General features: G+C 64.0%; 52 protein-coding genes and 2 pseudogenes (2 of these 54 only partly in view). 19 read left to right on the forward strand and 35 right to left on the reverse strand.

Annotated features, from left to right (window positions below):
• Together NU688_RS31140 and NU688_RS31145 are read right to left on the reverse strand one after the other, a co-directional pair.
• On the reverse strand, positions 1-1,142 hold the beginning of the coding sequence (locus tag NU688_RS31140; RefSeq protein WP_257864735.1) for a glutamate synthase-related protein. The gene continues 3,607 nt to the left of window position 1, outside the view; the window shows 1,142 of its 4,749 coding nt (coding positions 1-1,142); it begins with the start codon at positions 1,140-1,142; the stop codon falls past the left edge of the window.
• A gap of 187 nt (positions 1,143-1,329) precedes the next feature.
• On the reverse strand, positions 1,330-2,025 hold the full coding sequence (locus NU688_RS31145; RefSeq protein ID WP_257864736.1) for a transposase: 696 nt from the start codon (positions 2,023-2,025) through the stop codon (positions 1,330-1,332).
• A gap of 68 nt (positions 2,026-2,093) precedes the next feature.
• Here NU688_RS31145 and NU688_RS31150 point away from each other — a divergent pair, with 68 nt between their 5' ends.
• The gene (locus NU688_RS31150) at positions 2,094-2,801 is read left to right on the forward strand and encodes a DUF1266 domain-containing protein (RefSeq protein ID WP_257864737.1); all 708 of its coding nucleotides are present in this window, start codon (positions 2,094-2,096) and stop codon (positions 2,799-2,801) included.
• A 19-nt stretch (positions 2,802-2,820) separates the two neighbouring features.
• On the opposite strand, the gene NU688_RS31155 is transcribed toward NU688_RS31150, so the two are convergent.
• From NU688_RS31155 to NU688_RS31205, 11 genes are all read right to left on the reverse strand, one after another.
• The gene (locus NU688_RS31155; protein ID WP_257864738.1) at positions 2,821-3,702 is read right to left on the reverse strand and encodes an SAM-dependent methyltransferase; all 882 of its coding nucleotides are present in this window, start codon (positions 3,700-3,702) and stop codon (positions 2,821-2,823) included.
• Positions 3,699-4,274, reverse strand: a complete 576-nt coding sequence (locus NU688_RS31160) for a DUF1415 domain-containing protein (RefSeq protein ID WP_257864739.1) — start codon at positions 4,272-4,274, stop codon at positions 3,699-3,701. The genes NU688_RS31155 and NU688_RS31160 overlap by 4 nt, the downstream gene beginning before the upstream one ends.
• Positions 4,271-5,527 (reverse strand): CynX/NimT family MFS transporter, encoded by a 1,257-nt coding sequence (locus tag NU688_RS31165; RefSeq protein WP_257864740.1) that lies wholly within the window; start codon positions 5,525-5,527, stop codon positions 4,271-4,273. Before NU688_RS31165 ends, NU688_RS31160 begins: the two co-directional genes overlap by 4 nt.
• The gene (locus NU688_RS31170; RefSeq protein ID WP_257864741.1) at positions 5,524-6,654 is read right to left on the reverse strand and encodes a deoxyguanosinetriphosphate triphosphohydrolase; all 1,131 of its coding nucleotides are present in this window, start codon (positions 6,652-6,654) and stop codon (positions 5,524-5,526) included. The genes NU688_RS31165 and NU688_RS31170 overlap by 4 nt, the downstream gene beginning before the upstream one ends.
• Before the next feature lie 61 nt (positions 6,655-6,715).
• Positions 6,716-7,828 (reverse strand): 3-dehydroquinate synthase, encoded by a 1,113-nt coding sequence (gene aroB / locus NU688_RS31175; protein ID WP_257864742.1) that lies wholly within the window; start codon positions 7,826-7,828, stop codon positions 6,716-6,718.
• 34 nt (positions 7,829-7,862) lie between these two features.
• Positions 7,863-8,411: a shikimate kinase gene (locus NU688_RS31180; protein ID WP_257864743.1), complete on the reverse strand. Its 549-nt coding sequence runs from the start codon at positions 8,409-8,411 to the stop codon at positions 7,863-7,865.
• A 23-nt stretch (positions 8,412-8,434) separates the two neighbouring features.
• Complete coding sequence (pilQ, locus tag NU688_RS31185; protein ID WP_257864744.1) at positions 8,435-10,600, reverse strand: type IV pilus secretin PilQ; 2,166 nt, start codon at positions 10,598-10,600, stop codon at positions 8,435-8,437.
• Complete coding sequence (locus NU688_RS31190; protein WP_206177493.1) at positions 10,597-11,136, reverse strand: pilus assembly protein PilP; 540 nt, start codon at positions 11,134-11,136, stop codon at positions 10,597-10,599. The genes pilQ and NU688_RS31190 overlap by 4 nt, the downstream gene beginning before the upstream one ends.
• On the reverse strand, positions 11,133-11,810 hold the full coding sequence (locus NU688_RS31195; RefSeq protein WP_257864746.1) for a type 4a pilus biogenesis protein PilO: 678 nt from the start codon (positions 11,808-11,810) through the stop codon (positions 11,133-11,135). The genes NU688_RS31190 and NU688_RS31195 overlap by 4 nt, the downstream gene beginning before the upstream one ends.
• A 6-nt stretch (positions 11,811-11,816) precedes the next feature.
• The gene (locus NU688_RS31200) at positions 11,817-12,437 is read right to left on the reverse strand and encodes a PilN domain-containing protein (RefSeq protein ID WP_257864747.1); all 621 of its coding nucleotides are present in this window, start codon (positions 12,435-12,437) and stop codon (positions 11,817-11,819) included.
• Complete coding sequence (locus NU688_RS31205) at positions 12,434-13,513, reverse strand: pilus assembly protein PilM (protein WP_013539687.1); 1,080 nt, start codon at positions 13,511-13,513, stop codon at positions 12,434-12,436. The genes NU688_RS31200 and NU688_RS31205 overlap by 4 nt, the downstream gene beginning before the upstream one ends.
• 238 nt (positions 13,514-13,751) lie before the next feature.
• Between NU688_RS31205 and NU688_RS31210 the strand changes: the two genes are divergently transcribed.
• On the forward strand, positions 13,752-16,163 hold the full coding sequence (locus tag NU688_RS31210) for a penicillin-binding protein 1A (protein WP_257864748.1): 2,412 nt from the start codon (positions 13,752-13,754) through the stop codon (positions 16,161-16,163).
• A 10-nt stretch (positions 16,164-16,173) separates the two neighbouring features.
• Here NU688_RS31210 and cyaY read toward each other — a convergent pair whose 3' ends face one another.
• The gene (cyaY, locus tag NU688_RS31215) at positions 16,174-16,506 is read right to left on the reverse strand and encodes an iron donor protein CyaY (protein WP_257864749.1); all 333 of its coding nucleotides are present in this window, start codon (positions 16,504-16,506) and stop codon (positions 16,174-16,176) included.
• Between the two features lie 63 nt (positions 16,507-16,569).
• On the opposite strand from cyaY, the gene NU688_RS31220 reads away from it, so the two are divergent.
• Positions 16,570-16,788, forward strand: a complete 219-nt coding sequence (locus NU688_RS31220) for a lipoprotein (protein WP_374684714.1) — start codon at positions 16,570-16,572, stop codon at positions 16,786-16,788.
• Complete coding sequence (lysA, locus tag NU688_RS31225) at positions 16,785-18,056, forward strand: diaminopimelate decarboxylase (protein WP_257864751.1); 1,272 nt, start codon at positions 16,785-16,787, stop codon at positions 18,054-18,056. Before NU688_RS31220 ends, lysA begins: the two co-directional genes overlap by 4 nt.
• On the opposite strand, the gene NU688_RS31230 is transcribed toward lysA, so the two are convergent.
• From NU688_RS31230 to NU688_RS31250, 5 genes are all read right to left on the reverse strand, one after another.
• A complete protein-coding gene (locus tag NU688_RS31230; protein WP_257864752.1) occupies positions 18,053-18,712 on the reverse strand; it encodes a sulfite oxidase heme-binding subunit YedZ in 660 nt (219 codons plus the stop codon). The genes lysA and NU688_RS31230 overlap by 4 nt on opposite strands.
• A gap of 46 nt (positions 18,713-18,758) precedes the next feature.
• Positions 18,759-19,772, reverse strand: coding sequence for a protein-methionine-sulfoxide reductase catalytic subunit MsrP (gene msrP, locus NU688_RS31235; RefSeq protein ID WP_257864753.1), 1,014 nt, complete (start codon positions 19,770-19,772; stop codon positions 18,759-18,761).
• A gap of 114 nt (positions 19,773-19,886) precedes the next feature.
• Positions 19,887-21,203: a c-type cytochrome biogenesis protein CcsB gene (gene ccsB / locus NU688_RS31240; RefSeq protein ID WP_257864754.1), complete on the reverse strand. Its 1,317-nt coding sequence runs from the start codon at positions 21,201-21,203 to the stop codon at positions 19,887-19,889.
• Entirely contained in the window at positions 21,200-23,383 is a 2,184-nt protein-coding gene (locus tag NU688_RS31245; protein ID WP_257864755.1) for a cytochrome c biogenesis protein ResB, read from the reverse strand. Before NU688_RS31245 ends, ccsB begins: the two co-directional genes overlap by 4 nt.
• A 113-nt stretch (positions 23,384-23,496) precedes the next feature.
• The gene (locus tag NU688_RS31250; RefSeq protein WP_257864756.1) at positions 23,497-24,180 is read right to left on the reverse strand and encodes a cytochrome c; all 684 of its coding nucleotides are present in this window, start codon (positions 24,178-24,180) and stop codon (positions 23,497-23,499) included.
• Positions 24,181-24,250: 70 nt separating this feature from the next.
• Between NU688_RS31250 and yihA the strand changes: the two genes are divergently transcribed.
• The gene (gene yihA, locus NU688_RS31255) at positions 24,251-25,000 is read left to right on the forward strand and encodes a ribosome biogenesis GTP-binding protein YihA/YsxC (protein WP_257864757.1); all 750 of its coding nucleotides are present in this window, start codon (positions 24,251-24,253) and stop codon (positions 24,998-25,000) included.
• A gap of 82 nt (positions 25,001-25,082) precedes the next feature.
• Positions 25,083-25,994: an alpha/beta fold hydrolase gene (locus NU688_RS31260; RefSeq protein WP_257864758.1), complete on the forward strand. Its 912-nt coding sequence runs from the start codon at positions 25,083-25,085 to the stop codon at positions 25,992-25,994.
• A gap of 78 nt (positions 25,995-26,072) precedes the next feature.
• On the opposite strand, the gene NU688_RS31265 is transcribed toward NU688_RS31260, so the two are convergent.
• Both NU688_RS31265 and NU688_RS31270 read right to left on the reverse strand, forming a co-directional pair.
• On the reverse strand, positions 26,073-26,957 hold the full coding sequence (locus NU688_RS31265) for a lipid A biosynthesis acyltransferase (protein WP_257864759.1): 885 nt from the start codon (positions 26,955-26,957) through the stop codon (positions 26,073-26,075).
• Complete coding sequence (locus tag NU688_RS31270; RefSeq protein ID WP_257864761.1) at positions 26,954-27,850, reverse strand: lysophospholipid acyltransferase family protein; 897 nt, start codon at positions 27,848-27,850, stop codon at positions 26,954-26,956. Before NU688_RS31270 ends, NU688_RS31265 begins: the two co-directional genes overlap by 4 nt.
• A 217-nt stretch (positions 27,851-28,067) precedes the next feature.
• Here NU688_RS31270 and metK point away from each other — a divergent pair, with 217 nt between their 5' ends.
• The 6 genes from metK (at position 28,068) to NU688_RS31300 (ending at position 33,643) form a co-directional block, all read left to right on the forward strand.
• Positions 28,068-29,249, forward strand: a complete 1,182-nt coding sequence (metK, locus tag NU688_RS31275) for a methionine adenosyltransferase (RefSeq protein ID WP_257864762.1) — start codon at positions 28,068-28,070, stop codon at positions 29,247-29,249.
• A gap of 144 nt (positions 29,250-29,393) precedes the next feature.
• On the forward strand, positions 29,394-30,041 hold the full coding sequence (locus tag NU688_RS31280; protein WP_257864763.1) for a helix-turn-helix domain-containing protein: 648 nt from the start codon (positions 29,394-29,396) through the stop codon (positions 30,039-30,041).
• Between the two features lie 100 nt (positions 30,042-30,141).
• Positions 30,142-30,912 (forward strand): ABC transporter substrate-binding protein, encoded by a 771-nt coding sequence (locus NU688_RS31285; protein WP_257864764.1) that lies wholly within the window; start codon positions 30,142-30,144, stop codon positions 30,910-30,912.
• 35 nt (positions 30,913-30,947) lie between these two features.
• Positions 30,948-31,598, forward strand: a complete 651-nt coding sequence (locus tag NU688_RS31290; protein ID WP_021005842.1) for an amino acid ABC transporter permease — start codon at positions 30,948-30,950, stop codon at positions 31,596-31,598.
• On the forward strand, positions 31,595-32,326 hold the full coding sequence (locus NU688_RS31295; RefSeq protein ID WP_257864765.1) for an amino acid ABC transporter ATP-binding protein: 732 nt from the start codon (positions 31,595-31,597) through the stop codon (positions 32,324-32,326). Before NU688_RS31290 ends, NU688_RS31295 begins: the two co-directional genes overlap by 4 nt.
• Before the next feature lie 9 nt (positions 32,327-32,335).
• Complete coding sequence (locus NU688_RS31300; protein ID WP_257864766.1) at positions 32,336-33,643, forward strand: FAD-binding oxidoreductase; 1,308 nt, start codon at positions 32,336-32,338, stop codon at positions 33,641-33,643.
• 6 nt (positions 33,644-33,649) lie between these two features.
• Here the strand turns inward: NU688_RS31300 and NU688_RS31305 are convergent, their stop codons facing one another.
• From NU688_RS31305 to NU688_RS31330, 6 genes are all read right to left on the reverse strand, one after another.
• Positions 33,650-35,779, reverse strand: coding sequence for a TonB-dependent receptor (locus NU688_RS31305; protein ID WP_257864767.1), 2,130 nt, complete (start codon positions 35,777-35,779; stop codon positions 33,650-33,652).
• 35 nt (positions 35,780-35,814) lie between these two features.
• The gene (locus NU688_RS31310; protein ID WP_257864768.1) at positions 35,815-37,368 is read right to left on the reverse strand and encodes an esterase-like activity of phytase family protein; all 1,554 of its coding nucleotides are present in this window, start codon (positions 37,366-37,368) and stop codon (positions 35,815-35,817) included.
• Positions 37,369-37,378: 10 nt separating this feature from the next.
• The gene (locus NU688_RS31315) at positions 37,379-39,616 is read right to left on the reverse strand and encodes a metallophosphoesterase (protein ID WP_257864769.1); all 2,238 of its coding nucleotides are present in this window, start codon (positions 39,614-39,616) and stop codon (positions 37,379-37,381) included.
• A gap of 245 nt (positions 39,617-39,861) precedes the next feature.
• On the reverse strand, positions 39,862-40,065 hold the full coding sequence (locus NU688_RS31320) for a hypothetical protein (RefSeq protein ID WP_257864770.1): 204 nt from the start codon (positions 40,063-40,065) through the stop codon (positions 39,862-39,864).
• Complete coding sequence (locus tag NU688_RS31325) at positions 40,062-41,264, reverse strand: PepSY domain-containing protein (RefSeq protein WP_257864771.1); 1,203 nt, start codon at positions 41,262-41,264, stop codon at positions 40,062-40,064. Before NU688_RS31325 ends, NU688_RS31320 begins: the two co-directional genes overlap by 4 nt.
• Before the next feature lie 32 nt (positions 41,265-41,296).
• On the reverse strand, positions 41,297-43,393 hold the full coding sequence (locus tag NU688_RS31330) for a TonB-dependent siderophore receptor (RefSeq protein ID WP_257864772.1): 2,097 nt from the start codon (positions 43,391-43,393) through the stop codon (positions 41,297-41,299).
• Positions 43,394-43,567: 174 nt separating this feature from the next.
• Here NU688_RS31330 and NU688_RS31335 point away from each other — a divergent pair, with 174 nt between their 5' ends.
• Together NU688_RS31335 and NU688_RS31340 are read left to right on the forward strand one after the other, a co-directional pair.
• Positions 43,568-45,157: a phospholipase D-like domain-containing protein gene (locus tag NU688_RS31335; RefSeq protein ID WP_257864773.1), complete on the forward strand. Its 1,590-nt coding sequence runs from the start codon at positions 43,568-43,570 to the stop codon at positions 45,155-45,157.
• Between the two features lie 255 nt (positions 45,158-45,412).
• Complete coding sequence (locus NU688_RS31340) at positions 45,413-46,135, forward strand: hypothetical protein (protein WP_257864774.1); 723 nt, start codon at positions 45,413-45,415, stop codon at positions 46,133-46,135.
• A gap of 465 nt (positions 46,136-46,600) precedes the next feature.
• On the opposite strand, the gene NU688_RS31345 is transcribed toward NU688_RS31340, so the two are convergent.
• From NU688_RS31345 to NU688_RS31365, 7 genes and pseudogenes are all read right to left on the reverse strand, one after another.
• Complete coding sequence (locus tag NU688_RS31345) at positions 46,601-46,960, reverse strand: hypothetical protein (protein WP_257864775.1); 360 nt, start codon at positions 46,958-46,960, stop codon at positions 46,601-46,603.
• Between the two features lie 39 nt (positions 46,961-46,999).
• Positions 47,000-47,383 (reverse strand): annotated as a pseudogene (locus NU688_RS34105) (TniQ family protein); the annotation flags it as partial.
• A 9-nt stretch (positions 47,384-47,392) separates the two neighbouring features.
• Positions 47,393-47,977 (reverse strand): hypothetical protein, encoded by a 585-nt coding sequence (locus NU688_RS31350; protein ID WP_257864777.1) that lies wholly within the window; start codon positions 47,975-47,977, stop codon positions 47,393-47,395.
• Between the two features lie 6 nt (positions 47,978-47,983).
• Positions 47,984-48,454, reverse strand: a pseudogene (locus NU688_RS34110) (TniQ family protein); the annotation flags it as partial.
• Positions 48,351-49,313, reverse strand: coding sequence for a TniB family NTP-binding protein (locus NU688_RS31355; protein WP_257864778.1), 963 nt, complete (start codon positions 49,311-49,313; stop codon positions 48,351-48,353). The pseudogene NU688_RS34110 and the gene NU688_RS31355, both read right to left, overlap by 104 nt.
• A 5-nt stretch (positions 49,314-49,318) precedes the next feature.
• Positions 49,319-51,232, reverse strand: a complete 1,914-nt coding sequence (locus NU688_RS31360; protein WP_257864779.1) for a transposase — start codon at positions 51,230-51,232, stop codon at positions 49,319-49,321.
• Entirely contained in the window at positions 51,189-51,908 is a 720-nt protein-coding gene (locus NU688_RS31365; protein WP_257864780.1) for a hypothetical protein, read from the reverse strand. The genes NU688_RS31360 and NU688_RS31365 overlap by 44 nt, the downstream gene beginning before the upstream one ends.
• A 1,306-nt stretch (positions 51,909-53,214) precedes the next feature.
• Here NU688_RS31365 and NU688_RS31370 point away from each other — a divergent pair.
• The 3 genes from NU688_RS31370 (at position 53,215) to NU688_RS31380 (ending at position 55,203) form a co-directional block, all read left to right on the forward strand.
• Entirely contained in the window at positions 53,215-53,529 is a 315-nt protein-coding gene (locus tag NU688_RS31370; RefSeq protein ID WP_257864781.1) for a hypothetical protein, read from the forward strand.
• A 508-nt stretch (positions 53,530-54,037) separates the two neighbouring features.
• A complete protein-coding gene (locus tag NU688_RS31375; protein WP_257864782.1) occupies positions 54,038-54,736 on the forward strand; it encodes a hypothetical protein in 699 nt (232 codons plus the stop codon).
• 119 nt (positions 54,737-54,855) lie between these two features.
• A complete protein-coding gene (locus NU688_RS31380; RefSeq protein ID WP_257864783.1) occupies positions 54,856-55,203 on the forward strand; it encodes a hypothetical protein in 348 nt (115 codons plus the stop codon).
• 57 nt (positions 55,204-55,260) lie between these two features.
• Here the strand turns inward: NU688_RS31380 and NU688_RS31385 are convergent, their stop codons facing one another.
• Complete coding sequence (locus tag NU688_RS31385; protein ID WP_257864784.1) at positions 55,261-55,449, reverse strand: hypothetical protein; 189 nt, start codon at positions 55,447-55,449, stop codon at positions 55,261-55,263.
• 740 nt (positions 55,450-56,189) lie between these two features.
• On the opposite strand from NU688_RS31385, the gene NU688_RS31390 reads away from it, so the two are divergent.
• Positions 56,190-56,693, forward strand: coding sequence for a GNAT family N-acetyltransferase (locus NU688_RS31390; RefSeq protein WP_257864785.1), 504 nt, complete (start codon positions 56,190-56,192; stop codon positions 56,691-56,693).
• A 64-nt stretch (positions 56,694-56,757) separates the two neighbouring features.
• Positions 56,758-56,901 carry the 5' portion of a hypothetical protein gene (locus NU688_RS31395; protein WP_257864786.1) on the forward strand. Its footprint extends 294 nt past the window's final position, so the window shows 144 of its 438 coding nt (coding positions 1-144); it begins with the start codon at positions 56,758-56,760; its stop codon lies off the right edge, out of view.

Below are 56,901 nucleotides of genomic sequence, written 5' to 3' on the forward strand. Positions count from 1 at the left end.
GGACGCAGGCCGTTGCGGTCGAGCGTGGCGCCGATCTGACGGCCGTCGGTGAAGACGATGGAAGCCGGGCCGTCCCACGGCTCGAGCATGGCGGCGTGGTACTCGTAGAACGCGCGGCGGCGCGGGTCCATGGTGGCGTGCTGTTCCCAGGGCTCGGGAATCATCATCATCACGGCCTGGCTGATGGGGTAGCCGGCCATCGTCAGCAGCTCGAGGCAGTTGTCGAAGGTGGCGGTGTCGGACTGGCCGGCGAAGCTGATCGGGTAGAGCTTCTGCAGGTCGGCGCCGAGCACGGGCGACGACATGACGCCCTCGCGCGCCTTCATCCAGTTGTAGTTGCCCTTGACCGTGTTGATTTCGCCGTTGTGGGCGACATAGCGGTACGGGTGAGCCAGCGGCCACTCGGGGAAGGTGTTGGTCGAGAAGCGCTGGTGCACCAGGCCCAGGGCCGAGACGCAGCGCTTGTCCTGCAGGTCCATGAAGTAGGTGCCAACCTGGTCGGCGAGCAGCAGGCCCTTGTAGACCACGGTGCGGCTCGACATGCTCGGAACGTAGTATTCCTTGCTGTGCTTGAGCTTCAGGCGCTGGATGTTGGCGCTGGCGGTCTTGCGGATCACGTAGAGCTTGCGCTCCAGCGCGTCCTGCACGATCACGTCGTTGCCGCGGCCGATGAACACCTGGCGCAGCAGCGGTTCCTTGGCGCGCACGGTGGGCGACATGGGCATGTCGCGGTTGACCGGCACATCGCGCCAGCCCAGCAGCACCTGGCCTTCGGCCTTGATGGCGCGTTCCATCTCCTGCTCGCAGGCTTCGCGGGAGGCGTGTTCCTTCGGCAGGAAGATCATGCCGACGCCGTATTCGCCGGGCGGGGGCAGCGTGACGCCTTGCTTGGCCATCTCTTCGCGATAGAGATGGTCGGGCAGCTGGATCAGGATGCCGGCGCCGTCGCCCATCAGCTTGTCAGCGCCCACTGCGCCGCGATGGTCGAGGTTCTCGAGGATCTTCAAGCCCTGCAGCACGATGGCGTGGCTTTTTTCGCCCTTGATGTGGGCCACGAAGCCGACGCCGCAGGCATCGTGCTCGTCGGCACCGGAATACAGACCGTGTTTTTGGAGATGTTCGATCTCTGCAGCCGTCGTCATGGCGCGCTCCTTCATCAGTTTTCGCAGGGAAAGGGAGCATATTGCGATGCACAAAGAATGCCAAACACTTTAATAGGGGTCAGATTCTTATTAAAAGTCGAGTTTTCTTATCGGAATTAAATTGGGGACATATCAAAAAGAGTAGCAAGAAATCCAGGCAGCACAATGGCTATCTGGCACTTTCAGCTCAAGAATTGGAAGCGGAAGGAGGCCGGCCAGCCTTGGCCTTGACCACGCGACGCTCAGTCGATTTCTGTAATGAGTCCAGAAAATCCCCGTCGCCCGCCGCCCAGCCCCGCAAAGTGGCCTCGGTCAGCGCATCCTGATCGGCCGCCCGGACCCCGGCGCGCACCAACTCGACATACGCCGCCTCGCGCGCGAACGGCGTGTTGCCGAGTTCCCAGTACAGCGGATGCGGTGTCAGCAGCTTGTCGTGTCGCAGGCCCGCGTAGTGCCCGTGGCTCGACCACGGGTAGTCGCGGGCATCGGCCGCCATGCCGGCGCGCACCGGGTTGAGGTCGATGTAGGCCATGCAGGTCATCAAGTAGCGATCGGTCTGGATCAGCGTCGACCTGTAGCGGCCTTCCCACAAGGTGCCGCTGCGGCCATGGCGGTCATTGAAGTAACGCACGTAGCTGCGCCCCACGGACTGCATGAACTGCGGCAGGCCGGTGGTGCTGTTCGGCGTGGCCAGCAGGTGGAAGTGGTTGTCCATCAGCACGTAGGCGTGCAGCGCAATACCGAAGCGCGCGGCGTTGTCGGCCAACAGGCCGAGCAGCTTTTCGTGATCCGCGCGATCGACAAAGATCGGCTGGCGGTTGTTGCCGCGCTGGATCACGTGGTGTGGCATGTCGGCCAGCGTGAGACGGGGGAGACGGGCCATGGAATGGAGTGACGCGCGAGGCTTGTATCCTAAGCGGCCCGTTTACCAACGCACCCAGGGAGGGATGAATGTTCAAGTTTTTCAAGGAACTGGTCGATTCGGTGAAAGAAGGCATGGCGGAAGGAAAGGCCGAACTCGCCCAGGAAGCGGCCGATCGCGAGACTGCGCTGCAGGAGACCAACGCCGCGCTGGCGGCGCGCCTTGCAGCCTCTTCGCGCTTCGAGAATTTCGCCGTGGCGCTCGCCGCGGTGTACCGGCAAACCTTCGCGCCCGACCTCAACGACGCCCGCGAAGCGAAACGCAGTGCCGTGCACCTGCTGTGCATCGGCATTCCGCCCAACGAAGTCGAGGCCTGGAAGAAACTGCTGGCACGCGATTTCTCGGTGACGAATGGCGAAGAGGCGGAGGCCGCGGTGGTGGAGATCGTCGACGACCTCGCTTCGCAAGCCAGCAATGACGATCTGGCCCTGTGGATCGGTCGCGCTGCTCACCTGGCGACCGGCGCGGCGGCCGTCGGCCATGCAACTGCAGAAGAAGCACTGGACTGGCTCGAGCCCGCGGCAGAGCTTGCCATCGAGCGCTTCAGTGGCTGGGATAACTACGCGCAGAGCTTTCTCGCCGGCGAGCGCAACGCGCCGGGCAGCAACATCGTCGGGCGCAAGCTGCTGGCCTCGGTGGCCGAGAAGCTTCTCGCGGACGAACTCAGCCCCTGGAAAACGGTGGCGTGGCCCGCGCGCGATTCGTTCACCGATCTGGTGGCTTCGCGCGCCGCGTAGCCCCCGCGATGCGGGCGCGTCAGCCCAGGCGAAACCGCGTATCGCCGAGCGTGTCCAGCCCGAACTGCGACAGCAGCTCGCCCAACCGCGTCGCCGCGCTGGCCTTGCGCTGCCCGGTGTAGCGCGCCAGGATCAGTTCGTTCTTCATGCTGTGCTCCCAGCCGACCAGCTCGGTGACCGTGACGCTGTAGCCATTGGCTTCGAGGTACAGGCAGCGCAGCACGTTGGTGAGCTGGCTGCCGATTTCGCGCGTGTGCAGCGGATGGCGCCACAGTTCCGCGAGCGGCGTGCGCGACAGGGCCAGAGCCTTGGTTTCGCGCAGGCACGCCGCCACTTCTGCCTGGCAGCACGGCACCAGCACCATGCAGCGCGCCTTCTTCGCCAGGCCGAAGGCGATGGCGTCGTCGGTCGCGGTGTCGCAGGCGTGCAGCGCGGTGACCACGTCGATCTGCCCCGGCAGCTCGCTCGCATTCGCCGATTCCGCCACCGTGAGATTGAGGAACGACATGCGGCCGAAGCCCAGGTGTTCGGCCAGCTTGCGCGAGCGCTCGACCAGCTCGGCGCGCGTCTCGATGCCGTAGACATGCCCGCCCTCACGCGCCCTGAAGAACAGGTCGTAGATGATGAAACCGAGGTACGACTTGCCCGCGCCATGGTCGGCCAGCGTGGCCTCGGCCCCCTCGCCCGGCAGCTCGCGCAGCAGCTGCTCGATGAACTGGAACAGGTGATAGACCTGCTTGAGCTTGCGCCGCGAGTCCTGATTGAGCCGGCCCTCGCGCGTGAGGATGTGCAGTTCCTTTAGCAGTTCGATGGACTGCCCGGGGCGCAGCACCTCGGTCAGTTCGGCATCGGCCTTGGCAGCCTTGTTCGTCTTCGTGGCCTTGGCCGCGTGTGCGTTCATGGTCGGGCACTCCCGGGTCCCACGTCGAGCGCAGCCCAGCCGTCGGGGCCCAGCGCTTCGAGCGTCTCGATGTTGCGTTCGAAGATGGCCTCGGCTTCCGGAAACGCCTCGACCGCGCGGCTCACGCTGTCCTCGCGCAGCAGGTGCAGCGTGGGGTACGGCGCGCGGTTGGTCGCGTTCTCGATGTCGTCCGGCTCGGTGCCCGCGAACTGGAACTGCGGGTGAAAGCTCGCGAGCTGAAACACGCCGTCGAAGCCCGCTCGGGAGAGCTTGCGTTCGGCGCGCCCCAGAAAATCGTTGAAGTCCAGAAAATCCGCCAAGGTGTTGGGTGCGATCAGAAGTGTGGTGTCGCGCACGGGGGCGTCGACGGCTGCGAGTTCGTTGGCTTCGGAAAGAAGCGCCTCCATCAGGCCGGACTCTCCGGCGGGCAGGTGCACGGCGTAGTGGATCTGTGCCTTCACATGCACCACCTTGGCGAACGGACACAGGTTGAGGCCGATCACCGCACGCTCGAGCCAGCGGCGCGTGTCGGCTTCGGCCTGAATGGCGTCGATTGTCGCCGGGCCGGTCATGTCACCTCCGCTGCAGGGCGTATTCGGCCCAGGCGCCGCGCGACCGCCATGCCGGCCAGGGAACAGGCCAGCGTCGCTGTCCACGTCCAATGCCAGCCGCCCACGCGGTGTGCCACCCACGCCACAGCCGGCGGCGCCAGGAACTGCCCCAGCGAAGAGGCCTGCTGCATGAGCCCCACCGTCGTGGAAACCGTGGTGGGACTGGGCGCCAGCCGCACGCCGAGCAGGAACAGCGTGGCCGGCACCATGCCGCCGCCGAGCGAGAAGGCGCAAACCGCGGCGTAGCGAAGCGCAGGCGGCAAACCCAGTGCGTCCGCGCCCTGCCCCACCTGTGCAAATGCGGCCACGCCGCCGAGCGCCATCGCCAGGAAGCCCCATTGCAGCAGTCGCTCGGGCGCCACGCCGCGCTGCAGCCAGCGACCGCCCGCGACGTTGCCGACGATGTTCATTGCGGCCGCGATCGCGGTGAGCACCGCATTCCAGCCGGCCGGCACGCCCGCGCCGGCGTAGATGGCGGGCAGGAAGCCGATCACGGCCATCCACTGGGCGGAGTAGACGGCGAAGGTCAGTGCGGTGAGCCAGGGCGCGCGGGCGCTGACGGTGGCACGCAAGCGCGAGGCCCAGCCTTCGCCGGCTGCACCCGCCACGGCTGGGCGCAGCCGGTCCGCAGGCACGGCCGACCACACCCACAGCGCAGCGGCGGCCGAAACGACCGACAGCGCCCACCACCAGTCGGCCCACCCGCCCCAGGCGATCAACGCCGGTCCCAGCAACAGCGCGAGGGCCACGCCAAGCGGCATGTAAGCACCCCAGAGACCGAGAGCCGCCTTGTCGGCGCCCGATGGCGTCAGAGCGCGGATCAATCCGGGGCCCGGCATCACCGCCAGCAAGAAGCCGATGCCTTCGACCGCGCGCAGGACCAGCAGCCACTGCACGGCATGCGCGCCGCCGACAAGGCCTGCGCCGACCGCGCCGCCGAGCAGACTGGCCACCGTCAGCACCACGAGCCCCGTCAGCATGCTGCGGCGCAAGCCGATGGTGTCGGCAGCGAGGCCGGCCACGAGGCCCAGCGTCATGCTCGCCACCTGCACCAGCGACAGCAGGAAACCTGCCTCGACCAAGCCGATGCCGAGGGAAGCCTGCAGCGCCGGCACCGCGGGCGGCAGCTTGCCCAGGTGCAACGCGGCACTGACGCCGCCGAGCATGACGGCGAAGGCGGCGAGCGGGACGCGCGGTGCGGGGCTCGAACTCACGCGATGCCCCGCCGGCCAGTCAGCCGCTCGTGCTCGCGCATCGCAAAGCGATCGGTCATGCCCGCGATGTAGTCGGCCACGGCCCGGTGCCGGTCGCGGCGCTCGGCATAGGAGCCGGGCATCTCGGCGCTGCGTTCGAGGTAGGCCTCGAACAGTTCGCGCACCACTTGTTGCGCCTGGTCGGTCGTTTGCGTCACCTGCGGGTGGCGATAGAGGTTGCGGAACAGGAAGCGCTTGAGTTCGTCCGACTGGGCCTGCATGGTCTCGCTGAAGGCGACGACGGGCGGCGCGTGGCGCACGGCGTCGGCATCGGCGGGCGCCAGCGCTTGCAGCACCGCGCGTGTGGCGTCGATCACGTCGTAGACCTGCGCGCTCAGCATGCGCCGGATGGTCTCGTAGAGCACGCGGCGCCCCTGCAGGTCGGGATATTCGGACAGCGCCTCGCGGCGGTAGCGCTCGAAGAGCTCCACCTCGGCCAACTGCTCGACGCTGATGAGACCCGAGCGCACGCCGTCGTCGATGTCGTGTGCGTTGTAGGCGATGGCATCGGCCAGGTTGCAGAGCTGCGCCTCGAGGCCCGGTTGCGTGCGGTCGAGGAAGCGGTGCGCCACGCCGTTCGGTTCGGCCAGCTCCAACCGCTCGGCATTCGCGCGCGAGCAGTGCTTGAGGATGCCCTCACGGGTCTCGAAGCTGAGGTTCAGGCCGTCGTACTGCGGATAGCGATGCTCCAGCGCATCCACCACGCGCAGGCTCTGCAGGTTGTGCTCGAAGCCGCCGTGGTCGGCCATGCATTCGTTCAGCGCATCCTGGCCGGCATGGCCGAACGGCGTGTGGCCCAGGTCGTGCGCCAGCGCGATCGCTTCGACCAGGTCCTCGTTGAGGCGCAACGCGCGCGCAATCGAGCGGCCCAGTTGCGCGACCTCCAGCGAATGCGTGAGCCGCGTGCGGAACAGATCGCCTTCGTGGTTCAAGAAGACCTGCGTCTTGTAGACCAGCCGGCGGAACGCCGTGGAATGCACGATGCGGTCACGATCGCGCTGGAAGGCGTCGCGGGTGGGTGCGGGCGGCTCGGCATGACGGCGGCCGCGCGACTGCGCTGGGTGGCAGGCATAGGCCGCGAGACTCATGAGCGGGCCTCGGCGCTTCGCGTTGCGGTGCGCGCTTGCCCGGACCGGCCCGGCGCTGCGCTCATCCCGCCACGCAGCACTGCGCGAGGACTTCGCGCACCAGCGCGTCGGGCGCGCTGCTGACTGCGGCGGAACCGGGCTTGTCGATGACCACAAAGCGAATCTCGCCGGCTTCCGACTTCTTGTCGACGCGCATGAGTTCGAGATAGCGCTCGGCGCCCAGCGCCGGACCGACGATCGGCAGGCCCGCGCGCTCAATGAGGCGCGTGAGCCGCGCCACGAAAGCCGCGTCGACACCGCCCAGCCGCTGCGACAGGTGCGCAGCCATGACCATGCCGCAGCCGACCGCCTCGCCATGCAGCCATTCGCCGTAGCCGAGGCCCGACTCGATCGCGTGGCCGAAGGTGTGGCCGAAATTCAGGATGGCGCGCAGGCCCGTCTCGCGCTCGTCCTGGCCAACCACCAGCGCCTTGATCTCGCAGCTGCGCTTGACGGCATAGGCCAGCGCGGCCGGGTCGCGTGCGACCAGCGCGCCGACGTTCGCCTCGATCCAATCGAAGAAGGCCATGTCGTGGATCGGGCCGTACTTGATCACTTCGGCCAGGCCCGCACTGAGTTCGCGCGGTGGCAGGGTCTGCAGCGTGCCCAGGTCGCAGACCACGAGCTGCGGCTGGTAGAACGCGCCGATCATGTTCTTGCCGAGCGGATGGTTGATGGCCGTCTTGCCGCCGACCGACGAATCGACCTGCGCCAGCAGCGTGGTCGGCACCTGGATGAAGGGCACGCCGCGCATGTAGCTGGCGGCGGCGAAGCCGGTCATGTCGCCCACCACGCCGCCGCCCAGAGCGAACAGCACGGTCTTGCGGTCGCTGCCGTGGCCCAGCAACGCGTCGAAGATCAGGTTCAGGGTCTCGAGGTTCTTGTGCACCTCGCCGTCGGGAAGCTCGAGCAGGTGCACGGTGCGAAAGCGGTTCGCCAGCGCCGCCCGAAGGGCCTTGGCGTAGAGCGGAGCGACCGTGGTGTTGCTGACGATCAGCGCGCTGGCCGCCGCGGGCGTGGCCGCGAAGCTCGCCGGATCGTCCAGCAGACCGGCGCCGATCAGGATGGGGTAGCTGCGCTCACCGAGCTGAATGTCGACGCGTTCTGGCGGTGCGGAAAGTGCGGGCAATGGCATGGCAGCGAGTTTAGGCGCTGCGGCCGGGGACGGCTCAGGCGGTGGGCTCTTCGGGGTGGGCGCCCGGCGCGACGACGCCGGCCAGTTCGAGCTGCATCACGATGATGTTGACCAGCATGGCGATCGAGGGGCGCCCGGTGTCGACCACGTCATGCGCCGTCTCGCGGTAGAGCGGGTCACGTGCATCGTGCAGCTCGCGAAGCCGTCCGAGCGGGTCGGCCACCTGCAGCAGCGGCCGCTTGACGTCGTGGCGCAGCCGCCGGAACAGGTCTTCGGGGGAAGAGCGCAGGTAGATCACGTGGAAGTGATCACGCAACTGGCCCCGGTTGGCTTCCCGCAGTACGGCGCCGCCACCGGTGGCGAGCACGCCCTGGGCGTTCGCGGCGAGATCGGCGATGACGGTCTGTTCGAGATCCCGGAAGACCGTTTCGCCTTCGCGCTCGAAGTAATCACGGATCGAGCAGCCGATGCGCTGTTCGATCACGTGATCGGTGTCGATGAATGGAGTGTTCAGCCGCGCCCCCAGGCGCCGGCCCACTGCGGATTTTCCGGCGCCGGGCAAGCCGACGAGTGCGACCGCCACGCGGTGGCTGCTACGCCCGCGCGTCAGCGCGCAGCGTTGCGGTCGGTAATCATCTTTGGAGTGATAAAGACGAGCATTTCGGTCTTGTTGGCAATGCGTTCACGCTTGCGGAACAGTGCCCCTAGATAGGGCACCTCACCCAGCACCGGCACGCGCGACTCGTCATTGGTTTCGGTAAGTTCGAAGATACCACCGATGACAACCGTGCCGCCGTTCTCCACCAGCACCTCGGTCTGCACGTGCTTGGTGTTGATGGCTGGGCCTGACGGTGTATTGACGCCGCGCGCATCCTTGCTCACATCCAGGGTCAGGATGATGTTGCCTTCAGGCGTGATCTGCGGGGTGACTTCCAGCTTCAGCACCGCCTTGCGGAACGAGATGGAGGTCGCGCCGCTGGAAGTCGCCTGCTGATAAGGAATTTCTTCGCCCTGCTCAATCAGCGCCTTGGTCTGGTCGGCAGTGATGACGCGAGGGCTGGAAACCAGCTTGCCCTTGCCGTCGGCTTCGAGCGCGGAGATTTCGAGGTTCAGCATGCGCGAGAAACTCGAATTGAAGAGCGAGATCGCGAAGGTGCCGGCTGCGGTGCCTGCCTGGCCTGCATCGCCTGCAGGCAGGTTGACGAAGTTGGAATTGGTCCAAGTCGTTGTGGGAGTGCCACCGCTATTGCCACCCGAACCGCCCGTGCCCGAGACAGGCATCGCGCCGACCGTTCCGAACGCACGGTTGCCGGCCGACGAAGCAAAGCGCTCTCCTGCAATGCCACCACCCAAGCGAACGCCGAGTGACTTGCCGAACGTGTCGGAAGCTTCGACGATACGAGCTTCGATCAGCACCTGACGGACGGGAATGTCCAGCTTCTGAATCAGCTCCGTCACCTGCGCCAGGCGCGATGGAATATCAGACACGAACAACTGATTGGTTCGAGATTCGGCGATGACGCTGCCACGGGGGCTCAAGATGCGGGTCGTAGTGCCACTGCTGCTGCCACCGCCGCTGCCGCCGGCCGAAGCTCCAGTACCCATCAGGCCCTGCGCGATAGCGATCGCCTTCGTGTAGTTCAACTGGAACGATTGCGTCCGCAGCGGCTCCAGATTCTCGATCGCAGCCTTCGCCTCGAACTCGAGCTTTTCCTTGGCGTTGATTTCATCCTTGGGCGCAATCCACAGCACGCTGCCGTTCTTGCGCATGCCCAGGTTCTTAGCCTGCATGATGATGTCGAGCGCCTGATCCCACGGCACGTCCTTCAAGCGCAGCGTCAGCGCACCAGTCACCGAGTCAGAGGTCACGATGTTGAAGTTCGTGAAGTCGGCAATCACCTGCAGAAGTGAGCGGATCTCGATGTTCTGGAAGTTCAGCGAGAGTTTCTCGCCGTTGTAGCCCACGCCCTGTGTCAGCTTGGTCGGGTCCACCTTGCGAGCACGGACTTCCACCACGAACTGGTTTTCGCTCTGGTAGGCGCTGTGTTCCCAGTCGCCCTTGGCTTCGATCGTCATGCGCACGCGGTCGCCCGACTGCTGCGATGTGATCAGCTGGACCGGTGTTCCGAAGTCGCCCACATCGAGACGGCGACGCAGGCCCTCGGGCAGCGTCGACTTGGTGAACTCCACGACGAGGTTCTTGCCTTGTTGCTTGACGTCGACGCCCACCTGATTGTTCGGCAGATCGACGATGACGCGGCCGGTGCTGTCGGCGCCGAGGCGGAAGTCGACGTCGCGCAGGGGCAGCGTGTCACGGTTGCGGTTCTCCGCGAAAACCGTGGCCGTGGATGCAGCCAATGCAGTGCCAGCCACCGGTTCGAGGACGACCAGCAGCGACTTGCCCTGGATTTCCGTCTTGTATGCGGTGGCCTGCTTCAGGTTCAGCACCACGCGGCTACGCTCGCCGGCCTGAACTACATTGACCGAACGCAGGTTGCCCTGATTCACCTCAATGGCAGAACGCCCGATGGCATTCGTCACGCCCGGGAAGTCGAGCGCGATCCGCGCCGGCGTCTGGACGGCGAATCCGGCCGGCACCGCCGTGAGCGGCTGGGCGAGATCGATCCGGATCACCTCGGCGCCGGATTGCGTCGAGCTGGTCACAGCCTCGATCGCATTTTGCGCATGGGCGACGGCAAGTGCACCGAAGGCCAGCAGACCCAGCCCGGTGGCGCGCAGCCACTGTGCCATCGTTGATTTTTTTTGGTTCATTTCGCACTCTCTTGCAGCTGCAATGTCGCCACGCGTTCGATCCATTCACCGGCGGCGTCTTGCACGATTTCACGCAAGGCGACTTCGGTTTCGTTGATACGGGTAATGCGCCCGTAGTTGAGCCCCAGGTACTCGCCGACGCGCACCTTGTAGAGCAGCTTGTCGACACGAACCAGCGCCACCGGCTGGCCGTTGCGGTTCATGCTGCCGACCATGGCCATCGAATCCAGCGGGAAGGCTTCGAGCGACTCCTTGCGGCGCGCCAGTTCGGGCGCGATCAGCTCCGAGGTGCTCGGCTGGTTCGACTCGCGGCGCAGCGCCTGCGTCAGCTTCAGGATGTTGAACGGCTCGAAGGAGGAGCCTTCGGTATACGCCTGAGGCGTGAATTTCTTGGGCTCGGCAATCGGCGGCACCGAAGGCTTCACCTGGGCGCGCTGCTCGACCATCCAGCGCTGGAGGTCTTCCTGGCCGGAATCGCAGGCGCTCAGACCCGCCGTGGCCAGCATCAGCCACAGGACTTTGCTTGCCGTCCTCATTTCTTCGCCTTCGGCGCCGTGGCGCGTTTCTGGGCGGCCCGCTCGTCCTCGTCGAGATAGCGGAAGGTGCGCGCGGTGGTATCCATCGTCAGCACGTCCTTGTCCTTTTGCGGCGTGATCGTCACGTTGTTGAGCGTCACGATGCGCGAGAGGCTGGCGACGTCCGCAGCGAAAGCACCCATGTCGTGATAGCGCCCCGTGACGCGAATGGCGATCGGAAGCTCTGCGTAGTAGTCCTTCACCGACACCGAGCCCGGGCGGAACAGCTCGAACTGCAGGCTTCGGCCGAGCCCGGCCTGGTTGATGTCCGAGAGCAGTGCATCCATTTCCGCCTTGCTGGGCAGTTGCTTCTCGAGCAGGGTCACGTATTGCTGCACCTGCTCGCGCTGCTTCTTCAGCAGGTCGAGATTGGCCGCCTGCGCGACCTTCTTCTGGTAGTCGGTCTTGAGCGTCACTTCCTTGGCCCGCTCACTCTCGAGTTGGTCGTTGGAGTTGGTGAGCCAGACGAACCACAACCCCACGAGCACCAGCGCAGTCACGGCCAGGCACAGGGCATAGCGCGGGATCGCCGGCCACACCGACGGATCGTTCGGATTCAGTCCGCGGAATTGGTCGCCGACATTCCGCAGCACGGCACCGGCGTCTACTTTTTGGGAGGGGCGATTGCTTGCCATGATCGATTACCCCTTGGCCTGCGCCGCTGCCGCCAATGCCTTTTCGGCTGCAGCCTTCTGCGCATCGGTCGGCCGCTTCAGGCCGATCTTCATCGTGAAATTCGCGACGCGACGCTGATCGCGCTGGCTCAGATTGACCGTCGTCGAAGTGATTTCCACCAGCTCCGGCTTCACCAGCCAGGGACTGTTGTTGCCCAGGTTGCGCAGCAGCTCCGACACGCGTTCGTTCGACTGCGCCATGCCTTGCAGCGTGACGGTCTGGTTGTCCTGCTTCATGTTGGTCAGATAGACACCGTCGGGCAGTTGCCGGACCAGTTCGTTGAGCAGGTGCACGGGCAGGTTGCGGTCGCCCTGCAGGTCTTCGACCGCCTGCTGGCGTGCGCGCAGCGACGCGATTTCGTCCTGTAGCGTCGAAATCTCCTTGATCTCGACCTCGAGCTTCTTGATCTCGGCCTGCAGGAAGCTGTTCTTCGATTGCTGAGTCGAGATCTGCGCCTCGAACCAGAGGTAGCCGAGGCCTGCGATCAAGCCGCCCAGCAGCGCAGCGCCGCCGAGGGTTCCATAGAAGGCCTCGCGACGCCGCTTGCGGGCGGCTTCGCGGTGCGGAAGCAGATTGATGAGGATCACTGCAGGAACCTCCGCATGGCAAGGCCGCAAGAGGTCAGGTACGAGGGCGCTTCGCGCCGCACCTTCTTCTCGCGGATGCTCGGCCCGAAATCCATGCCGTCGAACGGATTGACGAGCGAGCAGGCAAAAGAGGTCTGGCGGGTGACGGCACTGGTCAGCCCCGGCAGCGACGACGAACCGCCGGCCAGCAACACATAGTCCACCCGGTTGTGCGGCGTGCTGGTGAAGAAGAACTGGAGCGCGCGCGCGATTTCCTGCGCGATGCTTTCCACGAAGGGCTTGAGCACGCCTGAGCCGTAGTCGTCGGGCAGGTCGCCGCTGCGCTTCTTGGCTTCGGCTTCCTCGGCGGAAAAGCCGTACTGGCGGACGATCAGCTGGGTCAGCTGGGCGCCACCGAAGGCCTGGTCGCGGTCATACAACACTTCCTGGTTGCGCAACACCTGCATGCTGGTGGTGAAAGCGCCCACCTCGAAGAGCGCCACGATCGAATCCACGCCCTTGCCGGGAAGTTGCTCGATCAGGCGTGCGGTTGCGAGGCGCGAGGCATAGGACTCGACGTCCAGGATCATGGCCTTCAGCCCGGCCGCTTCGGCCAGGCCTTCGCGGTCCTGGACCTTTTCCTTGCGGGACGCGGCGATCAGCACTTCCACATCACCGGCGGAGCTGGTGCTCGGGCCCGTGACGCAGAAGTCGAGGCTCACCTCGTCCAGCGAGAAGGGGATGTACTGATTGGCTTCGGACTCGACCTGGATCTCGAGTTCCTGCTCGCTCATGCCACCGGGAAGAATGATCTTCTTGGTGATCACCGCCGAGGGCGGCAGCGCGAGCGCGACGTTGCGCGTCTTGGTGCCGCTCTTGCGCACGACGCGCCGGACGGCTTCGGCCACCTCGTCGAACTTCTCGACGTTGCCGTCCGTGATCCAGCCGCGTTCCAGGGGCTCGATGGCGCAGCGCTCCAGAACCAGCTTGCCGCTGGCCTCGCGGCCGAGCTCTACCAGCTTGACGCTGGACGAGCTGACATCCAGCCCAAGCAAGGGGGCGTTTTGACGACGAAACAATGATCCAAGAGCAGCCAAGTTAGGTCCCTCTCCCCCTGTATTTGTAACCAATGGAAAAATATGCGTTCGGTTGCACTCTAGCAGCAGGCGTAACGCCAACCAAGCAACCCGAGGGGGCAAAACGGACAACCGTTGTCAAAACCTGACGTCAAAGCCGCATTCTGTAACTTTTGGATTAGGACTGCACAGCGAAACAAAGTTCGGATCGCGCCCAAGGGGCGGCTTTTTATAATGTCCGGTGACTCTCCGGGCCCTCATGCAAGAAACTTCACGCCCCAAAGGGCCAGCCAAGACCCCTCCTCCCGCGCGCCCAGCCTGGCTCAAATGGCTGCTGCGCTTCGTGTTCTGGGGGCTCGGCATTGCCGCGGCCGGTGTGCTGTCGGTCGTCTGCGTGGTCGCGGTGGCCCTGGCGGTCGCCTATCCGAACCTGCCGGACATCTCGGAACTTTCCGACTACCGGCCCAAGCTGCCGCTGCGGGTTTTTTCCGCCGAAGGCACGCTGATCGGTGAATTCGGCGAAGAGCGCCGCAACCTCACGCCGATCGCCGCCATTCCCAAGGTGGTGAAAGACGCGGTGCTCGCCGCCGAGGACGCGCGCTTCTATGACCACGGCGGTGTCGACTACAAGGGCATGGTTCGCGCCGGCCTGGCCAACCTGAACCGCGTGAAGAGCCAGGGCGCCTCGACTATCACGATGCAGGTGGCGCGCAATGTCTACCTGAGCTCCGAGAAGACGCTGACCCGCAAGGTCTACGAGGTGCTGCTGACCTTCAAGCTGGAGCACCTGCTCAGCAAGGACCAGATCTTCGAGATCTACCTGAACCAGATCTACCTCGGCAATCGCGCCTACGGCTTTGCCGCTGCATCCGAAGCGTATTTCGGCAAGCCCTTGCAGGAACTGACCATCGCGCAAGCCGCCATGCTGGCCGGCCTGCCGAAGGCGCCGGGCGCGAACAACCCGGTCAACAACCCGCAACGCGCGCGCGGCCGCCAGTTCTATGTGATCGACCGCATGCAGGAATCCGGCTTCATCACCGCCGAGCAGGCGGCCGAAGCCAAGAAGGAGGAACTGCACCTGCGCGATGCCGCCGACCCGAACCGCCTGCACGCCGAATACGTCGCCGAAACCGTGCGCCAGCTGATGTATGCGCAATACGGCGACAGCACCTACACGCGCGGGCTCAAGGTCTACACCTCGCTGGTCGCAGCCGATCAGGCGGCTGCCTACAAGGCGCTGCGCAAGGGCATCATGGATTACGAGCGCCGCCAGATCTACCGCGGCCCCGAGAAGTTCGTCGACCTGCCGGCCGACAACAAGGACCTCGACGAAGCCGTCGACGACGCACTGACCGACCATCCCGACAACGGCGACGTGATGGCGGCCGTGGTGCTCAAGGCCAATGCCAAGGAAATCACCGCGGTGCGCGGCAATGGCGACCCAGTGCAGATCACTGGCGAAGGCCTCAAGCCCGCGCAGTCAGGCCTCTCCGACAAGGCGCCGCCCAACATCAAGATCCGCCGCGGTGCGGTGATCCGCGTGGTGAAGACGCCCAAGAACACCTGGGAAATCACGCAGTTGCCTGAAGTGGAAGGCGCCTTCATCGCCATGGACCCGCGCGACGGCGCGATCAAGGCACTGGTCGGCGGCTTCGATTTCGGCAAAAACAAGTTCAACCACGTCACGCAGGCCTGGCGTCAGCCGGGTTCGAGCTTCAAGCCTTTCATCTACTCGGCGGCGCTCGAAAAGGGATTCACCCCCGCCACGGTCATCAACGACGGCCCGCTCTTCTTCGATGCCGGCACCACCGGCGGCCAGCCCTGGGAGCCGAAGAACTACGGCGGTGGCTACGACGGCCCGATGTCGATGCGCACGGCGCTGATGAAGTCGAAGAACCTGGTGTCGATCCGCATCCTGCAATCCATCGGCACCCGCTACGCGCAGGATTGGATCACCAACTTCGGCTTCGACAAGGACAAGCACCCCGCCTACCTTCCGATGGCGCTGGGCGCAGGCGCCGTCACGCCAATGCAAATGGCGGTGGGCTACTCGGTGTTCGCCAATGGCGGGTACCGCGTCAATCCTTACCTCGTGACCCGCATCACCGACCACAAGGACAAGCTCCTGGTCGACAAGCAGCCCTCGCTGCTCAACGAGGCGACCCGCGCCATTCCCCAGCGCAACGCCTTCATCATGGACACGCTGCTCAATTCCGTGGCCCGTGCCGGCACCGCCGCCAAGGCACAGGCCATGCTCAAGCGTGTCGACCTGTACGGCAAGACCGGCACGACCAACGATTCGCTCGATGCCTGGTTCGCGGGTTTCCAGCCCACGATGACGGCCATTTCGTGGATCGGCTACGACACGCCGCGCAACCTGGGCGACCGTGAAACCGGCGGCGGCCTGAGCCTGCCGATCTGGATCAACTACATGGAGACCGCCATCAAGGGCGTGCCCGTGACCGACCTGTCGACCACGCCGCCCTCGGGCATCGTGAATGTGGGCGGCGAGTGGTACTACGACGACTATGCGCCGGGCCGCGGCGTGGCAACCCTGGGCGTGGAAGCGGCAGCACCCGTGGCGCCGGTCGAGGCCCTGACCGGCGCACCGGTGAGCCCGCCGGCGCCGCCGGAAGAGCGCAACCGCATCCTGGATCTCTTCAGGAACTGACGACGGCGAATCAGGCGGCCGCGAACGCCAGCGGCTGACCTGCCTGCAGCGTGGCTTCACGCGAGAGGTTGCCGAAGAACTCCTCGCCCGTCTTGGTGTCGACCCAGGCCTGGCCGTCGTGCCGATAGTGATAACCACCGGAGCGCGCGGCCAGCCAGATCTCCTGCAGCGGCTTCTGCAGGTTCACGATCAGCTGGCTGCCGTTCTGGAAGGACATCGTGATCATCCCGCCCACCCGCTGGTTGTCGATGTCGGCGTCGGTCGCGTCGTTGATGCGATCGCAGGCTTGCTCGATCGCAGCGAGCGCTGATTCGGCGCGGTCCATGTACTCGGTGTCGGTCATTACAATTTCGTTATGTTGAATGTTCGTCAAATTCTAGTGACCGCCCGCGGCAGCACTGTGCTCATGGTTTGCATCGCCGCCGCGGCTGCCGGGCTAGCCGCCTGCGGCCAGCGCGGTGCGTTGTACCTGCCGAGCGATCCGGCAGCTGCCCAGCGGGCCACCCTGCCGCAACTGATCACCCCCGGCGGCTCCGGCGCTTCCAGCAACGAAGCTGCTCCCAAGCCTGCCGCTGCCAGCAGCGCGCCGGCCGCAGCCACCACCGGCAGCGGAGCGCCCAAGTGACGAACGCTTCCCTCCCCGGCCATCCCCACATCGCACACCGCGACGGCGCCCTTCATGTCGAAGGGCTGGCCCTCGATGCGTTGGTTCGCGAACACGGCACGCCGCTGTTCGTCTATTCGAAGCAATGGATGCTGGATGCGCTGGCCGCCTACCAGCGCGGCTTTGAGGGCCGCGACGCCCTGATCTGCTATGCGATGAAGGCCAATTCGTCGCTCGGCGTGCTGCGCGTGTTCGCCGAGGCGGGTTGCGGATTCGACATCGTCTCGGGCGGCGAACTCGCCCGCGTGCTGGCCGTCGGCGCCGATCCGAAGAAGATCATCTTCTCGGGCGTCGGCAAGACCCGTGCCGAAATGCGCCAGGCCCTGGCGGCGGGCATCGCCTGCTTCAACGTCGAGAGCGAAGCCGAGCTCGATGTGCTGAACGAAGTGGCGCTGGCCGAAAGCCGCCGCGCGCCGATCAGCATCCGCATCAATCCGAACGTCGATCCGAAGACGCACCCCTACATCTCCACCGGCCTCAAGGGCAACAAGTTCGGCATCGCGCACGACCGCGCGGTCGAGGCGTATCGCCACGCCGCAAAGCTGCCGGGCCTCGAGGTGATCGGCATCGATTGCCACATCGGCTCGCAGATCACCGAAGCCTCGCCGTATCTCGACGCCTGCGACCGCGTGCTCGACCTGGTCGAGGCCATCGAGGCGGCCGGCGTGCCGATCCAGCATCTGGACTTCGGCGGTGGCCTGGGCATCGACTACAACGGCGAAGTGCCGCCCAAGGCCGATGACCTCTGGCAGCAACTGCTCGCCAAGCTGGACGCGCGCGGCTTCGGCCAGCGCAAGCTGGTCATCGAGCCCGGCCGTTCGCTCGTCGGCAATGCGGGTGTGTGCGTGACCGAGGTGCTCTACACCAAGCCCGGCGAAGACAAGAATTTCTGCATCGTCGATGCGGCGATGAACGACCTGCCGCGCCCCGCGATGTACCAGGCCTTCCAGAAGATCGTGCCGCTGCGCATCCGCGCCGGCGATGCGCCGACCTACGACGTGGTCGGTCCGGTCTGCGAAAGCGGCGACTGGATCGGTCGCGACCGCGCACTCAACGTGCTGGCCGGCGACCTGCTGGCCGTGCTCTCGGCGGGCGCGTACTGCATGAGCATGGCCAGCAACTACAACACGCGTCCGCGTGCGGCCGAAGTGCTGGTGAGCGGCCAGAGCGCCACGCTGATCCGTCGCCGCGAGACGATGGAAGACCAGCTGCGCAACGAACAGATTTAAGAAGTGGTGCTGCGCAGCGGCTTCTCGCCGCCGCGCGCGCCGGCGGGCGCCTTCGCCTTGCGCTTGCTCGCGTAGTTCCACACGCGCCACCCCAGCAGCACCGCGATGATCGCTGCGTAGACGAACACTTCCGCGAAGTTGTTCTTGCCCGCGCGCATCCAGAAGAAGTGCAGCAGGCCCAATCCGGCGATCACGTAGACCAGCTTGTGCAGCATCTGCCAGCGCTTCGCGCCCATCGCCTTGATCGCGCGATTGAACGAGGTGGCCGCCAGCGGCGTCAGCAGCACGAACGCCGAGAAGCCCACCAGGATGAATGGACGCTTGGCGATGTCTTTCGCGATCTCGCCCCATTCGAAGCTCATGTCGAACCAGCTGTAGCACAAGAGGTGCAGCACCACGTAGAAATACGCGAAGAGGCCCAGCATGCGGCGAAAACGAGCGAGCGCATTCCATTTGCTGATGACGCGCAGCGGCGTCACCGCCAGCACGATGCAGATGAAGCGCAGCGTCCAGTCGCCGGTCGCGCGGATCAGGTACTCCTGAGGGTTGGGTCCCAATTGTCCAACGACCACGCCGTAGGCCAGCCACGCGAACGGCAGCAGGCACAGCACAAAGACGAGGGGCTTGGCGGCGGGATGGAGCAGCAGCTTGTTCATGGCGTTCGGGTCGCGCCCCCGCGGGCAGCAGGGGTGCGCGCCCGCATCAGTAGTTCTTCTTCAGGTCCATGCCCGCGTACAGCTGGCCGACCTGCGCTTCATAGCCATTGAACATCAGCGTCTTGTTGCGCTTGGCAAAGAGCCCGCCGCCATCGCCGATGCGGCGCTCGGTTGCCTGGCTCCAGCGCGGGTGGTCGACGTTCGGGTTCACGTTCGAATAGAAGCCGTACTCCTGCGCCGCCGCCTTGTTCCAGGCCGTGCTCGGCTCCTTCTCGACGAAGCGGATCTTCACGATCGACTTGGCCGACTTGAAGCCGTACTTCCATGGCACCACGAGGCGCACCGGGGCGCCGTTCTGGTTGGGCAGCACCTCGCCATACATGCCGAAGGCCAGCAGCGTGAGCGGATGCATCGCCTCGTCCATGCGCAGGCCCTCGGTATACGGCCAGTCGAGCACACGCGAGCCGACGAACGGCATGGTCTTCGGATCGGCCAGCGTCACGAACTCGATGAACTTCGCGTTGCCCTGTGGCTCGACTTTCTTGATGAGCTCGGCCAGCGAATAGCCGATCCACGGGATGACCATCGACCAGCCTTCGACGCAGCGCAGGCGGTAGATGCGCTCTTCCTGTGCGCTGAGCTTGAGCAGGTCTTCGATGCCGTACTTCCCCGGCTTCTTGACCAGGCCTTCGACCTCGACGGTCCACGGGCGGGTCTTCAGCGTGCCGGCGTTCTTGACCGGATCGCCCTTGTCGGTGCCGAACTCGTAGAAGTTGTTGTAGCTCGACGCGTCCTTGTAGTCGGTGAGCTTTTCCATCGTCTGTGCGCCGGCCACCGTCGACTTGACGGCGGGCAGCAGCGCCAGCTTGTGCGGACCCGCGGTTTGCGCGAAAGCCTCGCGTCCGGCCAAGCCGGCCAGCGCCGCGCCTGCGACCCCACCGGCCATCAGCTTGAGCATGTCGCGGCGGCCTTCATAGGCGGCGCGCGGCGTGATTTCGCTCGACAGCGGATGAATGAAACCGCTGTGGTCGGGACGGTGCGGACGGGATGGGAACGACATGACAGGCCTTTCGCGTGAATCGTTGTACTCAGGGTAGTTCGTGGCATGCCCTGGTTTGGTTACGCGCCATGGCGGCGCGCGGTTTCAATTCTTCGCGAAAGGCGGCGGACGCGCCTACAGCGTGCCGTAGCTGTGCAGGCCGCTCAGGAACATGTTGACGCCGAGGAACGCGAATGTCGTGACAGCCAGGCCGCCCAGCGCCCACCACGCAGCCACCGTGCCGCGCAGGCCCTTCACGAGCCGCATGTGCAGCCAGGCCGCATAGTTGAGCCAGACGATCAGCGCCCAGGTTTCCTTCGGGTCCCAGCTCCAGTAACCGCCCCAGGCGTCGGCCGCCCACAGGGCACCGAGCACGGTGGCGATGGTGAAGAAGGCGAAGCCGACGGTGATCGACTTGTACATGACGTCGTCGAGCACTTCGTTGGCCGGCAGGCGGGCCGCGATGCGCTTGCGCCCCAGCAGGATGCCCGCGGCGATCAGCGCCGAGATGCCCGCGTAGATCACCCAGTAGCTGCCGCCGGCTTCCTGCACGCGCTGGCGGAACGCCACTGGTACGAAGCACAGCGCCACGCCCAGCAGCCAGATCGGCGTGAGCTTGTACCAGCGGGTCTCGGTGGCCTGCTCCTTGATGAGGTAGGCGAAGGCCACCATCGCCGCGAGCGCGAATGTGCCGTAACCGATGAAGTTGGCGGGCACATGCAGCTTCATCCACCAGCTCTGCAGGGCAGGTACCAGCGGCTGGATTTCATGCGCCTCGCGCACGATCGTGTACCAGAGCAAGAAGCCGACCGCGGCGCTCACCACCAGCATCACGAAGGCGCCGAGTGCGCGCGTGTTGTAGCGCTCTTCGAAGTAGAGGTAGAACGCGGCCGTCAGCCAGCAGAACAGCACGAACACTTCGTACAGGTTGCTCACCGGGATGTGGCCGATGTCCGGGCCGAGCTGGTGGCTCTCGTACCAGCGCACCATGGTGCCGATCAGCGCCATCGTCACGGCCGCCCAGGCCAGGCGCGAGGCGATCGCGTCGAAGGTGTCGGCCTGCTTGCCGCCGAAGAAGCCGAGCCAGTAGAACACCGTGCTCATGAAGAACAGCACGCTCATCCAGAGGATGGCCGACTGGCTCGAGAGGAAGTACTTGAGCCAGAACACCGAGTCGGCGCGCGCCAGGTCGCCCTGGTAGGAGGTGATCGCCAGCAGCGAAGCCGCGGCTACCACGATGGCCAGCACCCGCAGCGGGCGCCAGAACCAGCCGATGGAGATCATCGCGATCACCGCGGCGGCGAGGATCGGCTTCTCGTAATAGTCCATCGACCCCGCATAGCGCGTGAAGGCGAACAGGCCGCCGGCCAGCACCAGCGCCGCGAACACCCAGTCGAACAGGTTGCGGCGCGAGAGCCAACTTTCATTGAGCGTGAGGGTCGTGGTGTTCATGGTGTCGCCGTTGGTTCTTTGTCCAGTGCGAGCAGCTTGTGCTTGAGATGCTCGAATTCGCGGTCGCTGTCGATCGTCTTGCGGTTGACCGAAAAGGCCATCGTGGCGGCCGTTGTGTTGTCTCCGGAAGCTGCGCTATCGGGCGTGAGCCACACCCAGAGGCGCCGCTCGCGCACGTACAGCATGGCAAAAATCCCGACGATCAGCAACAGGCAGCCCAGATACACGACGTTCTTGCCGGGGGCGCGCGCCACCTGGAACACGCTGGCCTGCACCTGGGTGAAGTCGGTCATCATCATCGCGACGGGCGCCGGATAGAAGTGCGCATCGCTGATGGCCAGCACCGCCTGGGTAAGGTAGGCCTGCGATTTGTCGTCGCTCGGCAGGGCCGCGAGGCCTGCGCCTTCGCGGCTCAGGTTGAGCACTTCGAACAGCACGTCGTTGAGGATGCGCACCAGCACCGCGCCGGCGCGTTCGCGCTCGGCCTCGGGCACGTTGACTTCCATGAATTCGGCAATCGCCTGCCAGCCGCCGGCCGTCGTGGCATCGGCGCGGGCGCGCTCGCTGCCCGAGAACAACGCGAGCGCGCGGGTGGCCGACACGCGCAGCTGCTCGGCCATTTCGGGCCGCTTCGGATCGCTCGCCTTGGCCACGTAGCGCTCGATGGCGCGCGCACGGGTGTCGGCATCGCCGAGCGCGGTACGCATGCGCACGAACCCGTCCATGGAGCCCTGCTCATCGGCCGGCACGCGCAGGTAACGGAACGGGTCTTCGGGCTTCTCGCGCATGCCGAGCAGGAACACCGGCTGGCCGTCGCCGGTGTCGACCGGCACCATGTAGTTCTGGTACTCCCGCGCCTGGCCGGCGGCGTCGCGCAGCTTGTAGCCGATGCTCGGGCCGATGTTGCGCAGCACCTTGGGCTTGTTGGTCTTGTTGGCAGCACCCAGGCGCGACTCGAGGCTGTGGCGCAGGTCGACCTTGCGCACGTCGGCGCCGCTCCCCAACGCGCCGCCGTCGGCGAAGTTCTCGACGTTGATCACGCGCAGCGCGGCGTACTCGAGCGTGAGCTTGTCCTTGCCATTGGTGATCTCGGTGTTGGGGCCGCCGATGATGCCTTCGACCTCGAAGGGCTTGGCCGCGGCCGCCATCGGCACCGCCTTGAGCTTCACCTTGGAGCCGCCGTCGTCGAAGCTCGACTGGTAGATCTCCACGCCCTTGTAGCTGGCCGGATGGTTCACCTCGATGCGCGCCGGCACCTGCGCGCCGGTCTCGCGATCGTGCAGCACCACCTCGCTCGCGAAGAGCTTGGGCATGCCGGTCGAGTAGTAGTCGACGATGAACTTCTTGAGCTCGATGGAGAACGGCAGCTCCTGCAGCAGCACGCCGTCGGCCTGGTTCAGGATGGCCACGCTGCCCTGCCCGCCCTCGGGCACGAGGATGTTGCCGCGGAAGGTCGGGTTGTTGACCGAGAGCCGGTGCTCGGGGGCCACGTCGGCGATCATGCCGCCGCCGGTGAACACGCTCTTGCCGTTGAACCAGGTCTGCGCGCGCACCACGAGGTCGCCGTCGAGCAGGCCGCCGATGCACACCAGCACGATGGCGCTGTGCGCCGCGATGTAGCCCAGCTTGTGGGCGCCGCCGGCACGCGCGGCGACCATCCAGCCCGGCGCGGTCTTGCCGTCGCCCGAGCCCTCGCGAGAACCATCACGCTGTTGCAGCTTGACCTTCCAGCCGCCGCTCACCAGCAGCTGGCCGATGCGGTTGGCGGCCGCGTCCGGCGTTTCAGCAAGCTTGTTTTCGGCGCGCTGGCCGAAGGCCTTCAGGCTCTGCGCACGGATGTCTTCCTTGAAGGTCTTCAGGTCGACCAGGATGCGCGGCGTGTTGCGTGCGATGCACAGCGTGGTGCTGATCACCAGGAACAGCAGGATCAGCAGAAACCACCAGGCGCTGTAGATCGAATCGAGCCGCGCCGCGCGGAAGAACTCCGCCCAGAACGGCCCGAACTGATTGATGTAGTTGTTGATCGGCTCGTGCTGCTTGATGACCGTGCCGATGATCGAGGCGATGCAGATGACGGTGAGCAGCGCGATCGCGAAGCGCATCGACGAGAACAGCTCCACCGCCGCGCGAAGCACTTGCGGGCCGCGATGAACGCGAAGGCCATGGGTGGAGACTGACATCGGGTGGGCGCTGGAAAGGAGGAAAAAGCAAAAGGGCGGGCCATCCTCCTGGATCGGCCCGCCCTTTGTTTGGGGTTGTTGTCGGCGGTTAGTTCACGCTGGAAAGCGCGGGATCAGCGCAGGCCGGCGATGTAGTCGGCCACGGCCTTGATTTCGCGGTCGTTGAGCTTGGCGGCAACGCCGGTCATCGGGATGCTGTTGTTGCGCACGTTCTCGCGGAAGGCCGTGAGCTGGGCGATGGTGTACTCAGCGTTCTGGCCACCCAGGCGCGGGTACTGGGCAGGAATGCCGGCGCCGTTCGGGCTGTGGCAACCTGCGCAGGCCGGGATCTGGCGATCGCCGATGCCGCCGCGGTAGATCTTCTCGCCGAGGGCGATGATGTCCTTGTCCTTCGAGAAGCCCGTCTTGATCTTCTTCGAGCCGACGAACCAGGCGATGTTGCGCATGTCCTCGTCGGACAGCGCCGCAGCCAGCGGCTTCATGATCGCGCTCTTGCGGGCGCCGGACTTGAAGTCCTGTAGTTGCTTGAGGATGTATTCGGGATGTTGTTGCGCCAGCTTCGGGTTGGCCGCGATGGCCGAGTTGCCGTCGGCGTTGTGGCACGAAGCACAGCTCTGGCTGTTGGCCGGCGTTGCGTTGAACACCGTGTCGCCCTTGGCGGGATCGGGCTTGGCCGGCTTGGCGACAGCTGCTGCGGGGGCCGCTGCATGTTCATCGGCTGCAAAACTCGCGCTGGCTGCACTACCCAGGACGACAGCCATGAGGGCTGCAAGCAGAATATTGGCAAACAACTTCATATCGGGGGCTTAGATTTATGGCGCAAAACCCCGCGATTCTACAATGGCGCCCCGTTCCGAAAGCCCATTGATGACCTCCCCGCGCGCCAAGTCCGCCGCTTATCCTCCCCGCGCGGCCCCCGCCGCGGACCCACAGGTCGCCGAACGCGAGCGCGTGGCCCTCGGCTGGCTGCACACCGCCCACTTCCTCACCAGCGCTCCGCAGCTGGAACACCTGCCTCCGGTCGACCTTCCGGAGATCGCCTTCGTCGGCCGATCGAACGCGGGCAAATCGACCGCCATCAACACGCTCACCCAGCAGACGCGCCTGGCCTTTGCCTCGAAAACGCCGGGCCGCACGCAGCACATCAACCTGTTCGGCATCGGCAAGCAGAAGGTCGACGACGCGGTGCTGGCTGACCTCCCCGGCTACGGCTACGCGGCCGTGCCGAAGGAAGCCAAGCTGCGCTGGCAACGCGTGATGGGCAACTACCTCATGACGCGCGAAAGCCTGCGAGGGGTTGTCCTGATGTGCGATCCGCGCCACGGTCTGACCGAGCTCGACGAGATCCTGCTCGATGTGATCCGCCCGCGCGTGCAACAAGGCCTCAAGTTCCTCATCCTGCTGACCAAGTCGGACAAGCTGACGCGCAGCGAGGGCGCCAAGGTGCTGTCGATTACGCGACTCCAGGCCGGCGGCGGCGAGGTCAAACTGTTCTCGGCGCTGAAGAAGCAGGGCGTCGGTGACGCAGCCCAGTTGCTGTGGCAGTGGGTGCACCCGGAAGGCGGCGCGGCGCCGGCTGAAGCCCAGGAAACGCCGGAGCCACCGGAAGAGACCTGAGGCCGAACGGCTGCATTGACCGTCCCGCCTGCTCCGTTCACTATCAAAACAATAGCGACAGTCAACCAAGGAGACAAGAAGCATGATCGAGACCTTCCAACGCAGCCTGCCCAACGGCACCACCCTGAGCTGTCGCACGAGCGGCAAGCCGGGCCAGCCGCTGATGGTGTTCCTGCACGGTTTTCCCGAGGCCGCGTTCATCTGGGACGAACTGCTCGATTACTTCGCGGACCCGGCCCACGGCGGCTACCGCTGCGTGGCGCCCAACCTGCGCGGCTTCGAGAAATCCAGTTCGCCGACCGAGGTGGCCGAGTACAAGGCGCACCTGCTGATCCAGGACATCCAGCAGCTAGTCGCCACCGAAAGCGCCGACGGCACGATGGCCGCGCTGGTCGCCCACGACTGGGGCGGCGCCTTCGCCTGGGGCTACGCCAACGCCTTCCCCGAGCAGGTCGGCAAGCTGGTCATCATCAATTCGCCGCACCCCGGCACCTTCACGCGCGAACTGCGCAACAGTGCGGCGCAGCAGCAGGCCAGCGCCTACATGCACTTCCTCGCGCGCCCCGATGCCGAGGCGCTGCTCGCGGCCGATGACTTCAAGCGCATGTGGCCCTTCTTCACGCTGATGAAGGCCGGCTCCGATGGCTTCGGTTGGCTGACCGAAGAAGTGAAGCAGCGGTACCGCGAGGTCTGGAGCGCAGGCCTCACCGGCGCCTGCAACCTCTATCGCGTGACGCCGATGAAGCCGCCACTGCCGGGCCAGACCGTCGACGGCATTCCGGTACTGCCGCGCGAACGGTTCACGGTGAACGTGCCGACCTTCGTGTTCTGGGCGCTGGACGACGCGGCGCTGCTGCCGGGCCTGCTCGAAGGACTCGAGGAATACGTGCCGAAGCTCGAGGTCAAGAAGGTGCCCAACGCGACCCACTGGATCGTGCATGAGCAGCCGCAGCTGGTCGCGCGCGAGATCGAGGCCTTCCTGCAGCGGAGCTGATTCCTGGAAACCGTTCGGGCTGAGCCTGTCGAAGCCTTGCGCGGTGCTTCGACATGCTCAGCGTGAACGGGTCGGCCTTCAGTAGATCTTCGGCTCGCCGTCGGGGCGAGTTTTGAAGCGACGGTGCACCCAGTAGTACTGGGATGGCATCGCATCGATGTACCCCTGCAGCCGCTCGTTCATGAGGGCCGTGTCGGCCTCCACGTCGTCGGTAGGGAAGTTCTGCCACGCAGACTTCACCTCGATCTCGTAGCCGCCGGGCGTGAGCTTCGCCACCACCGGCACCACCTTGGCTCTGCCCAGCCGCGCGAAGCGCGACAGCGAAGGCACGGTCGCGGCCTGCACGCCATAGAACGGCACGAAGATCGTCTGGTCGCGGCCGAAGTCCATGTCGGGCAGCAGGTACAGCAGCCCGCCCTTGCGCAGGCCCGAGAGCACCGGCTTGATGCCGTCCACGCGATTGAGCGCCGCCACGTCACCGAAGCGGGTGCGGCCTTCGCGAATCCAATCGTCGACCATCGGGTCACGCTGCGTCGTGTAGATCGTGGCCGAGGGCCGCGCCGTGTGCATGGTGAGCGCCGTGGCCGCTGCATCGAGGCCGTAGAAGTGCGGCGCGAACAGGATCATCGGCGTATCGCCCTCGGCGATTTCGCGGATCTCGGACGCCGAGCCCACGATCTTCAAGCGGCTCGCCACGACCTTCTCGGGCGCGTGCCAGAGCCAGCTGCGGTCCAGCCATGACTGCGCGACGAAGACGAAGGTCTCGCGCGCGATGGCGCGGCGCTCGGCTTCCGATTTTTCAGGGAAGCACAGGGCGAGGTTTCGGTCGACCACGCGCCGCCGCGGCACGGCGATGGTGTGCAGCAGGCGGCCGAGGATCTTGCTGAAGCCGCGCACCACCGGCAGAGGCAGCGGTGCAAGCACCCGCATGAAGCCGATACCAAGTCGGGAGCTGAGGCTCATGGCGTCTGCTCCCCGGTGGCAGCTGCGACGGCCCGGTCGGCGCGCGGCTCCTTGTAGCGCGCGTAGTCCCAGACGTACTGGTCGGGCAGGCTGCGAATCAGGCGGCCGATGCCGTCGTTCATCGCCGCGGCCGCGTCTTCGACGGTGGCGTTCGGGTCGGTCAGCGCGGTGTCCACGATGGGCTCGAAGCGGATCACGTAGCCCGCGCCGCGCGGCAGCCGCTCGCACACGCTGAGAAAACACGCCGCACCGGTCTGCTGCGCGAGGCGCGGGAGCAAGGTCATGGTGTAGGCCGGCCGACCGAGAAACGGCACCCACACGCCCTGCCCCATCGGCGGCACCTGGTCAGGGAGGATGCCGGTGTAGCCGCCACTGCGCAGCGTGCGGATCAGGCCGCGCACGCCGGTGTTGTTGGTCGGCAGCGTCTGCAGGCCTGGCCGGTCGCGCGAGCCCGCGGCGATCAGATCGGCCATCCACTTCTTGCGCGCCGGACGGAACAGCGCGGTGATCGGGCCGAAGGCCTCGAAGAAGCGCTCGCCGATCGCCTGGCCGCACATCTCCCAGCTGCCCAGGTGCGGCGCAACCAGAATCACGCCCTTCTTCGCCCGCATGGCGGCCTCGAAGGCCTCGACGCCTTCCCAACGCACCACGCGCGGCAGCACGCTTTCTCCTTGCGGTCGCAGCCACAGCCAGGGCAACTCGGACGCCATATGGCCGGCGGCGGCGATGGCCGGACGGTATTGGTCGGGGGCAAAACCCGCGCTTTCGGCATTGGCCTTGAATCGGCGGCGGTAGTCCGGCGCGCAGAACCAGACCAGCCAGCCCAGCATGGCACCCAGGCGATGCATCAACGGCATCGGCACGCGGGCAAGCAGGCGGAACAGGGTCATCATTGAAACGGGAGGGGAGTCAAAAAACGGACGCGCGCGCATGGTATTGCGCGGCTCGAATAGAATGCAAATTGTCGCCGAGTTACGGAACAACTTGCAGGGCGACAACCACAAGCGCGAAGCGATTGTGCCCCGCCGATTCTTCGGCATCTGCTAAAGCGTTCGCCAGGGCTCCGCAGAGTTGGCAACGCGCCAAACCACTTCAAGGAGCTTTGAAAAAATGGCGAACGATTTCCTCTTCACTTCCGAATCCGTTTCCGAAGGCCACCCCGACAAGGTCGCCGACCAGATCTCGGACGCCATCCTGGACGCGATCTTCGAGCAGGACCCCCGCAGCCGCGTGGCCGCCGAGACGCTGACCAACACCGGCCTCGTGGTGCTCGCCGGTGAAATCACCACCAACGCGCACGTCGACTACATCCAGGTCGCACGCGACACCATCAAGCGCATCGGCTACGACAACACCGAGTACGGCATCGACTACAAGGGCTGCGCGGTGATGGTCTGCTACGACAAGCAGTCCAACGACATCGCCCAGGGCGTGGACCACGCGAGCGACGACCACCTGAACACCGGCGCCGGCGACCAGGGCCTGATGTTCGGCTACGCCTGCGACGAAACGCCCGAGCTGATGCCCGCGCCGATCTACTACGCGCACCGCCTCGTGGAGCGCCAGGCCCAGCTGCGCAAGGATGGCCGGCTGCCGTTCCTGCGCCCCGACGCCAAGAGCCAGGTCACGATGCGCTACGTGGACGGCAAGCCCCACAGCATCGACACCGTGGTGCTCTCCACGCAGCACAGCCCCGACCAGAGCGAGACCTCGACCAAGATGAAGGCCTCGTTCAACGAAGCCATCATCGAAGAGATCATCAAGCCCGTGCTGCCGAAGGAATGGCTCAAGGAAACGCGCTACCTGATCAACCCGACCGGCCGTTTCGTCATCGGCGGTCCGCACGGCGACTGCGGCCTCACGGGCCGCAAGATCATCGTCGACACCTACGGCGGCGCCTGCCCGCACGGCGGCGGCGCGTTCTCGGGCAAGGACCCGTCGAAGGTCGATCGCTCGGCCGCCTATGCCGCGCGCTACGTGGCCAAGAACATCGTGGCCGCCGGCATCGCGCGCCAGTGCCAGATCCAGGTGGCCTACGCGATCGGCGTGGCCGAGCCGATGAACATCACGGTCTACACCGAAGGCACCGGCCTCATCCCCGACGACAAGATCGCCGCACTCGTGCGCGAGCATTTCGACCTGCGCCCGAAGGGCATCATCCAGATGCTCGACCTGCTGCGCCCGATCTACCAGAAGACCGCCGCCTACGGCCACTTCGGCCGTGAAGAGCCCGAGTTCACCTGGGAAGCGACGACGCAAGCCGCTGCACTGCGCGCAGCAGCCGGCCTGTAATCCCTGGGCTTTCGCCCTTTTCACGCAAATGCCGGCCCTGTGCCGGCATTTGCGCTTCTGGCATACCCCAACGCAAATTTGCTGGTGGCTGGCGGCATTGTGTGTAAAACTTAAGCATCTTGTGAAAGTTTTACAAAGGCCACGGTGTCGCAATTGCCGGTTCGTCCGCCTCCAGCCCCCGTCCAACCGCCTGATGCGCCCGGGGCGCAGCGCATCCATTCGGTCATCGACCTCTGGCTCGGGGAGCAATTGCGCAGAAGGCGGCAGGCGCTGGGCCGCTCGCTGCAGCAGGTGGCTCAGGCCTGCGGCATTTCGGTCAGCCTGCTGAGCCAGCTCGAACGCGGGCTGCGCTCCATCTCCATGCGCACCCTCGGCGCGCTGGCGCAGGAGCTGCAACTGCCCATCGAGACCCTGGTGCGCAACACCCAGTACAGCGAAGGCGAGGCCAAGGGTGCGGTGGCGCGCGCCGGCACGCACAAGCGCATCGACCTCGGCGACAAGGGCATCCACAAGGAAAACCTCACGCCGCCAGCTGCTGCGGGCGGCGTCGAGATGTACCGCGCGGTGATCGATCCGGGCGGCTCCACCGGCGACGACCTGTTCTTCACGCGCAAGGGCGAGCAGGTCGGCTACGTCATCGAGGGCCAGCTCGAGCTCTTCGTGCAAGGGCAATTGCTCAAGCTCAAGGCCGGCGACAGTTTTTGCTACGACGGCGGCACGCCGCGCCGCTGGCGCAATCCCGGCACCACGCCCACCACCGTCCTGTGGGCGATCACATGTTCACCCGGATGAGCCCCGGCCCAACGGCGGGGCCATCCGACTGAAGCACCCAGGGCAGCGCTATACCCGCTGCCGCATGGCATCCGATCTTTTTTTCAAAGAGGAACTCACCATGAAAATCGCTTCGTCCCTTGCAGCCTTCCTGCTGGCCACGCTGAGCATGGCCTTCGGTGGCCAGGCCTCGGCCCAGACCGTGCTGAAGGTCGGGTCCACGCCCACCGGCAACCCGTTCACCTTTCTGGACACCAAGACCAACACCATCGACGGCATCATGGCGGACATCGTCAAGGCCGTCGGCAAGACCTCGGGCTTCGAAGTGCAGATCGAGCCGATGCAGTTCTCGGCGCTGATCGGTTCGCTCACTTCCAAGCGCATCGACCTGATCTCGGCTGCAATGTTCATCACGCCAGTGCGCCAGGAAGTGGTGGACTTCTCGCAACCCATCTACAGTTACGGCGAAGGCATCGTGGTGCCCGTGAAGGACACCACCGCCTACCGCAGCTTCGCCGAGTTCAAGGGCAAGCGCATGGGCGTGCAGGTTGGCACCGCCTTCGTCGAGCCGCTGCAAAAGCTAGAAAAGCTCGGCATCTTCAGCGAGGTCAAGCTCTACGACACCACCGCCGACCTGATGCGCGACGCCAATGCCGGGCGCATCGACGCGGGCGTGCTCGACTACCCCATTGCGGCCTACGCGATCTCGAAGAACGTGTTCCCGAACCTGCGCATGGTCACGACCTACCAGCCCACCATGGTCAACAGCATCGGCATCGCCACGCGCAAGGGCGACACCGAAACCATGGGCAAGGTGAACGCGGCGCTCACCAAGTTGAAGGCCGACGGCAGCATCGACGCGATCCTCAAGAAGTGGGGCTTGAACAGCTGAGCGGCGCCAGCCCCGTCCACTGACAGGCCCCGCTCATGAGCACCTTCCTGCACAACGTCTGGGAGTTCCTGCCGATCCTGCTCCAGGGCGCCAAGCTCACGGTGCTGGTGACGCTGGGCTCGCTGGTGATCTCCACGCTGCTCGGCCTGGTCTGGGCCGCGATGCGGGTCTCGGGCATCCCGTTGCTCGCCAAGATCAGCGCTGGCGTCATCAACCTGCTGCGCGGCATTCCGATCATCGTGCTGCTGTTCTTCATCTACTTCGTAATGCCCGACTTCGGCATCTCGCTGACGGCGCTGCAAGCCGGCATCCTGGGCCTGGGCATCGCCTACTCGGCCTACCAGTCGGAGAACTTCCGCGCCGGCATCGAGGCTGTGGACCACGGCCAGGTGGAGGCCGCGCAGGCCATGGGCATGAGCTGGCGGCTCACGATGCGGCGCGTGGTGTTGCCGCAGGCCTTCAGGATCACACTGCCCTCCTACGGCAACATCATGATCATGATGCTCAAGGACTCGTCGCAGGCCTCGACCATCACCGTGGCCGAGCTTGCGCTGCAGGGCAAGCTGATCGCCACCTCGACCTTCCAGAACGCCACCGTGTTCTCGCTGGTGGCGCTGCTCTACCTGATCATGTGCGTGCCGCTCATCCTGCTGGTGCGCCACTTCGAGAAGCGGGGCAAGAAATGATCGAGATCCGCGGCCTGCAGAAGTCCTTCGGCAGCCACCATGTGCTCAAGGGCATCGACGCTTCGATCGTGCAGGGCGAGGTGGTCTGCATCGTCGGGCCTTCGGGCTCGGGCAAGTCCACCATCCTGCGCTGCATCAACGGGCTCGAGAGCTACTCGGGCGGCAGCGTCGACATCGACGGCCTGCGCGTGGACCGGCAGCACGCATCGATCAAGGCGATCCGCGCCGAGGTGGCGATGGTGTTCCAGCGCTTCAACCTGTTCCCGCACCGCACGGTGCTGGAGAACGTGATCGAGGGACCCGTCTACGTGAAGGGCGAAGACCGCTCCGCTGCCATCGTGCATGCGAAGGAGCTGCTCGCGAGCGTCGGCCTGGCCGACAAGGCCGCGGCGCATCCGCCCGAGCTCTCCGGCGGGCAGCAACAGCGTGTGGCCATTGCACGCGCGCTGGCGATGCGGCCCAAGGCCATCCTGTTCGACGAGCCAACCTCGGCGCTGGACCCCGAACTCGTCGGCGACGTGCTGCAGGTGATGCGCAAGCTCGCCGGCACCGGCATGACGATGGTGGTGGTCACGCACGAGATGCAGTTCGCGCGCGAGGTGGCCGACCGCGTAATCTTCATCGACGGCGGCGTGATCGTCGAACAGGGCCCCGCCGCCGCGCTGCTCAACAACCCGCAGAACCCGCGCACGCAGGACTTCCTGCGCCGCGTGCTCCATCCGATCTGAAGGGCCTCCATGCCGAGCCAGTCATCGCAGGAATTCTTTCCGCTCACCCCGTCGCTCTGGGCCGCCACCGCGGTGCCCGCACCGCCGACCACACCGCTGGATGCCGACACGCAGGCCGACGTGATCGTCATCGGCGCCGGCTACTGCGGCCTCAGCACCGCCCTGCACCTGGCCGAGCGCGGCGTGCGCGTGGTCGTACTCGAAGCGAAAGAGATCGGCTTCGGCGGTTCGGGCCGCAACGGCGGCCAGGTCATTCCCGGCCTCAAACACGACCCGAGCGACTTGCTGCGGATGTTCGGCCCCGAAGAGGGCCAGCGCCTGGTCGACTTTGCCAAGGGCACGGCCGATGCGGTGTTCGAGCTGATCGACAAGCACGGCATGAACGTGCCGCGCGCGCGGCAGGGCTGGATCCAGGGCGCCCACACGCAGGCCGCCTTGCAGCTCGCCGAACGCCGCACGCGCGACTGGCAGGCGCAGGGCGTCGCGGCCCGCCAGCTCGACCGCGGCGAGACCGCGCGCCTGCTGGGCACCGACAAATACGTCGGTGGCTGGCTCGATCCGCGCGGCGGCGGCGTGCAGCCGCTGAGCTATGCGCGCGAACTGGCGCGCGCGGCGCAGGCGGCCGGCGTGGTCATTCACACCGACACGCCGGTGACGCAACTCACCCAGGCCAACGGCAAGTGGCAGGCCTCGACCGGCCGCGGCGTGCACGTGACGGCCGAGCGCGTGGTGATGTGCACCAACGGCTACACCGACGACCTGTGGCCGGGGCTGCGCAAGACCATCATCAACGCGAACTCGTTCCAGGTCGCGACCGAGCCACTGCCCGAGGCCGTGCGCAAGACCATCCTGCCCGAAGGCCACGTTTCGTCCGACGCGCGCAACCTGCTGCTGTACTACCGGCTGGACCACACCGGCCGCTTGCTGATGGGCGGCCGCGGCACCTTTCGCGAGCCCGATGCCGGCCAGCCCGGCGATTGGTCGCACCTCGAGCACGTGGTCGCCAAGCTGTTCCCGCAGACGGCCGGCGTGCCCATCGCATACCGCTGGTGCGGCCATGTGGCGATCACGCGCGACTACCTGCCGCATCTGCACGAACCCGCGCCCGGGTTGCTGATCGACATCGGCTGCCAGGGCCGTGGCGTCGGCCTGCAAACGCGCATGGGGCAGGCGCTGGCGCAGTACATCGCCACCGGCGACAGGAAGGCCCTGCCGGTGCAGCCGTCGGACATGCGGCCGTTCCCGCTATATGGCCTGCGGCGCCTCTACGTGTCGGCCGTGATCGGCTGGTACCGCATGACCGACGGCGGCGTCTGAGTTTCTTCAGAAGCGGTAGACGCCGCTCAGGCCCACGGTCCAGTTGCGACCCGGCGCGGGCTCGTAGTAGCGCGCATTGCCCTCGTTGACGATGACCGAGCCCACGTAACGCCGGTCGAACAGGTTGTCGACACGCGCGAAGGCGTTGAACTCCCAACGCTCCCATTTCTTCAGATAGCCCGCATACAGCGCAGCGACGGCATAGCCCGGCGCGCTCGCGGTGTTGACGTCGTTCGCCTGGATGCGGCCGAGCGCGCGCATCTCGACACCGGCGCGCCAGCCCTCGGGCGGCACCCAGCCCAGCGACGCGAACAGCGACTGCCGCGCGATGCCCGGAATGCGGTTGCCGCCCGCCACGGTGTTGGCGGCCGCACAGGGCGACGGCGAACAGAAGGCATCGCGGTACGTCGCATCGAGCCAGGTGTAGGCCAGCTGCGTGCGCCAGTGGTTCGACGTCTCGTGCTGCCAGCCCAGCTCGAAGCCGTTGCGCCGCGTGCGCCCCGCGTTCTGGAAGGTGGCACGGCCGCCGACGTTGGTGTCGGTCACGATCTCGTCGCGCGTGCGGGTCTGGAACAGCGCCGCCGTCAGCAGCCCGCCGGCGAGCCGCGCCTTCGCACCCAATTCCACGCTGTCGTTCACCGATGGCCGCAGCGCGAAGTTGAGGCCGCTCGCGCCGCCCGAGCGGTACGAGAGTTCGTTGAGCGTCGGCGTCTCGAACCCGCGGCCGATGGAGCCGTAGAGCGCAAGGTCCGGCGTCGCCTGGTAGCGCAGTGACGCCACGGGCAGCGTCTTGCTGTAGCGCGCGGTGCCGCTGTCGTCGCGGTTCGCGCCCACGATGTAGCGGTCGTTCGATGCGAAGTGCACGCTGCTGCGGCGCACGCCGGCCTCGAGCGTCCAGCGGTCGGTGAAGCGCCAGGTGGCCTGCGCGTAAGGGTCGAGATTCCAGACCTCGTTGCGCTCGCTGCGACGCAGGCGCCCCTGCACGCCCAGCACCGGATTCGCGACGCTGCCCAGGTAGTTCTCGTAGCCGCGGCGGCGTTCGCGCAGGCTGTCGTAGCCGAGGCCCGCCACCACGTCGAGCGGCCGGTCAGCGAGTTGCAGCGCAGCAGTCCAGCGCACATCGACGCCACCGTACTGTCGCGAGAGATCGATCACGCCGCCCGCATGCTGCGGGCTCTGCTGCGCCGAGGGCGGGATCGACTGGTACTGCGTGGTCTTGCGCTCGCCGCCGTAGACCATGAGGCGCAACCCCTGCGTCGCGTCGATGCGCCGTTCGTAGAGAAGGCCGAGCTGCGTCTGCTCGACCGTCTTGCGCGTGTCGTACTGCGTCGCGAGCGGCGCGTTGCGCGGCGCGAGCGCGTACTGATCGGCGGTCAGGCCCAGCGGATCCTGCGCATCGATGCGCACGCTGTTCAGAACGATCGTGAGCTTGTCACCGTTGTCCAGCGCAATGCCCAGCTTGCCGTTGGCGATGTCGCGCCGCGCGGCGCTGTGATCGCGCCAGCCGTCGGTGCGAAAGCGGCTCGCGCCCAGCAGGTAGTCGACGGCGCCCTGCGACCCGCTGAGCTGCATCGACTGACGCCAGGTGCCGAAGCTGCCGCCAGCCGCGGAATAGGAAAGACGCGGCGCGCCCTCCCCCGATGCGGTGAAGGCCTGCAGCACGCCGCCCGACGAGTTGCCGTAGAGCGCGGAGAACGGTCCGCGCAAGACCTCGACGCGATCGACGGAGCCGATGTCGATGTTCGACGTCTGCCCCTGCCCGTCGGGCAGCGTGGCCGGAATGCCATCGACATAGAGCCGCACCCCGCGCACGCCGAAGGTCGAGCGCGCGCCGAAGCCACGGATCGACAGCTGCAGGTCCTGCGCGTAGTTCAACCGGTTCTGCACCTGCAGCCCCGGCACCGCGCCGAGGCTTTCGGAGAGGTTCACCTGCAGGCGACTGTCGCGCATCTCCTCGCCATCGACCCGGTCGACCGAGCCGGGCACGTTGAACGGCGCGACCTGGCCGCGCGGCGTGGAGACCGTGACTTCGCGCAGTTGCCCCACCACCTCGGCCTGCTGCGTCTGTTGCGCCCGCACGGGCAGCGAGGCATTGATCAGCAGGCAGGCAGCGGCGGCAACGGGCGCGAATTTCATCCGCCGATTCTGCGGCCCGTCGGCCGCAGGCGGCGTCAGGCTTTCACCGACGCCACGGCCAGCGGCTTGGGCAGGCGGATGCGGATGAATTCGTTGGCATCGACCTTCGTGGGCACACGCGACGGCGAGCCGCCGGGGTAGTTGTTGTCGTTGACCAGCATCAGCGTCTGCGCATCGACGATGGTCACGACCTCCACGCACTCCATCGGGAAGGTGAAGACGCCCTCGATCGTCGCGTCGCCGCCGAGCCCCTTCGGATCGAGCAGGTTCATCAGGTCGACAACCTCCTCCTTCTTCAGGTAGCCGTCGCTGTCGGCCCGGGTGATGTCGACCTTGAAGATGCGCTTGAAGCGCGCCGCATTGCGCGACGTGCCCGAGGCGGCGAACTTGCCGGTGCGCACGTCGCCCGCGCCGCTGTCCTTCTCGACCACGAGGAACTCTGTGTCGTTGATGGCGGCCATGTCGTTCACGCTGTAGACCTCGGTCTCCAGGTTGCCGTCGCCGTTGATGCGCTGGCCGGTGCTTACGCGGTAGGCGAAGGTCTTCGGCTCGAAGTTCTGCGAGGCGATGTCGTACACGCTGATGAGGCGGCGCTGTGCGTTGTCGCCGCTCAGCTCCTTCTCGAACATCGCATACAGCTTGGTGCGGCTGGTGTTGAGTGCCATGCTCTCCAGGCCGCCCGAGCCGCCCAGGTTGGCCACCGAAGTGTTCGACTGGATGTACGGGTTGTTCGAGGTCTGCACCAGCGGATTGGCGCCGAGCTTCACGAGGTTGGGCATCTGCACCTCGCGCGACAAGAGGCGCCCCTTGTTGTCGAACTTCAGGATGAAGGGGCCGAACTCGTCACCGATCCAGAGGTTGCCCTGTGCATCGACCTGCAGCGACTCGGGGTCGATGTCGTAGCCGGTGAGCAGGCGGCCCGCGGTGATGACCGGGTCCACCGGGATCGTCTGGCCGGCTGGCGACACCGAGGTGCCGGGGTAGTTGGCCATGTCCGCGACGATGCCGTAGCCGAGGTTGCGGTTCGGGTCGCTCAAGCGCACGTAGCTCTCGGCGGTGAATTCGGCGAGCGCCGCACCGGTCTGGAAGTTGACGGGGATCAGCTTGCCTTGCGCCCAGTCGAACTTGACGGCATAGACATGCAGCAAGGCGTCCGGCGATGCGGCACGGCCGCCGAAGCCGTTGTCCTGCATCACGTAGAAGACGCCCGCCATCGGGCTCGGCACCATCGCCGAGAAGCCCTGCATGGGCTGCTTGTTCTGGAACGGCAGCGCGTAGCCGTAGACATCCTTGGCGCGCGTGAGGTCGCCGCCGGAGATGAACTGGCCCGACGTGGGGCCGGCCACGTAACTGTCGGCGGCGAGCACGGCGCGGCCTGTGAGCGTGGGGGCGCTGACTTCGGGTTCGGGCCCCGGCGCGGGGGCTGGTGCGGGAGCCGGCGCGGGTGCCGGGGCAGGCACGGGCAGGAACGGCAGCCCGCCGCCGCTTCCTCCGCCACCGCATCCGGCCAGGATGGCGCTGCCCGCGCCGAGCAGGACGCCGCGGCGCTTCAGGTGGCCGGACGGTTTCTTGTTTGCTTGATCGGTCATGTCGTGCGTCTCAGAACGGCGTGGGCGCCGTGGTCATGTCGGTCAGCTTGTTGGTCTGGAGATCGATCACGAAGTGCTGCGTTGGCGCACCCTTCGCGAGCTTCAGCAGGATCTCCATGAGCGGCTTGAAGCGCGCCTGGAACACCGCGTTCACGACGTTGTCGTTGGTGACCTGCTGTCCGTTCAGCTTGAGCGCGGCGTTGGTGCCCCCCAGCGCCTGCGCGATCAGCTTGTACTGCTTGGCACGGTCGGCAGGGATGTCGGCGAACGCGAGGTCGCCGGCATTGGCCAGGCGCACGAAGTCGCCGGCAAGGTCGATCGCCTTCCACTGGTTGAAGTCTTCCAGGCGCATGCCGTTGGCGTTGGCCAGCGCGCGGGCCTTGAGTTCGGCGGCGGCGTAGTCCTTGGCATAGTCGGCGCTCGCGCTGCCGTCGCCGCCCGCGTCCGACAGGCAGGCGAAGAACGCGTTGCTCAGCAGGCCGTGGTTGCCGGTGTTGCCCAGTTGCTTGAGCGTGACCTTGGTCTGCAGTTGCGACAGCACCAGCAGGTCGGAGCCGTAGAGCGGGCTCTTCACCAGCTCGCGCATCTCGCAGCGCCAGTCGTCGTTCAGGAGGCGCAGGCGCACCAGCTCCGACATGTAGCGCGTGCTGAAGTCGCCGTAGGTCTTCGCGTCGAGCACGCTCTTGTCCCACAACACGCCGTTGCTGCCGCCCGGCAGCATGAAGCCGAAGTCGCTGAAGTAGCGGTGCTCCTCGCGGTACAGATCGAACAGCTCGTCGAAGCGCGGCACGTCGTCCAGCCGCACGGTCTGCACGTCGATGTGGGTGGCGTCCTTGAAGGTCAGCAGCTTGTAGGCCGGCACGTAGGCGGCCATCGAGGGCGCCTGGATGTTCACCAGCCCATGGCCATCGTCGTAGGTGCGGATGGCCGTGTCGTTGAAGTGCATGTGGCCGCCCACGTGCACCTGCAGGCCGGTGTCGGCCAGCGCCTTGGTCACGTCCTCGGTCGGGCGGCGCACCATCTGCATCTTGCCCGCGCCGAGCAGCGCGATGATGTCGTCGGAAGCGCCGTTGAAGAACTCGCTCATCGGGAAATGGCTGAAGGCCACCACCTGCTTGCCCTGCTTCTTGCCGCGCGCGACCACGTCCTTGAGCCACGCGATCACGTGCGGCTTGTGGGTCAGCATCTTGTTGTAGCCCGCGTCGCCGGAGCCGTTGAAGTCGTTCACGCCCGCGCCGGTCGGTATGTAGACATTGGCGTCGATGCCCACTAGCCAGAGGCCCTCCACCGGCTCCACGAGGTAGCTGGTGTCCGGCACGTTGCGGCAGAAGGTGTAGCCGTCTTTCTTGTAGACGCCGCCCGCGCCCTGCGCGCAGATCTCGAACTCGCGCTTGCTCCAGACCGCCTGCTCCTTGGCCTGTGCCACGGTGTAGTTCTGGTAGGTGTAGGTGCTGTAGGGCGTCTCGAAGTAGCGGAACCCGGCCTTGGGCATGAAGCCGTGCTGGTCGAGGACCTGGGTGATGCCCGCGTAGCCCATCTCCTTGACCTCCTCGGTGCAGTACGAGAAGTTGACCTTGCCCCATTCGCCGCTGTAATTGGCGGGCGCACAGTCGCCGTTGCCGCCGCGGCTGAAGATGGGCTGCGGGAAGCCGGCGCGGCCGGAGTTGGGGTCCAGGCCCAGGTAGTCGCCCTTGCCGCCCGGACGCTCGATGGGCCGGTTCGGGTCGTGGTTGCCCGGTGCGGCAAAGAACTGGATGCCGTGCTTGGCGGCGTATTCGTCGAGGATCTTCGTCAGGCCGCGCATGTGCACGGGCTGACCGTCGTCCGAGAAGTCGCCCGGCAGCGCGATGAGCTTCACGCCGCGTGCCACGGCGTCGTCCAGCGCCGCCATGAACGCGAAGTAGTTTTCGTTGAACAGGCGCGTGGAGGTCATCTGCGCGTGCATCAGGCGGATGGTCGCGTTGCGGCCGGACTTCGGATTGAAGACGCCCGGGAACGAGCCGTCCTTGAAGTTGGCGTAGACATCGTGGAAGTGGATGTCCGGCATGAAGGCGACCTGCACCTGCGCGCCGGCTTCCGCTGCAGGCGGTGGGGCGGCCGGCGGCGCGGCGGGTGCGGGCGCAGCAGGTGGAAAGAAGAAGCCGCTGGAGTCGTTGTTGCTTCCGCCGCAGGCCGAGAGCAGTGAAAGAACGGCCGCGGCGACGATCGCCGCAGGCGCACGCGACGTGCGAGATGAGAAAAGGGTCATGGAGAAAAGATCCGCGAAAGAAAGGGCGAGGCGCTCGCCATTCCTTCACGGGTGGCCAGCGCGGGCCGGATCATGCGGAGGTTGTATGACCTCTCGACGGCAAACCCATGACATCAAACACTGACCATCAACTGACCGCGGGCAAAGGTACGCATAAAAGACCAACGGCCCGCGGAATGCGCGGGCCGTTGGCAGCGTTGTCTGATCTGTCCGCCGGAAATCGGCGGCACTTGCCGGTGCTGCGGCTAGCTTTTGGGCGACCGGCGCCAGCCGTACCAGGCGCACACCGCGACCGGAATACCCAACGCCGCCCAGGCCAGCATGTCGCCGAACCCACCGTCGCTGAACAGCGCGGAAATCAGTCCGATGGTCGTCAACACGCCCAGCACGATCGGCCAGCCCCACATGCGCCAGAAGGACTGGTGCTGCGTCTTGTGGTGCGTCGTCATGCCTGCACCTTCATGGCCGGTGCCGGGTCGGGCTGCGGGCCCGAGACCGGCGACGCGGCATGCCCCGCCGCTGCCACGGCCGGCGTCTTGGGCGCGGCCGGCACGGTGTTGCCGCGCTTGAGCCACAGGTAGAGCCCGCTGCCCAGCACGATGATGGTCGCGATGTCGAGCAGCGCCCAGATGATCTGCATCGGCATGCCGCCGTAGTCGCCGAAGTGCAGCGGCTGCGACACGAGCAGCGCCGTGAGGTACCACGGCATCTTCGGCACCGCCGTCACCTCCGCGGTCTTGGCGTCGACCAGCACCGGCTGCAGCAGCTTCGAGGTGAAGGGCTCGTTGCCGCGCATGAAGAAGGTGTTGTGGTGCGGGCTCGAGAACGCGGTGCCGGGGAACGCGATGAACGACAGCTTCATGCCGGGCGTGCGCTGCAGGGCCTCGTCCATCGAGCGCTGCACCGAGCCGCGTTCGGCCACCGCCACCGTCGGCTGGTCCTTGTAGGGCGCGAGCAAGGTGCTGAGCTGGTCGTACTGCCAGTACTTGATGACCAGGTCGGCCCACGTGTTGATCATGCCGGTGGAGCCCACCACGAACAGCCACACCAGCGTGACGACGCCCAGCAGGTTGTGCAGGTCGAGCCACTTCAGGCGCGGGCGCTTCTCACGCCGCACGGTGCCGAAGTCGAGCTTGCGCATGAATGGCGAATAGAGCACCACGCCCGAGACGATCGCCACCAGCAGCAGGAGGCCCATGAAGCCGAGGAACAGCTTGCCGGGAAGCCCCGCAAACAGATCGACGTGCAGCTTGAACATCACATACATGAAGCCTTCGTCGAACTTGGGCTGGGCCAGCACGACGCCGGTGCGCGCATCGACCGCGACGGATTTGAAGTCGTCGGTGGGCGCCGGCGTGGGCGTGAGCGTGACGAACCACAGGCCGTCGTCGTCCTCGGGCTGCGAGGCGAACTGCACCACGCGGTCGGGGTGCTTCGCCTTGGCGATGTCGAGCACCTTGTCCAGGCTGATGCGCGGCGTGCCGGCCGGCATCTTCGGCGCCTCGACCTCGGTGCCCAGCAGGTGCCCGATCTCGTGATGGAAGATCAGCGGCAGCCCGGTGATGCACAGGAGCAGCATGAACACCGTGCACACGAGGCTGCTCCACTTGTGCACCCAGGCCCAGGTCTTGATCTTTCGGCTGTTCATGTTGTCTTGGCTGTGTCGGTTGAAGGCGGAGTTTAGAAGCGGTAGGTGGCGCTCGCGACGATGTTGCGGCGCGAACCGTACCAGCAGTCACCGCGCGACAGACAGGTGCTGAAGTACTTCTTGTCCGTCACGTTGTTGATGTTGAGCGCATAGCGCCAGCTCGCGGTGTCGTAGGCGAACACCAGGTCGGCCAGCACAATGCCCGGAATGCGGGGACCGGTGCCGAACTGGAGGTCGCGGAACGAGCTCATCGCCCGCACGCCGGCGCCAGCCGAGAAACCGCTCACGCCGCCGATGGCGAACCTGTACTTCGCCCAGACGCTGGCCTGGTGCTTGGGCAGGCCCTCGATCTGCACGTCGGCATCGGTGTAGTTGTAGTGGGCGATCAGGTCGAGGTTGGAACCGATCGAGCCCTTGGCTTCGAGCTCCACGCCCTTGGTCTTGGTGAGGCCGCGCTGCGAGAACGTCCCGGGCTGCGGTTCGACGATCTGGTTCTTCTCGCGCAGGTCATACACCGCGGCGCTGAAGGCCAGAGCGCGGCCCTTGGGCTCGTACTTGACGCCCACTTCCCACTGCTCGCCGCGCAGCGGCATGAAGATCTGGCCCTCGCGGGGCGACTGCGGCGTGAACGACTCGCTGTAGCTCACATACGGCGACCAGCCCGAAGGCGACGCGTACATCACGCCCAGGCGCTTGGTGGTGGCGCTGCTCTTTTGCTCGTCGCTGCCGACGGCGCTGGAGGAGGCCCGGTCGTGGCGCAGGCCCGCCACGAAGATCCAGTTGTCCAGCTTGATCTGGTCCTGCAGGTAGATGCCCGTCTGGCGCTGGCGCGTGCGCGGCAGCGCGGTGGCATCAGGCACGTCGCGGTGACCATAGACCGGTGCGTAGACGTCGATGGTGTCGACATTGGTGCCGCTCCAGACGTTCTCGCGCTGGCGCGCGAAATCCGCGCCCACCAGCAGCGTGTGCTTGAGGGCGCCGGTCTGGAAATGGCCCTCGACGTGGTTGTCCAGCGTCTGGGTGCGGTTGAGGGTCAGCTGGTTGTCGAAGTAGCGGCCGAGCACGCGCTTGAAGATCGGATCGCTGGACCAGCTGTCGAACCCGCTGAACGCGGCGCCATAGTGGTACTGGTTGGCGTTTTCGTTCTGCGCGTAGCGGAAGTTCTGCCGCACGGTCCAGTTGTCGTTGAACTTGTGCTCGAACAGCCAGCCGAAGGTCTTGCGCTCGCTGTTGTAGAAGTCGCCCGGCTCGCCGATGTAGCGGCTCGCCGGCAGGCGCCCATTGGGGTTCGGCAGCAACGTGCCCTCCCACGGCAGGAACTGCGAGCTGCTGCCGCTCTTGTCCTTTTGCCACAGGCCCTGCAGCGTGAGCGAGGTTGCCGCGTTGGGCCGCCAGGTGAGCGAGGGGGCGATCAGGCTGCGATCGTCGGGCACGTAGTCGACCTGCGTGTCCGACTTGCGCTGCACGGCGATCAGCCGGTACGACAGGGAGCCGTCGGCATTGAGCGGGCCGGTCAGGTCGGCCTGGATCTGCTTGCGGCCGAAGCTGCCGAACTGCACGCCCACTTCGCGCTGGGCCTCCTGCAGCGGCCGCTTGCTGACCATGTTGACCACGCCCGCGGCCGTGCCCGCGCCGAACAGCATGCCCGAGGGGCCGCGCAGCACTTCGAGCCGCTCCAGCGTGTAGGGCTCGGTGCGGGTGGTGCTGGTGTAGTAGCCGTAGGCCTGGCGCAGGCCGTCGAGGTAGATGTCCGGCGAGGCGCCGCGCACGCGCACAGAGTCGGTCCGCGAATCGAGGCCGTAGGCGTCGGAACGCACGCCGGCGGCATAGTTGAGCGCGTCCTGCAGGTTGGTCGCACCCTGGTCGACGATCTGGTCGCGCGTCACGACGGTCACGGACTGCGGTGTTTCCGACAGCGGCGTGTCGGTCTTGGTGGCGGTGACGGCATTTTTCGCGCGATAGCCGATCACCGGCGTGGTCGCGGTTTCGGTTTCCGCATTCGCATCGACCCGCACTTCCGGCAGCGAACCCTGGGCGGCCGTCTGGGCCAACACCTGATGCTGCGTGTAAACGGCCATGCATCCCACCAGCACCGAAGCGGCTCTGCGCCGCACCAACGTCCTCTTCATTCCTGCTCCACTCCAAATGTCAATTAAGAATAATTCTCATTTTAGTAGGTAAAAAATCTCAATTTGGCCAATCCCCAAGCGTGCCCCAGGGAGTTGCGTTGCGCATTTGCACCTTCGGCGCCGAACGAAGCGGCTACGATGCCGCGGGCACGTTTCTCCGTGCCGGCAGGCCTCATGCACAAGCTCATTGCCACTCTGATTACCGCGTTGCGCGCACCGGTCCTGCTGCTGATCGCCCTTGTACTGACGGGCTGCGCCGGACTCCCGCCGCGCACGCCCGAGCCGCCGACCCAGGCCATCGCAGTCTCCCCCACCACCGCGCTCGGCCGCGCCGCCATCAGCCTGAACACGCCGCCCGACGGCCTCTCCAGCCTGCGGCCGCTGATCGAGGCTTCCTACGCACTCGATGCACGGCTGGAGCTGATGCGGCGCGCCCAGTCCTCGCTCGATGTGCAGACCTACCAGCTCGGCAACGACAAGACCGGCCGGCTCCTGCTGCGGGAATTGCGCGACGCCGCACGCCGCGGTGTGCGCGTGCGCCTGCTGCTCGACGATTTCTACACGGCGGGCATGGACCGCCTGCTGCTGGGCCTGGCCGCGGAGCCCAACGCCGAAGTGCGGCTCTTCAATCCGTTCGTGAACATGCGCGACCACTCGTCGGGGCGGTGGCTGGAGTTCTTCGGCGATTTCCGGCGGCTCAACCATCGCATGCACAACAAGCTGTTCGTGGCCGACGGCGCCATGGCCATCGCCGGTGGCCGCAACCTGGCCGACGAGTATTTCCTGCGCAGCGAGAGCGCGAACTTCATCGACTTCGAAGTGCTCATGGCCGGCCCGGTGGTTCCGGAGTCGGCCGCCATCTTCGACACCTACTGGAACAGCGACGTGGTCTACCCGCTCCAGCGGGTCGCCGGCACCAGCCGCACCGCCGACGAGCTGAAGTCCGCCTTCGACGCCGACACCGCCCCCCTGTACGCCCCGCCCCCTGACCCGCTGCCCGCCACCGACCTGCTGGGCGACCCGCCACTGGCCGCGCAGCTCGCGAACATCGACGAGGCGAAGTGGATGCGCGCCGAAGCGCATGCCACCGCCGACAGCCCCAACAAGGCCCTGGGCGTCATGGCGCATCCGACCGAATCGCTGGCGCAGCGCTTCCATGAAATGCTGGCCACCGCGCAGTCGAACGTGGTGGTGATCTCGCCCTATTTCATCCCGGGCGACGAGGGCATGGCGCGCATCCGCATGGGACGCGAGCACGGGATCAACATCACCGTCATCACCAACTCGCTCGCCGACAGCGACGAGCCGCTGGTCAACATCAACTACAACCGCTACCGCGTCGACATGCTCAAGCTGGGCGTGAACCTGTACGAGGTCAGCACGCAGCAGCTCAAGCGCAGCGGCCAGTTCCGCGACCTGCTCAAGAAGGCGCGCGGCCGCCTGCACGCCAAGCTTGCGCTGGTCGACCGCCAATGGGTGCTGCTGGGCTCCATGAACCTCGACCCGCGCTCCGCCCGCCTCAACACAGAGTTCGGCGTGCGCGTGCGCAGCTTCGACCTGACGCAGGCGCTGCTCTTCGCCTACCAGCTCGACGACATCGAAGGCGTCTACCGCGTGGTGCTCAAGCCCGACGGCCAGAACGTGGAGTGGATCGGCACCGGCGATGTCAACAACGAGGTGCTCGACAGCGAGCCCGATTCGAGCATGCTGACCCGGCTGCAGCTGCTGCTTTTCTCGTGGTTCGTGCCCACGGACCAGTTGTAAGCGACCACCCGCCAGCTGTCGATGTCCATCTAACTCGAAACTCGAGCTCTTTGAAAATCAATGACTTGGCGCATCCTGACTCATCGAACACTGAATCCCCGTCTCATCTAAGCCGGAATTTCTCGGTCTCTGTCCCATTTAACTCGGAACTTTGTCGAGCTGGCTATCGCATCAACGCTGAGACAGATCGCTTGCTGCACGAGCAGCACTAAATTTCCATCGCAGAGAATCCAGCACAAACTGGAGGTGAGATCGATGGATGACGAGGATTCGAAAATTCGGCGCAACTTGATGTTGGCCGGCAGCTTGGTGCTGCTCTTCGCGTGGCTTCAGATTCCGGAAGGGGCACTGCTCAAGCGCATCTTCGGAGAGGTGGACCCCACTGTTTCGATTTCACCGGTTCGCGTCTGGATCGCGATCACTGCCGCACTCGTCTATCTCGCACTGCGCTTCAGATTTTCGAAAGATCACGAAGAGGGCCAGAAAGAACTGACCTTCAACCGTGGCGTCATCGAAACCAGATTCGTGAAATTGTGGTTGTGCGTAGAAGTGTGGTGGTTCAAACGGTTGAGGACCGCCACTCCACTGTTCGGGGCATTTCTTCGAGAGTGGGAAAATACAGCGAACATCCGATCAACCACGCAAAAGGTTGCGCCCCCTGTCGTCATAAAGCACGTTCAGGTAGTCGAAGTCCATTCAGGATACAAGGACGGTGCTGGCCAGTGGGTCGATAGCAAAGATGGGACTTGGAGCGTCCGAGTGCAGCTCGAATTCTGGTCAGATAACGGGAGCGAAGGCGTCTCGGGCGTTCAGGAGCACAACTTCTTTCTCACGAAGAGTCAGAGATTCTTGGTGCGAGTCGCGCAGCTATGCTGGCTGATCGTTTATTCGAGAAGCAGCACTTTGTTGATCTTCCCGTGGGCAATCACTGTGCTTGCGCTCGTGGCCTGCTCGTTCAAGCTCTTTAGGCTCCTGTAGCCTGGCTGCGATCTGAAAGCAGCTTTCGCTGCTGCCGGACAATCGAAGGGCTTCAAGATGGAATTTCCCGCAATGAGGCTTGGCCAAGTGGGAATTTCACGTCCGACCAGTCTCCGGTTTCTTCTGTTCATTGCTCGTTTTCCGTGCATCCACAGCCTCCACTCTTCCGTCGGGAAATTGACTATGCACAACACCGTCAATGACCACGGCCTTCGGTAAACCCAGCTTCGCTCTCACCGCGGCGACCTTTGCAAGGCGTTCCCTCATCCGGCGAGCGAATTCAGGAGTTTGTGTCAGTTGAAGCACTGACTTTTCCATGATGATTTGCCTTTCTCTGCCTACGGCAGAACCGTGTGTGCTCTTGCGCAGCCCTTGCAGCGGCAAGGGCTGCGAAGTCCGTCTTCTGGAGCCTCGCGCTTGATTGTTACTCGTGATCCCGATTACCGGCGAATTCATGATCGAGAGCTAGCAATCCTGCCAACCTTCTTCCTCAAGCAGTTCTCGCTGCCGAATCGCATTCGGACTCAACGAGTCACCTGAAGCGAGTAATTGCATTCTTTCCATCAGCGGCAACTCCTTCGCAATCCGAACAGCCCTCCCTAGAAGATTCGTCATATACCCATGGGCAATCGCCGAAACAAATGCGCAGCCGTTTTGCAGTTGGACTTCCTGCAACGGAGACAACACTAAGGGTGCTAGCTGGTCCACATAGATCGGAGCAACGCGCCACAGTAACTCGGAGCAATGAAAGCACTGGCTCATGAAAGTGATCCCCTTACCGTCAGCACCGCCTTGCTCCATTTTCTCTGGCAAGAGGATTGGCATGTGACACTTCCAACACGCGTCCTCCATCATGCATCGGTGCTTGAAGCATAGGCGCCAGGGATCGAAACGCCAGTGAACGGGGAGGTACGGCGTGTGCTGATCTTCGAAACATTTCGGGCAGAACCGATAACGCGAACGACCGCGTTCCGACCAGAGCGCTGGCCTTACCGTGCGCAGGGCCGAGCCGACCCTAAGCATGCGGCATGGGAAATCGAAAACCCTGGGGCGCAGACCGCAACGCGCTTCAACCTGACGCGTCTTCAGATTGCAAAATCCGGCATCCATGTCACGACGATAGGGGATCTCCAACCATCGGCATAGCTCGCGTAGCGACATCGCTTGGCTGGCGGCAGCTCTGCTGAGCCAAGAAGAAGGAGACTCGTCAAATTCCGGTTCGCACACTCCAAAGAGTTCTTGCTTCACATCCGGCCTTCAGAACAAGGCGCGCTGACTTAGCTGACCGCGAAGACTTCCAAATCTTCCAGCGAACTTATGGTCAAAGATGGCTTCAGTCAGAAGATGCGCTACTTGTCGATCCGGATGGGAAACGTGATCAAGGGCGATGCTTTCCAAGCCACCTTCCCAGACCACTGACGCCAGTTGTTTGAGCTCGTCGTCCGGGTGAGCCACTGCCCACTGAAGGCGCATCAAGCCTCTCTCCACGATGCCCTTCCACGAGAGGGAAGGCGCCTGCTGAAGCGCAGCCACTTTGAAAGCAGTCAGCGGTCGATCGATCGCCCCCATTGCCACCAGAATTCGTAGACACCCGTCCAGAGAAACATGGCTCCACCATGGGGGGAGACTCTCCTGGCGCTCAAGGCTGGCGCTCGATATCGTGCGTTCGCCACCAATGGCCATAGCAATGCGCCTTGAAATAAGGAGAGCTGGAGCCTCTTTTTCAGTACAGAGCGGATCGCCCGAACCGATGTACGCCCCGCAAATGCAGACATCGATCGCCGGTCGATTCCATGTCAGACGACGTTGGCATGACGCGCACCGGTCGACCATCGCAGTCATGTGCTCTTCGCAAACGGTATAGCAGCTGAAATCCCAGCAAGCGCGACAGTATCCCGTCGTGTGAAGACATTCAGGACAAACCTGAGGTCGCGCAAACCGCTGTTGCGCACGACTCATCGAGAGCGTTCCAAAGTACCTCGTTGCGGCATGTCCATGGATATAGCCAGAATCTGGCAAACGATCTGCCAGCTCTTGAGCCGGGACATCGACCAGCGAAGCCAGGGGCACCGCATCCGTTGATCGAAACGGCCGCGGCTGCAACATATTGAGGCGGTTCCGTAACCAAGAAATGGTCGCTAGATTTGCGGAAGCGATCCGAAGCAGGAGACTCATTCCTGATTCGTCCGGTCCAGCCTCTCTAGTGATCGGCAAGCTATAACGCATGGGCGTATGGGCATTGCAACCCAGACCCACCACCAAACACGGCTCGAAAAGCCTGTGCTGCGTGCGATTCCTGCAAGGTCTGCGTGCTCTCATTGGCAACACAAAGACAGCACTCCGTGACAAAGCGTTTGAACGTTCGTACATTTCCTTCCGCAACGCGATGCAACGTCTTGAGCCCCGCATTGCTGAGGAACAGCCGGAGATCAAACCCGACGCATTGCCGCAAAAACGCACTCGCGAATTTCACCCACTCATCGTCATAGGAGAAATTTTCCAAGCGCTCATGCGTAGTAAGACGACTGGCGAGTGCAGGATCAGTCTGCTCAAGATGCGCAAGCCGTTCTGACCCTATCAGAACGACCCCTATACAGGTTTCATCAATCACCTCGCATAGGTAGTCAGTTGCGGACGTGCCGTCGTCTTTTGCGGAAGTCAGTCGCCGATTCGGTGAGTGCAACAAATTGGATGCTTCATCGATACCGATCAGTCGAGTCTTTTTTTGTCGAATCGCCTCCTTTGTAATGTTGACACGCGGCTCCAGCGTGTCGCTCCCGACCCTTCGGATCGGATAGCCATAGCAGCGCAAGACCGCCCCGACAAGCTGTGCTGCAGTAGCATTCTTCTTGGCTCGAACCGTAAGCACACCGAGCTGGTCTCCAAAAAGTGACTTTCTTGGCAAGGATGTCTTGAAGTACCGAAAGACGGAGGATTTCCCTGTCCCCACCGGCCCCTCAAGATACATCCCTTGGGGCATAGACGTTTCCCTTGCAAGCTCATAGACACGGTTCACAGCGTTAACCGCGCGCATGAATTGGGCATGAGCGACGAAGATATCGTCGACTGGCAAGGCCGCCTTCAAAGCTTCTACGGAATATGTCTTGTAGCGACGCTCCAGGGCCTGACGATCCTCGATTTCGTAGTCGGTGAGGTCTGTGTCGACTGCGGGCTCCACCACCCTCATAGCGACCTCATCCGAAAACCCTCGTACGAGGGCGTGTCGGGCATCGTGATGCAGACCTCCTCCGGCGCAACGATTTGCGAGGCCGCCATGGGCGATTGGAGTCCAGTCGTCTCGGCCAGCACGATCTGATTGGAGGACAGCCCCGAGAACTTCGCCGCAGTGCGTAGATCCTGACGACGATTTCGCCGCGCAAGGGGATTCATCCAAAGCTCGTGGAGCTCTTGCTTCGCACGCATCAGCCGCTCTTGGCCGCCGCCAGCCACATGCTTTTCGCGTGCATGCTTGCGAATGAGCTTGTGCTGAACCCATGACAGGCCGTCGGTGTATTCGCGCAGCAAACTCGGCAGCACCAGCCATTCATCGGTTCGCGGATGCTTCAGGTACACGTACGACAGGTCGTCCGGATTCCACTTCACTAGTGTTTCGAACTTGCTGCCGATGGCCTTTTTCAAGTCCAAGAGTTCTCGACTGGAATAGTTGAGACCATGGAAATCAACCCCGCCCTGAGCCACTGTCAGTTGCTTGCTCATCGCGGCAATCATGTCGAGTTGCTTTGTGGAGCTTAGAAACGTAGGCGGCGGCAGAAAATCTATGCCTTCCTTGAAGAGTTCGAAAGGGGTCTGCAGTCGACGACTGTTGAGTTCAAACGGATAGACATCAACGACAAAACGAATCAGTCCTGTGACGAGATCACTGAAAGTAATGCAAGCATCCTTGGATGGGTCAAGCCGCAACTCGTTGCTCTTCAGCTTGTGCACACGACCGTTCGCCAAGGAAAAGTGATCCAGGTTCGCAAAGAAGCGCTCGACCTTTGGTTTGAGCCAAGGTGTACGCACCCTGCAGTACTCCAGATCGGTGCCAAGTTCCCACGAGGCAAGCTCAAATTGAGGTGAGTGGAATTCCAAGCCGTTGTCCAGAACGTAGGTCTCCCCGATCCCGAAGGCGATCCAGGGTTGTTTGGCGCCGGCCGCCTTGGCGAACTCGTCTTTCGGCTGGATCGCGTTCTTGATGACATTCAAGACCGACGTCAGGCCTGGGCCGTAGAAGCTGACGTATATCCCGACGACGTACCCGCTGAATGCGTCGACGATGATGGTTAGCGTCGGGCGCCCGAGTGGGAGTCCGGTTCGGTCACAGATCACCACCCAATTCAGCGGCGTGTGATCACATTCCAGCCGTTGAAGCGGCCGCACCGCGGTCACACCCTCGACGCTGGTCCGGAACCGGGCCCGCGCGTAGGCCACCCCGTATCGCGCACGGTCGCGGTCGTAGGGGGACAGCTCTGCCAAACGCCTACTGACGGTCGAGAGACTCACCTTCGCGTGGTCTGCCAGGATCTTTCCTTGCTTGACCTTGTGATCAAGTTCGATGCGAATCTGATCAAGCGTGTGACGCAGGGTATGCCGGGCACGGGTCAGATAGACCGTCCGCAGCTTTTTGACGATGACCTCCTCAACCAACGTCGACAGAGTTCTTTCACGAAGACGGTGACGGTTGCCCGACAGCAGCGCCGCGGGATTCATTTGCGAAAGTTCGAAGGAGCGCATCCAGCTGAGAACTGTGGATGTCCCTGGCGGCTTCTCGTCTTCTAGTTTCGTGGCGATCTCTTGAATCGCATTGCCGACCTTGCTGCGCTGTCCACGCGTCAACAGACGTTTTCGCAATGCCTTCACGTAGCCCATGCGTCTTTCCAGCTGCCTCCGATCCTTCTGGCTCAAGCTGGACAAGTCGACGACGACGCGCCGCGGCCGTCGATCTACAACCTGCGGTGTTTCTTCAGCCAGAACAGGTGTCAGCTGTCCGGCCTGAAGCATCGAATGAAATTTGGCCAGTGCAAACGTAGTCACCGAGCGGGTCAGTTGATCCTCAAACTGAATCTTGTTGCCCTCGAGCAAGCGGATCAGTTCCAACGTGCGGCTTCCACGGCGAACAACCAAACCAGGCTCCAAACTGAGCAACGACATTGCTGATCTCCTGAGTGGGGGTGAAAACTAAGTCGTCCTTGCTGATCAGTAGTTGGCGGACGGTGACGATGCGACGTCGAGCGATGGCGTGAAAAATGATCTCTGGCGTGGCCGCGCAGTGCTTCATGAGTGCGCCGATCGAGACGCCTTTCGGCTTGCTTGCGACGTAGGCGGCGATCGCGTCGATCGCTCCTTCTTTCGGCTGCAACATGGCGTAGCGCCTCAGCAGGGCGGCGCGCTCGGCGCGCCGCTGTCCCTCGATCTGCCCCTGGTGAACCACGAAAAAGATTTGACTGTCCGCCGCTAGGCGCCTGGTGATCTCGTTAAAACGCTCCTTCAGAGCGGGAATTCGTTCTGAGCGTGTGACCTCCACGACGGCGCTCTGCCCATTGGAAAAGGTCAGCAGGAAGTCCGGCGTATAGCTACGGCTATCGCCAAGGTTCAAGGTGAATGGCTGATGCTGGATGCTGCGAACAAGCGGAGAGAGCATTGTGCGCAGCACAAAATGCTTCTCCAGGCGGCTTTCATGATGAATGGCAGTGGGTTGAAACCACCTGCAATTGAGGATGCCGACCATGCGCTTCGGTGAGCGCGTGACTACCTCGCGACTGGGACGTTTCATATGTATCTCTCCAATTCGGCCCGCTGATAAAACAGGCGCAGGAAGGCTTGACGCAACCTTCAGCTGGGGAGATACTTTCCCAAGGGGCCCGAAATCCTTAGGCAGTTCTCACCGGCTGCTGGCTACGCCGATTTCTCGAAAGGGGAGTCGGCGTTTTGCTTTACATAGTTGAATCCTCCTCGACAGCATCTGTCGCAAGCGTGGCTAGATAGGCGGCCACATCGGCTGTAGCCAAGAACCCTACACGCCGGCCCGGAGGCCGAATGACGCGAAGCGGCAAACGCCCCTTCAAGATCGCGCGATTGAATGAATCCCTAGTTGGGAAATGCAGCAACTTCCAAGCGTCTTCAACTTGAAGCAGCGGACCAAATTGATCAAACAGTCGATTGAAGGTCAAGACCTCAATCACTGATGCAGGCGACGAAATCTCATCTGCAGAATGAAAATCATGGTGCTTCACAGCGCCTAAGTATTTCCGAAATTCGACGGACCGGCAAGGACTCCGCACTAATTTCGATGCACTCTCAACGCCTCTGCAGACCTCTCCTCTGCGCATCAAGAAATTACTTGATGAATTTAGACATCACTTGATACTGGACTCAGTATTTTTGAATCTTTGTTTTCTAAAAAAATAAAAAAACAAAGAACTCTCTTGTTTTCAACAATTATTTACTAACTCTGTCTAGATCTAGAAGTTCTCCAGCTCGCGCGGAAAACCATCAGGACGGCGATGCTGCGGTAGGTGGACGTTCAGATGTCTGGTCTGTACAAATAAGGGAGAAAATATTGGGATGGCTACAGAAACGCGTCCTACCACCATAGCTCGACGCTGGGCCGCGGATTCCCGTGCCCGCCGCGAATTCATCGCCAGATCGTTCGACCGTGCTGTTCAGTCGGACGTAGAGGCTCTTGAGAGCGCACGCGCTATGGCCATAAATATGCGCAGCGGCAAGCCTCTACAACGTGCGCCGGCTAGGTGAGCAAGCTACACGCCTAGCAATCCGTTTCGCTCCCTATCGCGGCTAGGCTCGGGCCGGACCTGATGATGTGGGCGCGGAGGCAGCAGGGCAATCTGCGGCAGACCCGTACACACAGTCACGCGGGCTCACTATCGGGGATATCGCGAGACGCATCACAATCGGGTGATTCCTTGCTTTCGAGCGGAGGCCGCTCGGGCTAACTGCGAACGCTCGAGCAGCGGCTGCCCGCTTCGCAGCGATTGCCGACATCCTTCGGTCTCGCGCGAATGGGTACTATCGGCCACAAGCAGACGCCCAACATGGGCTCAGAAAACAACGGGAACAACATGAATCTGGTCGCCACCGGCGCTTTCGACCGTCTTCAACAAGCTCTGACGACCGAGCTTCTGCGAACGATTCGGACGGAGCTGGAGAAGGTCGACGCGCCTGAAGATTTGGTCGAGCAGCTCACGGGCAGCATCGGTTTTGCGGTGGCGAGCCTTCTCGACGACGTGGCAGGCTTCGAAGTGGGCGGCGAAAGCGTATCGCCGTTGCTGACGTTTCTAACTGGCGAGAAAACTTTGGAGTTCTGCGGCGGCAACTCGTATATGCATGAATACGTCCATCGACTTTTGCCGGGGCTGTTTCAATCAAAGGGCTAACACCAGCGTGGTCGTGTGGCCGCTCCGGCAGAATTCGTGCCGGAAGTCGGCTTTCCCGCTGTGATACTGATCGGCGATATCCTGCGTGCCCTCAATCAAGATGGATACCGAAATTTTCCTGGTCAACGTATGAGCAAGGACGGACTGTGCCATTGAACGAGCAGCGCGTTTCCGGAGCCCAAGAACGCCTAGATGTCTGGGTCGATGGGGCCGCCGTTTGCCTCATCGCGGTCAGCTCGCATGGGGACCCGCTTGACTTGGGGGAGCAAGAAGTCGAGGCCCTCATCCAGCGCCTGCAAGACTGTCTCCGAATGGCCCGCGGCGAAGCCCCAGGGACGTAGGTCGACAAATGCGCTCATACAGCTGAAGTCGGCCACAACCAGTCGTTCGTTGCACCAGCACAATGAGGCCATAAGCGACCATTCGTTGGTGCCAACAGATCTCTACATTCGGGCCATCTCGCCGATGGTGACCTTCGAATCTTTTTTCTTAGTCTCCGGAAACCAGCATGAGCGTCTCTGATGATCTTCGTTTTTCGATGAGTCTCGATCAAAAGCGTAAAACCCTGAGCCAAGTTGAGATCGTTAACGCTCACATTACGAGCTTCGATGTTGGATCCAATCTCAAGGCTGATGAAGAGATCCGGATCGAGGATGTGATCTTCTCGCGCTGCCAGATCGGCCCAGGTCGGTTCGAGATCGGTGCCGGAGTTTCACTAAGTCGCGTGGTGTTTGACAACGTGAGTTCCCCAGACTCTTTGGTCATCAGTTCGGACGCACTCCTCGACCGTGTCGTCCTGAGAGGAAAACCGAAGAACGGTGGCCTTTGGCTGAGACCGGACGAAGTGTTTGATGCGATTCGCTCCGAGCAGTACCGGAAGACTGCAGCCAATCACGCGATGAAGACACAACTCATGCTCGATATTGCAGACTACGAAGCCGACCATATCGAGGTACTTGGAATACCGATCGAGAAAGTGAAATTTGATGAGTCGAAGCATGTCGTTGTCCGCAAGGAAATGGGTGACGGTGTGGACTGGGCCACGCTGGGCATTCCGCCCAGCAGCTTTTGGCGAATCTGCCTGCTTCGACTACACACTTTCGAGGTCGATGTTGGGATATTTGGACTGCCCCTGGGAGTCGTGCAGCGTCAGGATGCCGTCGAAGAGATGAGGAGATTGCGGGCGGTAAAAAACTCGCCAACGTAGTCGTCGACGTTCTTGAATGCCAAGGGCGCTCGCAAGCACCCACGTCAGGCACTCGGCATTGGACTGCGAGAAGCTACAGTCGGCCAGAACCAGACATTCAGTCCCGAAGCTCAGAAAACATGAATTCCGATACTGCTATCCGCGACGCGATCGAACTCGGCGAGCGACATGGTCTTGGGTCTTTGACCGGGGTTCAGAAGCTGGTCTTCGCGATTTCTGAGGCGGAGGTCTACTGCGACAAGGACGGCATAGAGGGGTTGATTCATCGATACGGAGCACCTGCCATGCTCACGTTTTCCGAGGCGTTCGAATCAGTCGGGGCGACCGAAATTGCGGCCGTCCTGCTTTCCTTGGCGAACGATGGGCCGAAGCCTGAGGCCGTGCTTACGCATGCGAATACGCTTATTACTGGCCGCCAAGGCTATGCCTATGAAAAGCTCCAGGCGCTTGTCAGTAGTTCAACCTGACGCGTTCAACAGCCCATTTCGGCCAACACCGGACCTTCGTCGTCGCCATCCAGTTTGCTAGTAGGTGAACTGCACCGAGTACTTCCATTCGCCGCCTTGCTCTTGGCTGACGGAGTACGTCGCGGAGCGCCAAATGGACCCGCGCTCACGAAAATGGTCGGCGAGCGCGTAAAGGCTTGAATAGATTTCCTCGGTCGGGCTAACAGGCTCCGGCTGCCCGTCAGGCGACGTGATGATGATGGTCATCCGCTCCTGCGAGCCATCCTGCTCCCGGTCGGCGACAAGGCTGGCCGATCCACCATTCCGGGGTCGCAGCAATAAGGGCATTCGCCACCGCCATGTCGAGCGGAGCTTGTCTTTCGAGCCAATCGTCCATCTATGATTCCAACGAGCCGTGTCGGTCAAGAAGGTAGCATGCCACCGGCGGCAGTCGGCCACAACCAGCCGTTCGCCGCGGTGGGCAGAATTCGGCCTGAAGCCGACTTATGCGACCCCGCATATATGAAACTGCAAAAATCAATGCGAGTTCTGGCTGGGACTGCGATTGTTCTCGCGATCACGGCACCGGTGGGTTTCATGACCAGTTGCGCCATCACCGTTTCCCGGTACGGAGATGCGTTCGAGCAAACACAAGACCACGAAGCAATGCAAGCGGTAGTAGCTCGCTTCGGTCCACCATCTGTCCATGAGACCGAAGCCAGGTCCTTCCTTGTTTATGCAGCGCAGCCCTGCAGGACGCCATGTGTCACCCGCCTGTGGTGGGAGCATCCTGTGCCCGTAGGTATTGAAGCCTGGTCTGTCGAGTTCGACGCTGACGGTAAGGTCAGCCGCAAAGCACATTGGGTATCGCCTTGAGCTTTTTAGGCTGCGCGGGCCCCTCGTAACGGCAGAGCGACCGGCTACAGTCGGCCAAGACCGGTCTTTCGTGATGCTTGTTCGATCGGGAAAAATGTCGCGACCTCCCTCAGATATTGCTAACACCTGAAATGCGACAGCCTGTTTATCTTCGGCCACCTCAATCGTCCGACGAGCACGATTTCCTTGCCTCGGTTAAGAAGAGTGGCGCCCTTCACAGCCCTTGGACCTTGCCGCCATCCACACCTGAACATTTTCGAGCGTACTTAGAAAGAATGTCTACGCATGAAAACGCAGCATTTCTTGTTTTCCGGCATGCAGACGATTGCCTCGTCGGCGTCTTCAACATCACCAATATCGTCAGGGGCGCGTTCCAAAGCGGCTACCTCGGCTACTACGTTTTCGCCGGTCACGAGAGACAAGGCCTGATGCGGAAGGGGTTAGAAGCGGTAGTTCGATTTGCTTTTCAAAACCTCAAGTTGCATCGGTTGGAGGCCAACATCCAGCCGACCAACGCCGCCTCAATCGCGCTTGTGAAAGCCTGCGGCTTTCTGCAGGAAGGGTACTCACCTCGCTACTTGAAAATCAACGGGCGTTGGTGCGATCACGAGCGATGGGCGATCCTGGCGCCATAGAACTTCAGCTGGCAGTGCTTCGACGCCAGTCGGCCAAAAGCGGCCCTTTCCTTCAGGTCATGCCATGAATAGATTCAAAGAATTCGAACAGCAGTTATTGCGACTCGACCCTGCCGCCACGGACTTTGTGCTGCGTGTTGACCAACTCGTGGAGGCGGTGCCCGAGTCCGACAGAAATGAAGGCTTGATTGAGCCGATCTTCGCGTTC

This window comes from Variovorax sp. ZS18.2.2 (genome assembly GCF_024701975.1).
Classification (GTDB): Bacteria; Pseudomonadota; Gammaproteobacteria; order Burkholderiales; family Burkholderiaceae_C; genus Variovorax.

Bases quoted from the DNA above. Each gene is read 5' to 3' on its own strand.
- NU688_RS31375 (WP_257864782.1), top strand. From the start codon at position 54,038: ATGAGCGTCTCTGATGATCTTCGTTTTTCGATGAGTCTCGATCAAAAG.
- NU688_RS31310 (WP_257864768.1), bottom strand. From the start codon at position 37,368: ATGACCGATCAAGCAAACAAGAAACCGTCCGGCCACCTGAAGCGCCGC.
- cyaY (WP_257864749.1), bottom strand. From the start codon at position 16,506: ATGACCGACACCGAGTACATGGACCGCGCCGAATCAGCGCTCGCTGCG.
- NU688_RS31295 (WP_257864765.1), top strand. From the start codon at position 31,595: ATGATCGAGATCCGCGGCCTGCAGAAGTCCTTCGGCAGCCACCATGTG.
- NU688_RS31160 (WP_257864739.1), bottom strand. From the start codon at position 4,274: ATGACCGGCCCGGCGACAATCGACGCCATTCAGGCCGAAGCCGACACG.
- NU688_RS31285 (WP_257864764.1), top strand. From the start codon at position 30,142: ATGAAAATCGCTTCGTCCCTTGCAGCCTTCCTGCTGGCCACGCTGAGC.
- NU688_RS31340 (WP_257864774.1), top strand. From the start codon at position 45,413: ATGGATGACGAGGATTCGAAAATTCGGCGCAACTTGATGTTGGCCGGC.
- NU688_RS31150 (WP_257864737.1), top strand. From the start codon at position 2,094: ATGTTCAAGTTTTTCAAGGAACTGGTCGATTCGGTGAAAGAAGGCATG.
- NU688_RS31155 (WP_257864738.1), bottom strand. From the start codon at position 3,702: ATGAACGCACACGCGGCCAAGGCCACGAAGACGAACAAGGCTGCCAAG.
- NU688_RS31170 (WP_257864741.1), bottom strand. From the start codon at position 6,654: ATGAGTCTCGCGGCCTATGCCTGCCACCCAGCGCAGTCGCGCGGCCGC.
- NU688_RS31190 (WP_206177493.1), bottom strand. From the start codon at position 11,136: ATGAGGACGGCAAGCAAAGTCCTGTGGCTGATGCTGGCCACGGCGGGT.
- NU688_RS31325 (WP_257864771.1), bottom strand. From the start codon at position 41,264: ATGAACAGCCGAAAGATCAAGACCTGGGCCTGGGTGCACAAGTGGAGC.
- NU688_RS31220 (WP_374684714.1), top strand. From the start codon at position 16,570: ATGGTTTGCATCGCCGCCGCGGCTGCCGGGCTAGCCGCCTGCGGCCAG.
- NU688_RS31385 (WP_257864784.1), bottom strand. From the start codon at position 55,449: ATGACCATCATCATCACGTCGCCTGACGGGCAGCCGGAGCCTGTTAGC.
- NU688_RS31390 (WP_257864785.1), top strand. From the start codon at position 56,190: ATGCGACAGCCTGTTTATCTTCGGCCACCTCAATCGTCCGACGAGCAC.
- NU688_RS31250 (WP_257864756.1), bottom strand. From the start codon at position 24,180: ATGAAGTTGTTTGCCAATATTCTGCTTGCAGCCCTCATGGCTGTCGTC.
- NU688_RS31195 (WP_257864746.1), bottom strand. From the start codon at position 11,810: ATGGCAAGCAATCGCCCCTCCCAAAAAGTAGACGCCGGTGCCGTGCTG.
- NU688_RS31315 (WP_257864769.1), bottom strand. From the start codon at position 39,616: ATGACCCTTTTCTCATCTCGCACGTCGCGTGCGCCTGCGGCGATCGTC.
- NU688_RS31335 (WP_257864773.1), top strand. From the start codon at position 43,568: ATGCACAAGCTCATTGCCACTCTGATTACCGCGTTGCGCGCACCGGTC.
- NU688_RS31380 (WP_257864783.1), top strand. From the start codon at position 54,856: ATGAATTCCGATACTGCTATCCGCGACGCGATCGAACTCGGCGAGCGA.
- NU688_RS31230 (WP_257864752.1), bottom strand. From the start codon at position 18,712: ATGAACAAGCTGCTGCTCCATCCCGCCGCCAAGCCCCTCGTCTTTGTG.
- NU688_RS31270 (WP_257864761.1), bottom strand. From the start codon at position 27,850: ATGATGACCCTGTTCCGCCTGCTTGCCCGCGTGCCGATGCCGTTGATG.
- NU688_RS31265 (WP_257864759.1), bottom strand. From the start codon at position 26,957: ATGAGCCTCAGCTCCCGACTTGGTATCGGCTTCATGCGGGTGCTTGCA.
- NU688_RS31245 (WP_257864755.1), bottom strand. From the start codon at position 23,383: ATGTCAGTCTCCACCCATGGCCTTCGCGTTCATCGCGGCCCGCAAGTG.
- ccsB (WP_257864754.1), bottom strand. From the start codon at position 21,203: ATGAACACCACGACCCTCACGCTCAATGAAAGTTGGCTCTCGCGCCGC.
- NU688_RS31350 (WP_257864777.1), bottom strand. From the start codon at position 47,977: ATGACTGCGATGGTCGACCGGTGCGCGTCATGCCAACGTCGTCTGACA.
- NU688_RS31330 (WP_257864772.1), bottom strand. From the start codon at position 43,393: ATGAAGAGGACGTTGGTGCGGCGCAGAGCCGCTTCGGTGCTGGTGGGA.
- NU688_RS31365 (WP_257864780.1), bottom strand. From the start codon at position 51,908: ATGAAACGTCCCAGTCGCGAGGTAGTCACGCGCTCACCGAAGCGCATG.
- NU688_RS31370 (WP_257864781.1), top strand. From the start codon at position 53,215: ATGAATCTGGTCGCCACCGGCGCTTTCGACCGTCTTCAACAAGCTCTG.
- metK (WP_257864762.1), top strand. From the start codon at position 28,068: ATGGCGAACGATTTCCTCTTCACTTCCGAATCCGTTTCCGAAGGCCAC.
- NU688_RS31300 (WP_257864766.1), top strand. From the start codon at position 32,336: ATGCCGAGCCAGTCATCGCAGGAATTCTTTCCGCTCACCCCGTCGCTC.
- msrP (WP_257864753.1), bottom strand. From the start codon at position 19,772: ATGTCGTTCCCATCCCGTCCGCACCGTCCCGACCACAGCGGTTTCATT.
- yihA (WP_257864757.1), top strand. From the start codon at position 24,251: ATGACCTCCCCGCGCGCCAAGTCCGCCGCTTATCCTCCCCGCGCGGCC.
- NU688_RS31320 (WP_257864770.1), bottom strand. From the start codon at position 40,065: ATGACGACGCACCACAAGACGCAGCACCAGTCCTTCTGGCGCATGTGG.
- NU688_RS31145 (WP_257864736.1), bottom strand. From the start codon at position 2,025: ATGGCCCGTCTCCCCCGTCTCACGCTGGCCGACATGCCACACCACGTG.
- NU688_RS31260 (WP_257864758.1), top strand. From the start codon at position 25,083: ATGATCGAGACCTTCCAACGCAGCCTGCCCAACGGCACCACCCTGAGC.
- NU688_RS31210 (WP_257864748.1), top strand. From the start codon at position 13,752: ATGCAAGAAACTTCACGCCCCAAAGGGCCAGCCAAGACCCCTCCTCCC.
- aroB (WP_257864742.1), bottom strand. From the start codon at position 7,828: ATGCCATTGCCCGCACTTTCCGCACCGCCAGAACGCGTCGACATTCAG.
- NU688_RS31290 (WP_021005842.1), top strand. From the start codon at position 30,948: ATGAGCACCTTCCTGCACAACGTCTGGGAGTTCCTGCCGATCCTGCTC.
- NU688_RS31345 (WP_257864775.1), bottom strand. From the start codon at position 46,960: ATGCCAATCCTCTTGCCAGAGAAAATGGAGCAAGGCGGTGCTGACGGT.
- NU688_RS31305 (WP_257864767.1), bottom strand. From the start codon at position 35,779: ATGAAATTCGCGCCCGTTGCCGCCGCTGCCTGCCTGCTGATCAATGCC.
- pilQ (WP_257864744.1), bottom strand. From the start codon at position 10,600: ATGAACCAAAAAAAATCAACGATGGCACAGTGGCTGCGCGCCACCGGG.